Source organism: Psychrobacter sp. CX16, assembly GCF_057396245.1.
Genome location: NZ_JBXYJF010000005.1, coordinates 1 through 57,671, shown reverse-complemented (window position 1 = coordinate 57,671; position 57,671 = coordinate 1). Strand labels below are relative to the sequence as shown.

Here is a 57,671-nt window from a genome sequence, read left to right as displayed (position 1 = left end):
TTGCAGGCGAGCAAACGCAAGCATTTGATGACGAACTGCTTCGACAAACTGCGGGGTAATACTAGAATGCTCCGGGACAGGAAGCTGACTCACGTCGTTCATTTTAGCAGCTCTTATGTGTACCGTTATTGGACAAGTTATCGGGTACGGTTGTTAAGGTGTAGGGTATAGATTTAAAGGGCTAGGCATAATCAAAATCATAAGTAAAAGTATAAGTACGCTAATCTCAACTTAAAGTATAAGCTGTAGATTTTGCAAGGTTTAGCTCCCTTCCTTTTCCAAAGGAAGGGTTGGGGATGGATTTTCGGGAAAAATCCCCCTAAATCTCCCTTTGAAAAAGGGGGACTTGCCACCCTTTTCAGTATTTTTCAATAAATTAACAAAAAGTACTGTTGATAATTCAGTTATTAATATTGCTAGCTATTAAGTTTAGAATTTTAGGCATAAGTATAAGCTAACTATGCCATGTAACGATACTGGCGCTTAGAGGCAGAAGGGTTTAGCCAATAATCTAAACTGACATAACGACCCGCGCCATAAAATAAGGTGACCAGTAGCATAACAGTATAGGTTGCTGCAAACTCAATGCCGTTGTTTAGTATCACAAAATTACCCGTTTCGGTTAGCCAGTCATAATTACCATGAGTTTGCAAAATTTCTCGCGCTTTATCCAAGCGTAACGCCGCCTCATTGGTATTCTCTAAACTGGCCTCACTGCCCCAAAAGCCAAACGTATTCATTAGGCTAGAAAGGCTGGTTTCTGGATTGGTCGGGGTAATGGCGTACCAGCCGTTGACCCAATGGACGCTAAACATCGCTACCAGCATGGTAATAATCAAGGAGAATGACACAAAACGGGTGCCTAGTCCTAATAATAACGCAATACCACCCACTAATTCTGCCAAAATAACAAGTACCGCCATTAGCGTCGGCATTGGCAGTCCTAATCCCCAGTCACTATTACCAAACCATTGTACGATGTCATCAAAACCTGTGACTTTATTCCAGCCGGCACTGATAAAGATAGGCGCAAGGTATAAGCGTATCGCTAAAGGCGCAATAAAATCTAATGATTCTAACCGAGAAATAACAGCGTTAAAGGGTCTAAGGGTGTTGCTGGCAAAGCTCATAAAATACTCTCAATGTTTGAAAAGGGTTCTAAATATTTGGACGGTTAGGACTTAAGCATAATGAAGACTATAGCGACTGGGTATCATTTATTTACACTGTCTGAAAGGTGGTGCCAGAAGTTTAATAAATAATTCCCAGTCTGCTATCACCTAGCTGCTATAAACAGTTAAATACAGTTATTCTAGTAAGTCCTAAGTTTTTTATCCGGTATTGGTATTAAAACCTGCTGATCCACTAGCTGATGAATTAAAGGTAAGCCAAAGGATACTAAAATCTGCTCGTCGTCATATCCTAAGTGGTTAGCAAACGCTTGCATTAATTTGGTCAGCCCATTGTCTGTTGCTTCAATTGGGCTATAGTTATTGACATAGCTACTGACAAAGTCAATGAGGGCATAAGTGAGCGCATTGACCGTCATAAACTGTACTTTATCTTGATAATCTCTATACACCAAATAAAAACTGTCTTCAGGACTATTGGGCTGAAACTCTGCGCTAATAAGATGTACCGGCCACTGATAGTGTAAGTTTTGAACGCTTGGATTTATGCTTAAATAGCTTAAGCCCAAATCGTTTAAATATAGATCGCTGACATCAAAAGCTGATTCATTAAGTGGTTGCTCAATGTCAACTGTCGGAGCGATACTCGGCATAGCCTCAAGAATATAGGTGTCGACCATAAGTTCGACCCATTCATAATGTGCTAATTCGGCAAAATACGGCGGAAGCTCTAATAATTCTAATACATTAGGTTCAGATAAATATTCAACAAAGTGCTGGTTAATCTCTGTGAAATAAGGACTATGGCAAGGATGCTTAAGGAAAAACTGCTTGCAAATATATAGCCATTTATCATTACTAATCAAACTTTGGCAAACGGGAAAGCATTTATCTAAGAAGCCCCGTATGTTATTAAATACAAGAGTTTGATATAAATTGCCAATACGACTGGGAATGGATGCTCCGTTTGCGAGGGTCACATTTGTGAGAGTCTCGTTTGTATGAGTCTCGTTTGTAAGATATGGCGAGGCACTGTCTGAGTTGGGATTATCGATCCCAGTCTTTTGTTCTCGTAAATATTGACCAAAATTTTGCTGAAACTCTGCCAGAGGTGAGGTGGCTATTGATTTAGAAGCTACCGAGGTATCAGCGCCAGCAGAGATAACTTTAGATAAGGACATGCTGACCGTCCTTAGTCTGCAGGCCTTGATCAGCCTGATGACCAAACAATGACGGATTGGTTAACGTCGCCTTTTGGGCAGAACTCGTTTGTGGCTTATCTGACGTATGTGATTGCAACTGCAATTGGCGAATATAAGTCACTTCTGCAATCAACTCATCCATACTTGGAAAATTGAAATCGCGCTCTAAACAAGTCGGTAAGGTGCTGGCAGGACGTCCTGTTTTTTGCTCGATAAGAGCATAAGCGTCAGATAATAACGCCCAAACAGGATCAATCACGCTCGCACCATGAGTATCTACAATAAGTCCATCCTCTTCAGTATGATGCCCCGCCACATGGAGGTAGCAGGTACGCTCAAGTGGCAGTTGCCGTAAGTACTCATGCGCATCAAAGCCAAAGTTTTGACTATTGACATAAATATTATTCACATCCAAATGCAATAAGCAGTCTGCCTCATTGGCAACGGCACTGATAAACTCGGCATCGCTCATATCACAGCCGATGCCATTCGTTGGGGGACTAAAGTAATAAGAGGCGTTTTCAAAACCAATTTGCTGACCCAAAATATCTTGTGCCTGCTTAATTCTATTAGCCACCCAATGTACCGCTTCCTCAGTACAAGGGATAGGGAGCAAGTCATATAAATGCCCTGATGTGTCGCTACACCAAGACAGATGCTCGGTGTATAGCCCGATATCATGGGTCTGCATAAAGGCTTTGATATTTTTTAAAAGTGCGATATCTAAAGTGGCTGTGCTACCGATTGATAGCGACAAACCATGACAAACAAAAGGATGTTGTTCGGTAAATGATCTTAACTGCTTGTGGTATTGACCGCCCATTTGACCGTTAGAATTTAACCAGTTCTCTGGTGATATCTCAAAGAAATCGATAGCAGACAGGTCGGCATTACGCATCTCTGCTAAAAGCTCACGACGAAACCCAAGCCCTGCACCGCCCAACTGTTTTATAGGTTGTGCAGTGCTATCTTTAGAGGGAGTACTTGAGCTAGAGAGTGGTAACGTCATAACGGTCCTTTATTGATTTTATTACAAGGGTAAAATAGACCTTCTACCCAATAGTAGTTTGTTCAATTAACCAATGCTATTTATTGCCACCACATTTGGCTTCGCCGCACTTGGCATCCATTTTTTTGTCTGCACCGCACGAACTTTCGGCTTTTTTATCGGCACCACAATTGCCTTCAGCACTTTTTTCAGCACCACATTTGGCTTCGGCTTTTTTATTAGCGCCACATGACCCTTGATGGGCTTTTTCGCCATTTTTGTAGCCTGAATCCATTGAATTAGCAGAAAAAGGATTGGTTGATGTACAGCCACCTAAGGTAACTAATGAGCCTAGGGCTAAACTTGCAACGATTGATTTGGTATTCATAATAATATTCCGGTTTTAATAAGATTGATTGGTTTAATTTAACTATTTAGATTATCGACTGTTTTAATGTACGACTGACCAAAAGGGTAAATTGGTTTTAACAGTAGAGGCGCTATTTACTGCCGCCACATTTGCCTTCGCCACATTTGGCATCCGCTTTTTTGGTAGGTTTTTTGACTGTGCCGCATTTGCCTTCGCCGCATTTAGCGTCTGCTGCCTTACTGTCACTTTGGTGAGCGTTTGGCATAGGTTTGGCATTAAAAGGATTCGCTGCATTGGCGCCACTCATAGTCATAAGTGAACCTAATGCCAAACTGGTAATAAGTGCTGATTTTTTCATGATGTATTCCATTGATAGGGTTAAATAATTGATAGGTGATAACAGTCTTAAAACTTATGGCCCTTTCAATGATGTCGTACTCAAATCAATGGCAAGTTATTTGTCTGTTATTAATTAGACGTCGCACGGGCGACTTTTCTTACACTTATTTTCAATTTTTTTAGATAATTATTTTCAAATTAATATAAGTATTTGATTTATAATGTTTTTTATTTTTAAATAAAAACGATTAATCGAATGAGTTGAGGGGTGAGCGCAGTATTTGTAGGAATAATTAATGGGAATTGTGAAAGGTGAAAGGTGAAAGGTGTGTTACTAAAGCAACTTAAAATAGAAAAGTCATTTATAATAGGAAAACGACTTAAAATAGGAAAACGACTCAAAACAGGAAAGCTAAGATGATTGAACCCGCAAAAATAGCAGATGCAAAAGAAATTGCAATTGTAATTAGGGAGAGTATTCTATCCTGCGTTGCTGATCATCAAAATGATCCTGTCACAATTGAGCAATGGCTAGCGAATAAAACGCAAAGTAATGTCGAACAATGGATCAGCAACAATTATGCATTGGTTTATAAGTACGATGAGCAGATTGTTGGTTTTATTTTAGTGTCCAAAAAAGGTGAGGTGTTGCTCAATTATGTGAATCCTGATTGCCAAGGTCAGGGAATAGGCAAACAATTATTGAATAGAACGAAAGAAGACTATATTCAACAATGCATAACAGTGCTTAATGCGGAATCAACTTTAACAGCAAAGCCATTTTATTTAGCCAATGGATTTGAGGTAGTTGATGAGGTGTTGGAAAATGGACGAGTGGTTGCACACCGGATGGTGTTGAGCTTAGACGAACTTAGACGAACTTAGACGAACTTAGACGAACTTAGACGAACTTAGACGAACTTAGACGAACTTAGACGAACTCAGTTAGAATAGTTCTGTCGTGTACCTTGCTTACTTTCTAATTAAAGCCCATCTACGATCACTAACAACCTCCACTTTGCCATCATGCCTTAAAGCTTGAAGAAGGTTTTTAATTTTATGTTTTTTTTGAGAGAGGGATAGAATATCGGGTAGTTTGTCAATTAACAGCTCTTCTATCTGGTTGCGTCTTGCTGGCTCTGTCTGTAAAAAACGTAAGATCATATCCTTACAGAAATCATCATCTATTGCCCTTCTTTTATGATATTCAATCGTAGCGTCTGTAGCTTTAGACAACGTTTCACTTATATAAAGGTTCGGCATTCGACCTTCAATCCAGCCCTTATTTCTTAAGTATTTAATTTGATCTTTATTTAAATCATCAGATTGCTGTTTATATATTTTATCCAATAAAAATATATCGTTCAAAGTTAACTCTGGTTGCGAGGCAAGTTTAATTGCATATTCCAAATCCAGCATATGACCAATAATAGTCACTGCTACCGAACGATCTTTGAAATTATAGTCTGGAAGGGGGAAGTACTTTTTACGCTGAATAGTAAACATCTTTTTAATACCACTACCCACAGTATCTATCATCCCAAAATTTTTCATGAGTTCGACTAGATAAGGGTTTTGATAGTAACTTTCAGGAGCATCAGCAGTAATAACATTCTCAATACTTTTTGGTATAAAACTGCCTTTATTTTTAAATAACAAACTATGGTTATCATTTTCTACCACTGTAATTCGTGCACCGACATTATAGTCCTGATGAGCAATACAATTATTTAAAGCTTCGCGAATAATGTAAGGATCATACCTATCGACTTCATCTGGAAATAACGTTCCGTGAGGAATATAGCGATATTTTAAATTTCTAATTCTTCGGAAGACTTTATCTACGGCAAGTAGAAAAGGTGGCCTAAAATGTTCATAATCTTGTTCTATATTATCTACGTCTTTTAATATCCATGTAATTGTAGGGTCTAAGGGTGATAAGTAATGGCTTGATTCATCCTTACCCACTAAAAGTAGAGCACCATAAGTTATCTGACCTTTAATGGCCAGTTTAGATTTATTCAGAAAAGTTAACGTATCCCAGTGCTGTCCGTCTTCACGTAAACTAGGATGTTTTTTAAAGAACTGTTCTTTTGCGACAACTAAGGCATTTTCATCTAAATCATCGATAGTCGCCTCAGGTTGAATACGTTTAGCCCAATCCGGTTTAGACTGCGAACGAATAAAATCTATTTCACCCAAACTTAGAGGATTTAAGCTAGAGCCTTCACGACCATAATAATGACCTTTAAAGGCAATAGGGGTTGATATTGGCGCAGGCGGTATCTCAAATAAAATAATGCGCCGATCATGCAGGCTAACATCATGAATATGTTTAAAGGTATGACGTGAGGTGGTCTGTGAAGCTAATTCTTGATAGAGGCTATTTAAGTCATGATGTTGTTGACGATATTTTGTTCCTACAATTTGGCGTTTATCATCAATACCAAATATTAACCAAGCGACTGGCTTATTTTTGATATTAGCTTCATTCGATAGAGCGCTAAAATATTTGCCAAGTTTATCAAAATCATACGAGGTTTTGGCTTCTTTGAACTCTACGACTTCATTTTCTGGGTTAAGTAGCAAGCCTTCAAGTTGTTCTTTAATCATCATAATTATTATCCCTGAAAATAAAGGCTTAAACCAAATAACTTTTTTAGCGCACCAGCTTATTTAACCCATCGGCAAACATCTTTTTATCTTTATCAGAATAGGGCTTTTGACCGCCCATTTGAGTCAAGTCCAGTACGCCTGTTGAGCGCATAGTGTCCATAAAGTCTCGCGCGTTCAGCTTTTGTTTGATATTATTTTTATCATAGATAATCCCATGTGGCGTCAGCACCTGACCACCATTATCGAGCACATCATTCGCCAAAGGAATGTCACTGGTAATCACCAAGTCGCCTTTTTCGATATTATCGGCAATATAATCATCAGCCACATCAAACCCAGAACCAACCACTTTCATGGTAATTAGAGGTGATTTGCGTACTTTTATGACCTGATTGGCGACAAAAATCGCAGGGGTATTAGTACGCAAGACGGTTTTAGTAATTAAGTCTTTTACCACCAAAGGGCAGGCATCAGCATCAATCCAAATTTTCATTAGATATCCTTAGGTGGTAATGACTCAGTGACTGGTTCTGGGGTAGATTCTTTGAGAGGCTTTGACTCAGTTAAGGCATGGTCGTCCATGCCTACTTTATTAGGCAGGATAGATATTAACCGCTTTAATGCAGGGTTTAAATACACCACATCGTTTGGCATCAAGGTAATATGAGCAATTTTGCGGTCAGCACGCTCTTCTTTATGGTAAGTATGGTAATGAGCACCATCGATAGCCAGTACGTCTGAGACGTCAGGATATTCACCCAATACATTGACCATAATTGAAGGGTGCACATTGTCTGTATCACCCAATGGTAAGCCAACCACGGCACGGATATGATTTTCAAACTGGCTGGTAACAGCGCCTTCAATGCTCCAGTGACCTGAGTTGTGTACACGTGGTGCAATCTCATTGGCCAAAATCACATCATTGTCGTCTTCGTCTTTACTGACAAACAACTCAAGGGCCATAGTCCCGACATAGTCAAGATGGGTCATTAGCTTTTCAATAGCACTTTGTGCTTCTGGTAATAAGTGACTGGTACCCACTGCCGGTGCGTGAGAGGTTGCTAATATACCGGTATGGTGGTTGTTTTCTACCAAGTCGTAAGTACGAATGGTGCCATCTTGGGCGCGGGTAGCAATGATAGATACCTCACGGTTAAAGTTAATAAACCCTTCTGCTATCAATGGGGCGGGGGTAGGGGTTAAGTCACCTTCACCACTCACCGCATCACCTAATGCTTTCCATGCCTCATTAATGTCAGCTTCTGTTTTCACCATAAACTGACCTTTACCGTCATAACCGCCACGGCTGGTTTTTAGTACCAGTGGCAAGCCAAGCGTGTTGCTCGCTTCTTTGAGCTCTGCTTTTGAACTGACACTCATAAACGGTACAGTTTGAATATCTAGCTCATTAAATAATGTCTTTTCGCTCAAGCGGTCTTGAGCTACCTCCAGCGCTTGTGGTGGTGGGAACATACCTTGTTTTTGTCCCGCTTCAGACATTTGCTTAAGGCGCACAACTGTATCGGCAGGCGTGTTCTCAAATTCTAAAGTGAACACGTCGGCCGCAGCGATAAAGTCTTCAAGTTGCTCGTTGGTAAACACTTGACCATACAATGACGCAGGGCAGTTTGGCGCGTCTTCTAAAAACACACAGCGATAGCCAAGGGGTAAAGCGGCTTCTGCCAGCATCATACCGAGTTGACCGCCACCAAGAATACCGATAGTGCGGATAGATTGGGTTGCAGGATAAGCATTAGCTGTTGTCATAGTTGACTCTTAATACAATGAAATTAGGTGAATTAAAAATAAGTAAATCTGTTATCTTAAGAATAAATTAGGTTAATGACAGAAAAACAAAAAGGTGCCAATAGCACCTCTTTGTTATATCGTCCTTTATGCCAATCAATTAAATGAATAGGCATATTGTCGTACTATTTACTGTGACTATTTAACTATTTACAGCAGGTCTATTAGTTAATGATACCTGGTGTTGGACTGGCTAAAATAGTATCTGTTTGTTTTTGACGGAACTCAACCAGCTGCTTAGCAAGCGCTTCATCATGCAGTGCTAAGATTTGTACCGCAAGCAGTGCTGCGTTATAAGCACCGGCTGTACCAATCGCTAGGGTGCCAACGGCAATGCCTTTTGGCATCTGAACGATAGACAACAAGCTGTCCCAGCCGCTCAGTGTTGATGATTTAACAGGTACGCCCAGTACTGGCAGCTCAGTTTGACTGGCACACATACCAGGTAGGTGAGCCGCACCGCCGGCACCTGCAATAATGACTTGTAGACCTTTATCTTTGGCAGACTTGGCGTAATCAAATAGCTTGTCCGGTGTCCGGTGTGCAGAAACCACGTCACATTCGAACGCCACACCGAAGTCAGCCAGTAACTGCGCCGCCAAGCTCATGGTTGCCCAATCTGATTGCGATCCCATAATGATACCGACTTTTGGGGTGCCTTCAGGGGATTGGATAGGCCCTATCGCTGAGTCAGACTGTCTGTTATTGTTGGCAGTAGTCATTGTGTGCATTTCCTAACAAAAAACATCCATAATACAAAATTTCTGTTCCAATAAAAAGTAGTTTTTTAAAAAGTAGCTAAAAACAGTCTTTCTAACTACAAACTCTAAAGGCTACTTTAGGGCATACTTTTAATGGACATTGTTCAAATGGCTGTTATCAAAGTGGCTGGTCTTCAATATATTGTACAAAGTTATCGGCTGAAAGTGGTAACGGATTCTCGGTATCAAATTGATAGGCGGTTAAGTAACCGTTACCAGCCGCTGAATAATCAGTACATACTACTTGCGGGCTTAACGGTTCTGGCGTCCCAGTTAGCCAATAGTGACCAATAAATACTGGCTTATCTGTTTGTAGCTCAAAGTCGACGTGCTCAATAATGGCATCTTGAGGCACTTGTGCTAAATCTGCAGAAGCAGCACGTGCGATGTCTACAATGCGCTGCGATTGCAAATCCTTTAACCACCATCTGACCCGCATACGTCGTCGAACTGTACCATCTTTGTCAGTCACGCTAATACCGTCGGGTAAAGGTACTTCAACCCCTTTTAGTACGCGCTCTAAAGCATCATAAGCCTCTGAATCCTTTTGACCTGTTTGTTGCAGAGCTTCAGGAGTAAGGCGGTTGTCATTGGTTAGTAACGGTTTTAGTTCTGCCATCTTATCGACATCCCAGCAGGCATGAACAAAACAAGCGTGTTCAGTCTCAATCCATAACGGGAGTTCATAAAAACGGGAAAGCCAATACGCATGAGCTTCTGACCCAAACGGAATTTCCTCTAAAAACGCCCGATGTTGACGGGTATGGGCGGTATTATGACTACGCAAATAAGTTTTGTTGTCAATGTTTGGCTGGTCTGACTTAGTATTGTCTGATTTAGTACTGTTTAATTGAGGAGCATCTAAATTATTCTGTGAACTGCCTAACTCATTAAACGTGGCATAGGCAAGTGCGTTATACTCATGATTGCCCATAATAGCGTCTGCCACATTGGCATCTAACATAGCAAACACAATTTGCAAGGTTTCTAGCTCTTCAGGACCTCTATCGATTAGATCACCAATGAATATTGCCCGATGTCCTTCAGGGGGATGATAATAGTCTATAGCTAATGAGGGATGATGAGTGAGGGTATAACCTAAAAGGTCAAGTAGACCTTTCAGCTTATGGGCATGCCCATGGATATCACCAATAATGTTATAGATCATATAAATGTCTCATTGTGATTACTTAAATTGACTGCATAATAAAGTTATGTTGAACTGTCACTATTTAAGCTTTTTATCTAAACCTATCATCTAAAAATAATGACGATTTAGATTGGGTAATGATTGAACTCTCAGGTAATCATTGGTCAAGCTATGCTTTGAAGATGACTGTTTCAGATACCTTAGTATAACGCACTACACACACTCTACGGTCGGATTTTCCTGTTATGCATATCTTCTTATTGGTTATTAAGTGGTTGGTGATTATTATCATTATCCTGATGATTTTAACCCTTTTATTTTTAAAGTTTGCGCCAACGTTTGGGGGTAAGCCCGATTCCGATAGCCAGTCTCGCATTCAATCGTCACCAAATTTTAATGGTGAGATGTTCGTTAATTTAACCCAAACGCAGGCGAGTACGGTTGATTTCTCCGGTGTCCTTAATGGCGAGTCTGCTAAAAATAGTAATGTGCTATGGGAGTTTTTATTTCCGCCAAAAGGTAAAAACCCCAGTCAACCAATCAAGACAATGCCATTAAATTTAATCGCTGATTCTATTGATCCAAAAGACAATTCTTTGAGCGCTGTGAAACAAAGTGCTGCGAACACCACTCTAAAAAACGGTGAGTTTGTTTGGTTAGCTCATTCTACGGTATTGTTTAACATAGCCGGTAAAACGCTGATTACTGATCCAGTTTTCCATCGAGCATCGCCTATTCCTATTGGTGCCAAGCCTTTTGATATGGCACCTATGCCTAGCGTTGACGACTTGCCTTATATCGATGCGGTACTTATTTCGCATGATCATTATGATCACTTGGATTATAAAGCCATCAAGCAAATGAAAGATAAGGTTGGTCAGTTCTATGTACCTTTAGGCGTTAAGGCGCATCTGCTTCGTTGGGGTGTGGCGGAGTCAAAGGTTAACGAATATGATTGGTATGAGAGTACAGAGATAGCTGGGAGCGATGGTCAAGCTATTACGATTACATTTACCCCCAGTCGTCATTTTAGTGGTCGAGGTATTACGGGACATCGTGAGACATTATGGGGCAGTTGGGCGGTACAGTCGCCTGAGTTGTCGGTATATTTTAGTGGTGATGGTGGGTATTCTACTGAGTTTGCGAAGATTGGTGAACGCTTTGGGGGTTTTGATATCGCCTTTATTGAAGATGGGGCTTATAACGAACACTGGCGAGAGGTGCATATGCTCCCAGAGGAGTCTGCCCAAGCGAGTATTGATGTGCAAGCCAAAGTGATTTTGCCTATACATTGGGGCAAGTTTGACTTGTCTACCCATGAATGGCGGGAGCCTGTGAGACGCATTACATCAGCCATTGATACTCACAATAGCACTCAGCCTGAAGCGGATAGAATCAAGCTTGCCACACCACTGATTGGACAAGTTTTTGATTTAGATAACTTACCTACCTCGCCGTGGTGGGAACAACAAGAGTAGGTTATGACAGTGAATAGTGAATAGAGTCATCAGGTGCTAATAATATTAAAGCGTGACACATGACTACAAAATAGCACTATGACTGTTAAAGAGTTCACTAGCTTGATAATGTTACCCTATATAGATAAAGATTAAAGTCTGTTCAACATTGAGGGAAAATATGGATTGGTCAAAGTGGTTATTTATAGATTGGGAGGTTGCTCTGGCGGTGGTACTGTCGGCAATCGTGGTCTACTTCGCTATTATCGTTTACTCCAGAGTGATGGGGCTACGTAGCTTTGCTAAGTTGTCAAGCTATGACTTTGCTATGACGGTCGCCATGGGTAGTATTTTGGCGTCTACTATTTTGTCGAAGTCGCCTGCTTTGTTAAAAGGTCTGCTGGCGATTGCGATTTTGTTCGTATTGCAGGGTTGTATTTCTGTGATACGCCGGAAATCAATCGCCTTTAGAAGGCTGGTTGACAATCAGCCTATCGTCTTGATGGCGCATGGTGAGTTTAATTGGGACAATATTAAAGAAGCCAAAATGTCGAAAAATGATTTGCAAGCAGTGCTGCGAAAAAATGGCATCAAGTCTACTTCTGAAGTATTTGCTATGGTGATGGAGACGACGGGCGATATGAGCGTGATAAAGACCAGCGACACGCCAGCGGATATTGAAATATTTGACGATATTCGAGATTATGAATTAATTGTTAATCATAAAGATTTTAAATAAGCTTGCTAAGGGATATAGGGCAACGTTAAATCTATAATTAATATCGTGTAAGACTATCCAAAAGTGGCTTTGCTTTTGCAGAAACTACTTTTAAAAAACCGTGTAACTAAAAATGGCTGTCTAAATTGCTTTTGGAAATAACAGATTGTGGAAAATAAGTCTCTAAAACAACGTCTAGCTGCCCTTTTTGTCGAGCCTTATGCCCGCTACCAAAATGCGGACTTGTTGCATGCTTTGCGCATTGGTTTAGCCGTTGTGACGGCGTTAATTATCAACCAAGTGACGGAACTACCGCATGGTGAGTGGACGACAATTACCGTCTTTATCATTTTGGGGCTACTGCAATATCAAGGGGCGATATATACCAAGGCTATTGAACGTATCGCTGGCACCGCTCTAGGTATTATCATAGGATTGGTATTATTATTTTTGAACCATAATATGCTAAGTGAGCAATGGCTATATTATTTGGTAATAGGGATGGTGAGTGCCATCATTGGCTATTATGCCATTCGCCAACTGGGTTATATCGGTATGTTGACGGGTATCACCATGTGTATGATTATCTCAAGCACCAGTAATGTCGGTGAAGATGGGCTATACCGTGCGTTGAATGTCATTATTGGCACACTGATATCGGTGGTTGCGACCGTTATTTTGCCGCTTAAATCCACCTTGATGTGGCGTTTTTTATTAGCCAATAATCTTGAAGCCTGCGCGCAAGTATACGATGGGGTAGGGCTGCACGTTCAAGTGCCTAATGATCAGCAGCAGCTACACCCACCATCAATAGAAGCTTTAGCGCCGACTATCAAGGCAGCTTCTATACAAAAAGAAGACTTAGCCGATCATATCTTAACCCCTAGGCGAGAATCGAGAGTGGATCTTGGTGCCACAACGATTACGTCAATAGGCGAGCTAAGTGATACTACTATAGGTAGTCTAGTGAATGATGATATGGTCCAACGTCTCAAAAAGATTAACCAACGCCTGTTAAAAGTACGTGCTCATATTGCTGCCACTGCTAATGAGACAGGTATCGATAAACAAACCCTTGATCAAATCCAACGTATGCATCGTAATATTATTGGCACTATCGACTTATTATTAAGCGCTGCTCCAACATTAAACCAGCACCCTATCGATGGGGATAATCGTATCTTACTGGCACATTATCATTCTGAGTTAACACAAGCCATGCGCCATATGGCGGCCGTCTTGAGAAGTCCTAGTGATGAGGTATTTCGCCCTATTACCCGTATTAAAGTATCCGATTATCCGAGTATTCACCAATTAGGTTTTGAATGGCAGGGTTATTTTTGGCTGACTCAAACTCTACAAGGACAGTTACAAAGCTTAAGTGACTTACTCAAAGAAAGTAAAGCACAATGGTATGCAGCTTCAGGGCTACGCTATCAGCGACAGGAGCAGCGCCGTATTCATGCTCATGGTGGTGAGAGTAATTTGGATGTTTAAGCAGGTTTGTTTTGTCGTGCTAAGCTAGAAGTTCGTTTAGGGTGCAACTAACCTTATAAGCTCAAGAGATATGCTCAAGAGGACAAATTCTGTTCGCTGGCCCTGATGCCATGAACAAAGTGCTTATGAACATACAGGATTTAATGATTCATGTTTTAAAAGGATATTAACATGCCACTGCAGTTATTAATGTTTGCTGGTTTTTCAGGCATTACGGTATTAATTGGTGGTTTGCTAGCCTATCAGTTTGATCATCACGTCAAAAAAAGTCTATTTAAAGATCAATGTGTGCATACTCTGATGAGCTTCGGTGCAGGTATTATTTTGTCTGCAATTGCCTTAGTTTTGGTGCCCAAAGGCTTAGAGGAGCTAAGTATCATAGGGTTGGCGAGCTCATTTTCTATTGGAGCTATTTTGTTCATGCTGATTGATCGCTATCTGGCAGCCAAAGGTGGACAGATGGCAACCTTGCTCGCGATGTTAATGGACTTTGTCCCTGAAGCGATTGCGCTGGGCGCCGTATTTGCGATTAAGCCGGATATGGCGATGTTGTTGGCGATATTTATCGGTCTGCAAAACTTGCCTGAGTCGTTTAACGCCTTTCGTGATTTAGTACACAACGGCTTTGGGGTCAAAACTACTTTGGTAATTTTCTTTGGTCTTAGCTTTTTGGGCGTAATTGGCGCATTAATCGGCCATTTATTTCTAAGAGGTTATCCTGTGCTTACTGCGCATTTAATGACCTTTGCTAGCGGCGGTATTTTATATTTATTGATTCAAGATATTATCCCTGAGAGTAAGATGATTAATAATTACCACACCTCCTTGGGGGCAACGCTTGGATTTTTGGTGGGTATCGTTGGTGAAATGATGATTTAAGGCAGTCATTAATAAATTTCTATTCGTTATTTTCTAAGACTTCGTCGTCGATAAGAGTAATGACAGAAGGCGCCTCTATGAACTATTTTGAACAAAAGCAGCAAAAGATTAACCAGTTTGTGGCCAAGGCTAATGAAACCTTAGGCGATGATCCCTTGTGCTATACCGGTGATTTTATTACCGGCCAGCCAGTGCGTCCGGATATTTTGTTTGTCAGTATCAATCCTGGGCACAGTAATCGAGAGGACTGGGGCGATATTGAAGCGCGCCGAGCACAAGCGGTGGTTAAAGATTTCGAAGTAGTGCCGTGTAAGTATATTGCAGATGTGGCTCGTGGTAGCCGTTATGCCAATCGTATTGTTGATGTGATTTGTCAGGGCGATATCAGCCGCTTAGAGCGCTGTGCTGAGACCAGCTTTGTGTCTTACTTCGCCGCACCAAAAGAGGCAGTATTACAAGCGCAATTGGCAGAATTATCTGATGAGATGCAGGTCTTACACCATGAGCTGACCCAATTAGATATCGAGCAAATAAATCCCAAACACATCTTATGTATGGGATGGCGTTCATTTGATCGGTTTTTAGAGCAGTATGGTGAGGGTAATGAAGTTACTGTCAAGAAGCTGCCGCTAATGGGTAATATGGAAGCATATTATGCTGTAACCGAAGTGGCTGGCGTGACTGTGCACGGGTTACGTCATTTATGTACCAAACTTACTTTAGAGATGAGGTCGCATTTATCAGAGATATTCACTGATATTTGGGCTCAAATAGAGTCAAATAAATAACTGCTCAGCTACATATAACTTTGCCTAATGCAAACTATCTTTGTACCTGTACCTGTACCTGTACCTGTACCTGTACCTGTACCTGTACCTATGCTGATGCTAACCGGTTATGCGCCTGAGATGATCCAAGCTGCATACCGTATTGATTGGTGGTTCAACTACCAATATTATCACGTCAATGATGAGCTACATTGGTCTGATTCTTGCGGTTGCAATGCGTTATAAGAGAGACTCCGGTGTCGGTACGTTAGTGGCGATGATGTTGCCATATTCGATGCTGTTCTTAACAGCATCAATAATGAGCCCTCACGTTGTTGAGGGCTTTTTTTATGCATAAGCAGTTTGATTTAATTGAAATGACTACCGACTCCGTTAGCTTATCAATTAATAAGCTTGAGAATACAGGTAATTTGATTTTCAGTAAATCAACCCTATATATATACTACACACTGATACAATTAGATTTAGTATTATTAACAAATTGTTTGTAGAAGTGTCGGGTTATTTAATTTATATTAATCCTATAACCTGCTTTAAGACCTTAACTTCCAAGTAGAAGGTCGTAAGTGCAATAAGCGGTTCTAAGCAACTTAAGTAATAGGTGCTTACTCTGTTTAGAAAGGAGAACAGCAATGAGTAATACCATTCAAAATCCAGATACCCAAACCAAGAGTGATGACAAAAAACCTGCTGTGACGCCGCGTCATCCTGAGAGCCGTTTGGACCCTGATTGGTTATTTCTTTATGAGAAACTACCGCCAAATCAATGGTACTCCTCCGATTATGCTTACAAAACGTCGGGTTGGCTTAATGTTCATACCAACATTCGCAAGCGCCAACGTATTTTAAAGCAGCTAACAGAAGAGCATTTGATGGGGGCGCTAAACTGGCAAAACTATCGCTCGCAAGTATTGCAGCGTATTAGTATGCATGTCTTGAAGCTACATCAGCATCACAGTGTCGAAGACCATGGTTTCTTTCCTGACTTTGTGAGCTCTTATCCTCAACTTAAAAGAGGCTTTGAGATATTGGAGCGTGACCATGTCAAGCTCGATGCGTTATTGGATGATTTGCTGGCACTAAATGACGAGCTTGTGAAAGCGGACAATGAGGATAAAGGGCTTGCCGAGCGCTTACATAAAAACTTAGTAAGCGGCACTGACTTTCTGTCTCAACATTTAACCGATGAAGAGGATTTAGTGATTCCTATTCTAGGACTGCGTCAGTAAAATTTTTGGTCCTTTGCTAGATTACTGCTTTGATAGATTACTGCTTTGCTTGTTTGCTGCTTAGTTCGCATAGCTTGTTGTTGAAAACGTACCCCTAATCGTTTAATAGCGATAAGGGGTTTTTGATTTATAGGGCTTTTGATTTATTTTGAACTACTTTTATTGTAGAGTTGATAGCTTAAGATATCAAATTCAGTCAAAGAGATTAAATAATATGAAAAATATTACTAAGCAAAAGCTGTTTGGAGCCGTATTTGGTTTTATAGGCTATCTTATATTTCTGGCAATCTTAAACTCGGGTAACAATACCCCGTTTTCAGAGTGGCCCACGGAAGCCTTCCTCAATTTACAGTTTAGCATCGGTTGGTTAAGTCCATTGCCAGACTGGGCTGTCTTCATTGTAAGTTGCTTAATTATATTGGGCATTATTCTTGGGTTTAATAAATTAGGTCAATGGCTTTATCGCAAAGTTGCTGGTTAAGCGGTATTAATTTAGCCAGTAGTTTAAATATAATTTACTAGCCCAGCTTCTACTACGTCGTTTTGATATTAATATTAGCGTACCTCTTATCTAGCTAGGATTTTGATCCTAGCTATTTTTTTGCTGATTATTTTTATTTGATTGTTATCAGTAAGTAAATTGAACAAATTTAGTCACATACGAGAGTTATTATAGTAACTATCGATCAACTCTCAAAAAATTATAGTCAGCGAACTACTAAACGGTTACGGCGTTAACCTCGTTAAGCCTACTCTAGTAGTACTTGCACTCGGTTGCCTTGTAACCATTTTAGAGTTCTTTGACTATAAATCCATACTGAGAATGAAATATTTAACTATAAGAAATATTTAACGATAAAAAGCTGTATTTATCATTAGTTAAACTTCATTTACAAGGACGACTAAGCCTTATTTTTACTACTTTTTTACAATGTAATAGGCATGATAAAGGTAAATTTATGAAAGACAAAAAATCCATAACTACCAAAGAGTTTATCAATGATGTTTTAGTAGGGATGAGCACAGGTATAGTGGTTGCCTTGATACCTTGGGCACTACTGGGCAATCTGAGTCAAGCCTTGATCCCCCATTTTGCCTATGCAAAAGATATCTTGGCTGTGGTCACACTGGCCATGTCGCTATTACCGATGGTTATCGGGGTGTGTATTGGCATGTCATTTAAGTTTACCCCGATTCAAACCAGCTCGATCGGGATTGCGACGGTGATCGGATCCGGTGTCGCCACATTGTCTGATAGTGGTGGATTTATATTGTCAGGCACCGGCGACGTGATTAATGCCGGTATTACTGCCGCCATTGCCTCACTGGTTGTTATCCTTTGTGGCAATCGTTTAAAGGCCTATACCATCTTACTGATTCCTATTATCGTCATCCTAGTGGCTGGCGGTTTAGGGTTAGTGACCCTACCTTTTATACAAGAAATTACCACGTTAATTGGGCGTTTTGTCCAAACCTTAACCTCACTACAACCCGTTTTAATGGGCGTTACCATTGCTATTTTATTTTCTCTGCTAATGATGTCTCCTGTCTCTACAGTAGGCATTGCTGTTGCTATTAGCTTAGCTGGGGTGGGCTCAGGTGCGGCCAATTTAGGGATTACCGCAGCGGGTTTTGGGCTTGCTATCATGGGCTGGCAAGTTAACTCGCTTGGTACCTCGTTTGCACACTTTTTAGGTTCACCCAAAATTCAGATGGCAAACTTTGTTAATAAACCCATTATAGCGATACCAGTTATCCTAAATGCAGCTGTACTGGGGGCTATGGCAGGTATCTTTGGCATATCAGGCACGCCTATCAGTGCAGGCTTTGGCTTTGCCGGATTTATTGGCCCAATATCCGCGTTAAATACCATGCAAGGCGGATTTAGTAATCAAAATATTATTGTGGTGGTGATGGCCTTTTTAGTTATCCCCATTGTATTAGCTATCGTGTTTAAGCTACTGTTTACAAAAGTCATTCCCATAGTGAAGGACGAAAATTACGAAATTAAATTCGAATAAATAGCATAGGATTTACGCACGAGTAGATATTATGGCAACGGGTAATCATTTATGAATCCTCTGAAGGTAGAGCCAGACGCTTCATAAATAATAACCAGTTGCCTTTAAAGCCATAAAATCGTATTTTTACGTAAGTCCTATAACAATAACCAGTCAAAAAACAGTCAAGTTTTAAAAGTCAAATTCTGAACTCTAAATAATAAAAACAAACATCCAAATCAAAACATATAACCACACAACAAGGAAAAGTCATGAAAGTTATCGCTTATAGCGTGCGTCCAGATGAAGAGGCCAGCCTCAAAAAACATAGCGAATCATTGGATATTGAACTCACTATTGTCAAAGACATGCTAACTCCAGACAATGCCGATCAAGTCAAAGGTCATGATGCTGTTACCTTTTTAGGCAACGATAAAGTAAATAAAGAAACGCTAGAGATTATTCACAAGCACGGTGTGAAATATATCTCATCACGCGCTGCGGGCTTCAACAATATTGATATAGACACTGCAAAAGAGCTTGGGATAAAAGTCGCTAATGTCGCCCGCTATTCCCCTTATGCGGTTGCCGAGTTCACTTTAACGCTTGCCTTTACCATGCTACGTAATCTACCGCGAGCGTTAAAACGTATTCAAGCGCAAAACTACAGCTTAGCGGGTCTAATCGGACAAGAAATGCGCTTTCAAACGGTGGGGGTGATTGGTACAGGTCGTATTGGGCTCACTACAGCCAGTATATTCTCAGGCGTTTGCAAGCGTGTCATCGCCCATGATGTTTATGAAAACCCTGAGGCAAAAGACATTGTCGAATACGTCGAATTAGATGAGCTATTAAAAGAGGCCGATATCATCGCCTTGCATTGCCCTTATACCAAAGAGACGCATCATCTCATCGATGCAGAAAAGCTCGCACTGATGAAACAAGACGCCATATTAGTCAATACAGCAAGGGGCGAATTGGTAGATACGTCAGCACTGATAGATGTACTAAAGACTGGAGCTATCAAGGGCTACGCTGGCGATGTATACGAAAAAGAAGTCGGCATCGTGCACAGAGACCACACTAATAGTATCATTCCAGATCCCATGTTCCTTGGTATGATTAATATGCCAAACGTCTTATTCACCCCGCATTACGCCTTTTATACCGACATTGCGGTCGATAACATGGTCGAATACGCCCTACAAAACCTATATAACTTCTATCATGGCAAGGCTTGTGACAACGAAATTGTCTAAGGTTAAATTGTTGTTCGTTTATCTTTAATAACCGATCTCGCTTTAGTAGCTGATCTCGCTTTTCGTTACTATCTGCTTGTCTAGACGAAGCAGCTGCTAAGATAGGGGTTGTCTCTTACTTCGTGAGCCAACCCCTATCAAGCATCGACAACTCGTCTCGCCAAGCAGTATATCCACTTCAATCGAGGCTAAACAGCCTTATCAGGGCAGAGTGCATTTTACTTATTTAAATCGTGGGATTCGCTACGTCTGCGCTTACATACCTAGTAATTGACGTTTAATTTTAGTGTTTAACTCATCCAAACCGTGGGTTTCGCTACGCTACACCGCACGTTACGCACCATTTACTCAACTATTATTTGATTATTATAAGGACTTACGCAAACAATAGGTGGCAACTGACCTCATTATTAGCACTATTAGCTGTGCCTTATTTTCGAAACTACCCTTCTAATAAAAATAGCGATGGACTTATTTTCGAAAGTACCCCTCTAATGAAAATTGCCAAGTGTCTTTCATAGTCTTATAACCTATTTTTGAGAGTGAGTTGTTTTGTAAGATAGTTAATCTGACTGTTTATAGATGAATTATGAACCCAACCCTCTAATAAATGAGACCTGATTCAACGTTTAAAGAGTTATATTATTTATAACGTTTCTACTTATCATTTTGCTACTGTGCCACTTCAATCTCAGTCACATTTTGGAAGCCTCTGGGCAATTGACTGCCCCGATTGCCACGTTTGCCAGTGTAATTCGCTAAGTCCATTGGTTTTAAAGTGACATGACGCTTGCCCGCAGTCACAGTTAGGCTGTCGTTATGATTTAGCGCAATGACTGCCAAGACTTTTTCACCGTCTTTTAGGTTAATCAATTTATTGCCTTTACCACGCTGTTGTTCCGGCAACTCGTCAATCGCAAATATCAGCAAATAACCGGCTGAGGTGACCACGGCAATCTGATCTTGCGCAGCTGGCTGATCAGCATCGTCTTCGGTTGTAGCATCAATTTGAGACACGGTTAATAGTTTGGCATCATCAGAGAAGTTAATGATGTTTTTACCGGCTTTTTGATTGGTCTCAAGATTTCCAAGCGTGTTAATAAAGCCATAGCCTTGCGAGCTTGCTAGGATGATACGTTGATCATCATCGCCGGCAAGTAGCTGCTCAAAGCTTGCGCCTGCCGGTGGTTTTAAGACACTGGTCAGTGGGTCGCCTTGACCACGCGCTGAGGCTAGAGTATGCGCATCAATACTATAGCTGCGGCCGGTGCTATCCATGATATAAATCTTCTCATTAGACTTGCCGCGCACATGCGCTTGATAGCTGTCTCCCGAGCGATAGCTCATACCGGTGGCATCAACGTCATGGCCTTTGGCTGCACGAATCCAGCCGGCTTTCGATAAGATAGCAGTAATCGGCTCGCTCGGTACCAAGTCTGATTCTTTAAGAGCGGTGGCCTCATCACGCTCGACCACAGGCGACATACGGTCATTGCCATGTTCTTTCATATCGGCTGCCAGCTCTTCTGCCATCAAGTTGTTTAGACTCTCTGGATTATCGAGCAGCTCTTGCAACGTCGCTCGCTCAGCGGCCAATTCTTCTTGTTCACGTTTTAGTTCAATCTCTTGTAAGCGTGCTAACTGACGTAGGCGGATGTCTAGAATTGCATTGGCTTGAAGTTCGCTTAAATCATACCGGCCCATTAGCTCTTGTTTCGGGTCATCTTCTTCACGAATAATACGAATCACTTCGTCAATATTAAGATAAGCGATTAATAGACCGGCCAAGATATGCAGACGTTTATCAATCTTATCCAAACGGTATTCAATACGGCGAGTCACCACATTACGGCGGCTAATCAGCCACTCACTCAAGATTTCTTTTAAGTTTTTAACCTGCGGCTTACCGTTTAGGCCAATCATATTCATATTGACCCGATAATTGCTCTCAAGGTCAGTTGTGGCAAACAAGTGGCTCATAACACGATCAACATCGACACGGGTTGAGCGAAGCTCTAACACAATACGGCAAGCATTTTCATGATCCGATTCATCATGAATATCCACCACCCAAGGCAGCTTCTTATCTATCATCAGCTTGGCAATTTGCTCTTGAATCTTGTTGCCAGAGACTTGATAGGGAAGGGCGTCGATAATCACCAGATTTTTCTCGTTTTTATCGACGTGATAAATAGCGCGCATCTTGTAACTACCACGGCCGGTCTCGTACATTTGCTGCAAGTCTTTTTTGGATGTAATGATTTCAGCCGGTGTTGGTAAATCTGGCGCTGGAATCGATTGGGTCAGCTGTTTTACCGATAAGTCTGGGTTTTTGAGCAGGCGAATTGCCGCACGCACGACTTCATTTAGGTTATGCGGTGGAATATCGGTGGCCATACCAACAGCGATACCGGTAGTGCCGTTAAGTAGAATATTCGGCAGGCGAGCAGGCAAAGTGACCGGTTCTTGCATTGAGCCATCAAAGTTATCTTGCCAATCAACTGTACCTTGCCCAAGCTCAGCAAGCAGCGTGTTGGCATAGGCCGACATTTTGGCTTCGGTATAACGCATCGCCGCGAAGGATTTGGGGTCATCTGGGCTACCCCAGTTACCTTGACCGGTAATCAGCGGATAGCGGTAGCTAAATGGCTGCGCCATTAAGACCATGGCTTCATAACAGGCGGTATCACCATGCGGATGGTATTTACCGAGCACATCACCGACGGTACGGGCAGATTTCTTGGGCTTAGTAGTCGACTTTAGGCCAAGCTCGCTCATGGCATAAATAATACGGCGCTGAACCGGCTTTAGACCATCGGCGATATGCGGTAGCGCACGGTCCATAATGACGTACATGGCATAGTTCAGGTAAGCCTGCTCGGTAAATTCGGCCACAGAACGGGTGTCCATGGCTTCATTTGGAATCACAGCCGAGCTTGGGGGAATACTGGTAATATCAGACATAATGAGTGATTTTGCCTTTTATAGAATAAATGTGTGAATAATAAATTAATGTTGATTGAAAGCTAAAATAGAGTTACGTCATCTAAGTTTTGTATCAGGTTAATAGTGTAATAATAGTACAGCTTGAGACAATGTTATTGCTTGTCTTTCATTGCTGATATTTTAAACATTTATATTAAGCCTAAAAGGGCATTGAGACTGCAATCAGAATAAGGGATTGAGGTACGCTTATCCTAACGGATATTGGTGCAATAGAAAAGAGAGTATCACCGATAAGCGTCATCGGCTGACGCAGCTTAGTTAAACCAAGCTATTCGTCTCAACTAAAAAGTTTTATACGGCTAAAACAAGGTATACTTTATTAAGTCGTGGTTTTATAAACAGGACAGTTCTCTATTTTATAGCTATTTATGCACTTTGCAGTTGTCATAAGTCAGCTAAATAGTGTATTTTAGATTTAGGTATTAAAATCGCTGTTATTTAGCTGTTATTTAACGATAAATTGCACAACTGCCCCATCTAATATTAATTACCCCCATTAAGTACTATGCTTAGGAGTTCCACAGATTATGGATAATCAAGACAATCAATTTCGCCGTAATGATAGACCTTGGCTGAAAACCTACGAAAAGCTTGGCATGCAGTATGATATTGAAATGCCGCCTGCTGACACCTCTTTAATTGACATCCTTGAAGAAAACTTTGTTAATCATAAAGGCAGAATCTCTTTCGTTTGTATGAACCAAGAGCTGTCTTATGACGATTTGGATCGTCACAGCAAAAACATGGCCGCTTACCTGCAATCACTGGGCCTCAAAAAAGGCGACAAAGTGGCGGTAATGATGCCAAATATCCTGCAAGCACCGGTCGCTATTTTGGCTATTTTGCGTGCAGGCTATATTTTGGTGAACGTAAACCCGTTATACACCACAAACGAGCTTGCACATCAGTTAGAAGACTCAGAAACCAAAGTACTGATTATTCTAGAGAACTTTGCTAAGACTTATGCCGATATTCCTAAAAAGACGGTAGATCACGTGATTGTAACTGCGATGGGCGACTTGATGAGCCCGCTTAAAGGCTTACTTGTTAATACCGTGGTCCGTCATGTTAAGAAGATGGTTCCGGCTTTTGATATCCCAAAGAGCGTACCGTTTAAAAAAGCACTTAAAGTTGGCGCGAGTAAAAAGTACACCCGTCCGACCGATATCGTTCTAGAAGACGTGGCAGTATTACAGTATACAGGCGGCACAACTGGTGTGGCTAAAGGTGCGATGCTAACCCATGGCAACTTAGTGGCTAATCTAATTCAGGCCGACACTTATATTGGTAATGCCTTCAATAAGTTTGAAGAGAAAAACGAGCAGCCAGTCATCATGACAGCATTGCCTTTATATCATATCTTCTCATTTACCGTTTGTGGTATGTACGGTCTACGCAAGGGTGCGATCAACTCGCTTGTGCCAAACCCACGTGACGGCAAAAGCTTACTAAAGGCCTATAAAGATTATCCACCTGCTTTCTTTCCAGCGGTTAATACCTTGTTCAATGGTCTAATTAACAGCGAACATTTCCGAGTGCTTGATCACAGCAAGCTTGAGATGTCGATGGGCGGCGGTATGGCAGTACTCAAAGACACCGCTGAGAAGTGGAAAGCAGGCACCGGCAACGTAATTGTACAAGGTTATGGTTTGTCAGAGACCTCACCAGTTGCTTCAGCCAACCCAATGGGCTTAGATGAATTCCCAGGTAACATTGGTGTGCCATTCCCAGCGACCGATATGGCCATTCTTGATGAAGAGGGTAACGAAGTTGAAATCGGTGAGCGTGGCGAGATTTGTGTTCGCGGCCCACAGGTTATGAAAGGTTACTGGAAACGTGAAGATGCCACTGCTAAGGTGATGACCGAAGACGGTTATTTCCGTACCGGTGATATCGGTGTGATGGACGAAGAGGGTTACTTCAAGATTGTTGACCGCAAAAAAGACATGATTATCGTATCTGGCTTCAACGTTTATCCAAACGAAGTAGAAGACGTGATGTCAAATCATCCAAAAATCTTAGAGTGTGGTGTGATAGGTATCCACAGCGATAAGAGCGGCGAAGTACCAAAAATCTTTATCGTACGTAGCGACAACAGCTTAACTGAGCAAGAAGTGATTGATTACGCCAAAGAGCATTTGACTGGCTACAAACGTCCTCGTGCTGTTGAATTTGTTGATGAATTACCTAAGTCAAACGTCGGTAAAATCTTACGTAAAGACTTACGTGAGATGGAAGAGTCAAAAAACAAGCAATAAAGGCAACCTCTCGTTAACCGATGAATGAATCTCATGCTTTAAGTTTCAGTGGTTAACGAGTACAATTAAAACACTCAAAAAGGATGCGAGCTAATGCCGTGTCCTTTTTTTCGTTTGAATTTTTGTTTAAAAGTGTTTAATACTGGATTCTATTTTTAATCACTATCTGATTAAATAGGCGTGGTTATAGATATATTTTGCTAAAAGCAGCGTAATTAGTATGATTAATTAGTTACACTATTTTCAATAAAATCATATAAATAGCAACGCAAGTCTTCTTAATTTGCTAGAATTTGTTACGATTTTATCTCCCTATATTATGGGGCCATATGAACAAACAAGAATATATGCCCGAGTCCAATTATATCCATCATTCATTTTACAGGTAACTTCATGACTACAGCTTCAAATCATACCCCTAATGCATCGACTATTAGTAAGTTACACGGCACATTTCCGACCTATCCGGAAGTTCCAAGTGACCGCCCTTGGTTTGCTTCTTATAAGCGCTATGATCTGCCAGATCATATTGAGATGCCTGCTGATAACACTTCATTAATTGAAGTATTTGAGCGTAACTTTGCCCGTTATGGCAACCGTAATGCCTTTACCTGCATGGGTGCATCGATTACTTATCGTGAGCTTGATAACTACAGCCGTCAGATTGCCGCCTACCTGCAGTCGCTAGGCCTAAAAGTAGGTGACAAAGTAGCGGCGATGATGCCAAACGTACTGCAGTATCCGATTGTGGCTCTGGGCGTGTTACGTGCCGGCATGATTTTAGTGAACGTAAACCCACTATATACCAGCCGTGAGCTTGAACATCAGATTCACGACAGTGGTGCAAAAGCCATCTTTGTCGTTGAGAATTTTGCTAAGACCTTTGAAGATGTCGAAGACAAAGGCGATGTTGAGCATATCGTGCTATGTAGCATGGGTGACATGTTAGGTTTAGTAAAAGGCTTTGTGGTCAATACTGTTGTTCGCCATGTTAAAAAGATGGTGCCAAGCTACTCGCTGCCAAACAGCATCACATTCAAAAAAGCATTAGACTCTGTGTCGGCGCATCAGTATCAGCGTCCAGAGTTAGACTTAAGTCACGTGGCATTGCTACAGTACACGGGCGGCACAACGGGTGTGGCAAAAGGCGCAATGCTAACACACGGTAACTTAGTCGCGAACATGCTACAAATTAATGCTGTTATCACTGCTGCTTTTGATGAGTCTGTCGAAGCGGAAGTTATTCTAGCTGCGCTACCGTTATATCACGTGTTCTCATTCATGGTGTGCGGTATTTATGCCATGTATCAAGGCTGTACGTCGCTACTTATTCCAAACCCACGTGACCTTGATGGTCTAATCAAAGAGATGGCCAAATATAAGCCGGCCTTTATCCCATCAGTAAACACCCTGTTCAATGGTCTTGTGCATCATGACGACTTCAAGAAGCTAGACTTCTCAAATCTTAAAGCCTCTATCGGCGGCGGTATGTCAGTATTACCAAGTGTGGCCAAAGCATGGCACGAAGCAACTGGCCTACCAATTGTAGAAGGTTATGGTTTATCAGAAACCTCACCTGTGGTGAGCTTCAACCCAATGAATATCTCTGAATTCACCGCCAAAATTGGTGTGCCTGCACCGGATACTGACGTTATCTTAATTGACGATGATGGCAACGTGATGCCAATGGGTGAGCGCGGTGAGATTTGTGTAAAAGGTCCACAAGTGATGGTTGGCTATCAAAATCGTCCAGAGGAAACCAAGAACACCTTCACTGAAGATGGTTACTTCAAGACCGGCGACATCGGTATTATGGATGAAAAGGGTTTTATCAAAATCGTTGACCGCAAAAAAGACATGATTTTGGTATCTGGCTTTAACGTCTATCCAAATGAGATTGAAGAGGCGATAACTGAGCATCCTGCGGTCCTAGAAGTGGGTGCGATTGGTGTACCAAGTGAAGAGCGCGGTGAAGAGCCAAAAATCTTCGTGGTGAAGAAAAAAGGCGCGAACGTAACCGAAAAAGAGTTATTAGACTTCGGTAAAAAACAGCTGACAGGTTACAAACGCCCACGCCATGTGCAGTTCGTTGATGAATTACCAAAATCAAACGTTGGTAAAATTCTACGTAAAGAGCTTCGTAAAATGGAAGGCTTAGAATAAGTCTGATCCAGTTCACTGGTTCATTACCAAACAATAGGCCAACGAATCAGTGTCTTAACAAGATAACAGCAAGATAAGTGCGCTAGGTGCTTATCTTGCTATTGTTTTAGCATCACGTTACGATAGCTGCCATCAATCGCAGTATTTTATGATTAAAATCTGCCCTCAAATTGCATCTGATTAAATATAAAGGACACCCCCTCACTATGCGTATAGACAATCGTGAGCACGATCAACTTCGCCAAGTTACTTTTGAGCGCAACTACACCAAACACGCTGAAGGCTCGGTACTTGTTTGCTTTGGTGATACCAAAGTATTGTGTACGGCCAGTGTTGAATCGGGCGTACCGCGCTGGTTAAAAGGCAAGGGTAAAGGCTGGGTAACAGCAGAATACGGCATGCTACCACGCGCTACAAATACCCGTAATCAACGTGAAGCGGCTCGTGGTAAACAGTCAGGACGTACCCAAGAAATTCAACGTCTAATCGGTCGCAGCCTTCGTGCCATGGTCGATATGAGTAAGCTTGGCGAAAACACTATTTATGTCGATTGTGATGTATTGCAAGCAGATGGTGGCACACGTACAGCTAGTATCACAGGCGCAGCCATTGCTATGATTGATGCACTAGAGACATTACAGCGTCAGAAAAAGCTAAATACTGATCCCTTAATTGGACTGGTTGCAGCGGTATCTGTGGGTGTTAAAAATGGTGAAATCTTACTTGATTTAAATTATGAAGAAGACTCAAGCTGTGATACTGATTTGAATGTTGTGATGACTCAAAAAGGCGAGTTTATCGAGATTCAAGGCACCGCAGAAGAGAAACCGTTTACCCGTGCTGAAGCCGATAAAATGCTAGCAATGGCAGAAAAAGGCATTGCTAATTTGGTTAAATTACAACAAACCGCTTTGGGCTGGTAACAATAAGCCATAGGTCAGCCACCGTGGTTGGGCTAAAATAAGCGCAGACTCATCTAAAAGCAAAAACAAAGTTAAAAGTAGGGTCACTATGCTACAAGTCACAGACACAGGCGCAATCATTACCTTGTCGGGTAAAGCCACCGGACAAGGCGATGGCATATTCTGGTTTGGTGTGGCCCTACTAATAGGCGCTATCGGTGTCGCTATGGCGATGAGCTTATTGCCAGAACGTTTGGCAATAGGTGCACTGGCGGTATTGATTATTGGCAGCTTTGCTTTTAATGTGATGCGCAATAAACAAAAAAATGCCGGTCATGGCGAAATCAGCTCAGGCATCCTAAAGGTTCAACAAGGCATGTTCGTGCATAATATGTTTGGCAAAACCCAAACGGTCTTTGTACAAGCGGATGATTACATTGAACTAGATAACTCAGCACTCATTATTACCGACGCCAATGGCAACCGTAAATGTCACATTACCGGTTTTGAGTCTAATAAAGAGGCTCAGGTGATGAAGGCAATCTTGCAAGGACAGCAGTTTGGCAAGCGTAATGCCAACATCAAAATGCAGTCCTCATAAGCTCTATAAGTTATTTTCTCTATAAATCATATCCTCGCATAGCCTAACGTCTTTGACGTTATTATAAAAATATCTATAAAAACAGCTAAATAGCTAATATTCTGCTTGAATTCAAGCCGATAACCGGTTTATATTCTAAGTCTATCGTGAATATCCTTTAGGCCTAATGTTAAGGAGTGCCCCATGGATGCGGACACTTTGGCTATGATGTGTATCAAATCTATCAAACCATGCTCTATTCTTAAAAAAGCTATTATAGTGACGGCCTTATTTGGCACGTTAGCAAGCCCATTGGTGCATGCCGATGCCCTTGGCGATTTAATTCAGCAAAAGAACCAAACCTATACACCGCCTTCTGCGCCCTCTCATTCTGGTGCCAGAACAAGCAGCATATCGCCTTTTGTGTCAGCAGCACCGCCAAGCTTTCATATGAGTTATGCGGCTGTACCAAATATCGATGCTGAGCATATCGATACCTTATATGCTGCTGAGCAAAGCGCAAGTTGGCCGAGCAAGCAGGTATTGCAAATGGTGCGTCAGATGGCACTAGACAATAAAGAGATTATTAAAGGGTCGTGCTGGGATTATTTGAATGCAGCATTTAGCAGAGCAGGAGTAGGGCGCGATACCGTCTTTAAAGGTGAATATCCTGCCGGACCGTTCGTCGATACCAATGAGATTCAGCCGGGCGATTGGCTATATTATGTCAATCACAGCTATCATGACGTTGAGCATAGCGGACTGTTTGTGGGCTGGCTAGACAAAGCTCAAAACCAAGCGCTGATTCTAAGCTATGCTGGTGAAAATCGACGAGAGCCTGCACGTTATAAGGTGTATGACGTCTCACACACCTATAACATCATACGCCCCAGTCTATAATAGCAAGAGTTTATAGAGGGAGGGTTAGAACGGTTTTACGATAACCAAAATCACCACTGCAATTAGAATAAACACGGGCAGCTCATTAAACCAGCGCCAGAAGACGTGGGTTTTGTGATGTGGGTTGTCTGCTAGCTTCTTGCGGTACGCGCCGCACATGCCGTGATAAGCGGATAATAAGACGACCAATAGTAGCTTAACGTGCAGCCAGCCTTGTGTTTTATATACATCCCAGCCGATATATAGCATCCATAAACCAAATACCCAGGTGGCAATCATAGAGGGCGTCATAATACCGCGGTACAGCTTGCGCTCCATAATCACAAAGCGGTCTTGGCTGATTTTGTCATCACTCATCGCATGATACACAAACAGCCTAGGTAGATAAAAAATCGCCGCAAACCAACACACCATAGAAATGACATGCGCGGCCTTTATCCAGTTTAAATACTCTGCCATAGTGGCTCCTCATGGATTAAATATAGGGTGTTTTTGTTTCTGTAAATTCTGTCTTTATAAACTCTATCTTTACAAATACTGTTTGAGGCCACTGACGGCATCTACTACAGGTAGTGCAGGTCGAGGGGCAGTAGGGGTAAGCCCTAAAGTCCTCATTAGTCTGTCGTCATTAGACTGACTGGCATTGCTAGTGGTAAGTAGCTTATCACCGTAAAAGAACGAATTAGCCCCTGCCATAAATGCCAACGCTTGCTCTGAGTCTGATAGGCTTTCACGTCCTGCTGATAAACGTACGTAGCTTTTTGGGCAGCAAATTCGTGTCACCGCAATGGTACGTATCCATTCGAGCACAGGCAATTGCCCCTCCTCTAAGACTTTGTCACCAAGTGGGGTACCTTTAATCGGTACCAGTAAATTAACAGGGATAGACTCTGGCGGAATTGGCATGTGGGCAAGCTCATATACCCAGTCAATACGGTCTTCTCGCGTCTCACCCATACCCACAATACTGCCACTACAAACATTAATGCCTGATTTGCGCACATTATCAATGGTTGCTAGGCGCTCGTCATAACTGCGGGTGCTGACCACCTGATCATAATAACGGCGAGAGGTATCTAAGTTGTGATTGTAGTAATCAAGGCCAGCATCCGCCAATTGCTCAGCTTGCTCTGTGCTTAGCATACCCAGTGTCATACACGTCTCAAGCCCTAAGGCTTTAACTTCTTTTATCAGCTCGGCGATATAAGGCATGTCTTTGGCGCTTGGATGTCTCCACGCTGCACCCATACAGAAGCGGGAAGATCCTGCCGCTTTGGCCTGCTTGGCCGCAGCAATAACTTTATCGACTGCAATACGTCTCTCAGCTTGCAAACCAGTTTTGTCGCGATGATGTCCTGACTGAGAACAATAGCCACAGTCTTCAGGGCAGTTGCCAGTTTTAATCGATAATAAGGTGCTAATCTGTACTTCATTGGCGTTAAAGTGCTGACGATGAACGGTTTGTGCCTGCAATAACAAGTCCATAAAGGGTAAATCAAACAGCTGCGCTACCTTCTCGCGAGTCAAAATACTGCCTTGAGTAGAGGTGGATTTGTCAGTGACAGAGCCATCATCAAGATTATCAATGGCTGTATTATTATTTGGCTGCATATTATTTGCAGCTTTATTTGGTGTGTGGCTCGATTTGGTGGCGGATAATACAGAAGACATAGAGCAATCCTTTAACGTTAACGCTAAGTTCATAGCCTATAATTGTAGCACTTAACCGCTTTGTACTGGATACAAAATGCCCAGCGGCGTTATACCACTGGGCGTCTTAGGGTTGCTGACTAAACAGACATCTAAATAGCGATATATCGCGAGTAATCGAACGTTAATGCGATTTAAATTACGCTATCTTATAGAGTGTTCTATTTAGACATTCTTTGTTTGGCAGCATTAAATAACTGAGCGGCGATACCTTGTGCTTTGGTTGCAAATGGACGTGCTTTTTTAAGCAGTGGTTTTATATCCTCAGGAATAGGTGGCACGATGTGCTTCGCTAACTGGTTAAACCACATTAGTAAACTGTAATCGCCTTCCATGGTTAACTCTTTGTCCTGAATGGCAGTCATAAATGCGGCAACATCGCCACCTGTTAACAGCTTAACGCCAGTCATAGAGTCTTTGAAGTTGATACGTAAGCTTGGATTATTCGCTTTACCTGAATACTGCTGGAAAGTACCTTCATCAAACACATAATAACGGGCAACATCATCCGCTTCACTACCAAGCTCAATGCTTACTTTACGATCTTTTAAAATCTCTTCGATATTAGGATCGCCGCTTTTAGCAAGCATGGCCAAACGATAACCCACAGTAGCAAGTAGCGCGTCTAGTGGGTTGGCTTTGATATTTAAGATAGGAACAGTAAACATAATGAAATCCAAGTTTGAGTGAGTGAATGGGTTAGTGTCGATATGATATTAATGTCAATAGCAGGCTAGAAATCTGATAAGAAGTGCTTATCAAAGATATATCCAATGGGTTATGTCTTTAAGCAATAAGCTTAGAATCTTAAGCAAATTTTAACAAGCCATTTATGCGTTTATTTTAAAATAGATTAACCAAATATTATATCAATATTTTAAATGAAATACGGGCTTTAGAATATTGCGACTTGTACACTTTTTTAAAGCGCTTAGTAAAAGACTGTCGTATTTGTGGTTAAACCGTCCTGAGTGACGATAAGCAGAAAAAAGCCAAGCCGTTTAGGGCTTGGCTTTTTTTCGGAGTAAGAGGCTTATAGTTATTTTATTGATTTAGTTAATAGTGAGGGCTTACGTAAAACGGATATACCTTAAGTGTTTCAACAATTAATTGCGAAATCTTGGTGTGTAGTTTTTGTAAATAGGGGTGTGTTCGATATATTTGTCAGCTTGAGTAGCCAAACGTTTTCTGCTGCGAAATAAAGGTGCCATACGACGGTTAGAGGTCACAGGCTTGCTCTGTTGAGCTTTGTTATAGCGATAAACGATAAGTGCAAAGGTTGCAAATATAGTCAAAGCAAATGCAGCGATATAGCTGACGGCAGTACTTGCAGGGGTGACCGCTGTGATAGCAGATTGCACACCTTCAACCACAAGATAGTAGCCCATACCGCCTAAAAGATAGCCTAATAAATAGCGGTGGCTAGAGAAAAATGTAGCGACAATGCCTATTGCAAGCATTGTATAGCCCAGTGTAGACCAAGATAAAGAGCCGGTAAGCCAAGTTTGACCAGTGGCTATAATGGTTTGAGTTGCCATGTTTTTTTGCCTCGTGAACTGTCAACGAATGAGAAGTGACACTAAAGAAAAGCAAATAACGTGCGTGCTTTTAAGGTCCTTCCTACGAATACCCTATCTACCTACGGTGTTCCATGTACGGCGCGATTATATAGGGGTGTTTTGCGATTGGTTGCCAGTTATTATGCCCATCTTTTTATAAAATACAAAGGCGCGAACAGTAATTTGCGACAACACCTGTCGTGTTATTTTAATGAAAATTTGACACAGTCGCGCACGCTATAAGTGGCAATGGCTGAGTTTTATTAACCCAAGAAAATTAAATTATTAAATTTTTGTTAAACTCAAATGTGACAAAACAAAGTGCTGGTGAGCTGGTTTTATTTGACTAAAATATCAGCTGGTGACAATAAAATAACCGACCCAAATCTGAGTCGGTTATTAGGTCAATTAAGCAAAATAAAATCTAATAGGGTGCAGATTACAATAGGTCTTTCGCAGAATAGCCGAGCACGTATAGTACGCCCTCAAGTCCAGTGGCATTGATGGCGGCATCAGCGCGCGCACGCACAATCGGCTTGGCATGATAAGCAATGCCCAAATCAGCAATAGCCATCATGGCAAGATCATTAGCACCGTCACCAACACAGATAACTTGTGCGGTGGTCACGCCAATACGTTCAGCGATTTGCTCAACCAGTGTTGCTTTTCGCTCACCATTAACGATAGGCAATACCACATTGCCGGTGACCACGCCATTTTCAATATCTAACTCATTGGCATGAACCTCATCAATGCCAAGCTCTTTGGCAATACGCTCAGCAAAATAAGTAAAGCCGCCCGATACCAGTACAGTATGGTAGCCGAGTGACTTTAATGTCGCAAGTAAGGTGCGTGCACCTGCAGATAAGGTTAATTGAGCCTGAATCTTATCAAGTGCTTCTATCGATAATCCTTCAAGCAGTGCCACACGCTCGCTAAAGGAGGTATCAAAGTCAATTTCTCCTCGCATCGCAGACTCGGTGATTTCGCTAACTTGCTCACCAATATTGGCATGTTTGGCGAGCTCATTAATCACTTCTTGCTCGATAAGCGTTGAGTCCATATCAAACACAGCAATACGGTGCGGACGTAGCATATTGGCCAGCGATACGATATGACAGTCAATGGCTGCATCACCACCAAGGGTATCAGTAATTGGTAGGGTATCGATAAACTGGCGCAGATGTGAAGTTATGCCATCATCTAACAGATGCGCGGCAGCATTCTTTTTGCCAGGCTGCATGGTTTTGGTATCCGCAGGCATGAGGATGTAGCGATAAGTGAGTACCGAGGTCAAACGGTCGCTGCCGGTTTGGTCATCTAGATTATCGGTGCTACGTACCACTTTGATAAGCTGCCAAAGCGGGTTTTGGGCATCCCAATCATCAATATGGGCCTCAAAAGCGGCCTTCTTCTCTTCATAAGAGTCGCCAGCACGTAACGCTTGCTCTTGCACCACCACAGATAGAGCGAAAACAGGTAGCGCCTCTAACTGTTCGATTAGATGCAAAGAGATTTTGCCCTGACTTTGGCTGTCATTATCCAGATTAACATCATCAAAACGCAGGTGACTGGGTAACAAATCATTAGCTTGTTGCAAAGCGCTCAACCACGACTTTAAATGTGCGGTCATGCCGGCACCGAAGGTCGCAAAGTTGGCTTCGGCGTCTGATATGGTGTTTGAAGTGGTTTGATGGGCCAAAAAGTCATTATTTTGGTTATTAGTTGTAGTATTTTTTGTCATGGCGAGCTAAGCCCCTTGTAAGCGTAAGCAAGATTAGGAATAATAGGGCGTGCTCAAAATTGAAGCACCTCCTACCTATTAACAAAAGTTTAGCATAACATGACCTATTTAGCGCCACGGCAAGGCTTGTTTGCCATAATTATTCTCATTAGCTTCTTTATTCAGACCACGTTACTGCTTATCAGTACCGATCAGCAGCTTGATGAGCTGAAAATGCAGACGGGCGAAAGAATGTTGATTCAACTTATTGAAGAGGTTAAGTTGCCTTTATTAAGTAAAGATAAAGTTAGCCTAAGCGTCTTAACTGGTCGATATACCAGTGAAAATAACGTTGCCAGCTTAACAGTGAAAGACATTGATGGTGAGGTATTGCTACAGACAGGGCAAGCGCAGCTGTTAGGCGGTGATACCATCAGTAAGCAAGTGATTATGGGTGACACGGTCATTGGTAAGGTCGATATGACCTTGCGTGATACCAGTAATGGTGAGATTATCGCTTCCCAATGGATATTTATTTTGGGTTCTTTTATTACCCATCTATTTATTTGGCTCATTTATGGGTATATTGCGCGTCCGACGCGTGCGCAGCTGGCCAAACTTAGCCGTGATGTGCAAGAGCGTCTGCGATTGCAGCAGCAAGAGATGGGTGTTAGTCGCCGTGTCGCTCAGGTTGACGACACCGATACAGAGAATCGCGGTGAAAGTGTGTTGGGTCCGAATCTACATCAAGCATTGAATCAATATATTCAATCGCATCAAGATGAGGATGGCGAGCAAGAGCCGGCAGATTCAGTCTCTAATAATAGGACATTAGGTCAAGCAGATAATACTCAAAAAACAACGCCTGCGGTGCAAGACATTTTGACCAAAATAGATGATAATAACGCCAAAGAACAGAATCAAAATAGGGGTTCTGAGCAGTCATTAGTAGCCGCTAAGACTACGCAAATGACAGCGCAAAACAAGCCACGTGGTCTGATGTCAAATCGTCCGCTTGAAGTGGCGACAGTGCAAATACAGTTTTACGATCCTAATAATTTAATGGGTACGTTAGCGGCTGAGAAGTCCAAACCTTATTTTGCGTTATGTACTCAGTTGTTAGAGCGCACGATAGATGAGTTATTAAAGCAGCCATTATTATTCGGTGTGACCGTTAAGAACACGCCAGTATTTAATCAAAATGGCGCCACGGTTGAATTTAGTAACAATAGCAGCCATAGTAAGGCAGCGCTTGCGGCAATGATGCTTGCAAAGGCCTATGTCATGCTCAATCAGGTGACTTATATCAAGCACCGTGAGTTACAGCGTTTTGCATTAGAAGTGCGTGTCGGTGTCAGCGATGATGCGGCTAGTGATAAGATGGCTCAACTGTTACAGAACAATGCTGAGGCAAATGATATCTTGGCATTATTGCCAACCGCGGGTATCAAGCAATTAAGTGGGCAAATTCAGTTAGATAACTTAAAAAACCCAACCACCGTCTATGAGCGTGATTGCGCATCATTAAAAGGCGTTAGCGAATCAATGATGGACCGTTTAATTAGTGTCAGAAATGCGGTATTGTTATCAGCAACCAACTAAATAAAAGATAAGTATTAAAGCTGATCAACGCTTTCATATTGATTTTATGCAATCACATAACCCATAATCAACAGGTCGAATCAGACCATTAAGATAAAAGGAAAAAGACATGAGTGATAATGATCTTGATGATTTCGATGATGATAACTTTGAAGATGACGATGATGCCAAAAAGATTGATGAAGCAGAAGCAGAGTCAGCACGCTTAACGAGTCTTGAGAAGCGTCGTCTTATTGATAATATGTTAGAAGAGAAGCGTTTAGCCCGTGAGTTAAAAGATGGCTTTGATGACGACTTCGACGATGATTTCGATGACGACGACTTTGATGATGACGATGATTTTGATGATCTAGATGATGAATAGTTAACAAGGCTAGCCCAGTATTAACTGATCTGGCTGGCCTTTGTTGATCTTTGTGAGTTATAGTTCTTTGTGAGTTATAGTTAGCTAGTCTACAGCGGCGTATGTCTTTGCCGCTCATCAGTCATTGTTCATTTACTCATTCATCAATTAAGGCGTTGTACTAACGGGTTGCAAATTACTTATTTACTGCACTTGATAGGGATGACTCGTATCCGTTATTCGCTCTATACCTGCCTCTTATCTGCTCTCAGATAACCGCTGCTTAACCTATTTTAATTCTTATTAAATAAATCCATATATAACACCCAAAAAAGAGATTGCTATGACTTTAGATGAGCTAAAAGATTTTCTTGATTCTGATGCCAACGAACACGGCCTTGATAGTGTGGCAACCCATGGCTTTTTGACCGCAACTGTGGTCGGTAAAGAGCTGCCAAATTGGATGTCGCACCTGTTTGAAGGTCAAGACAGCAAGGTGGATAAGGCTGTTAAACAAGCGATTAAAGCGTGGCGTCATGCGCTGCTAGAAGATTTACAGAATGAAGATGGTATTGAGTTGCCGTTAGAGCTTGATGAAGACTCAGGTGAGATGGATTTCTCACCAGAATCAGAGCTAACGGCTTGGTCTATTGGCTTTGTCGATGCCATGTATGGCGATGAAGGCGTTGACTGGTTTGACGATGAAGATAGTGCTGAAGACGTGGCTATGCTGACGCTGCTGATGATGGTATTTAGTGGCATTGATGCGGTTGATGGTGAAGAAGATGAAGATTTGGCCGAAATTCGTCGTGATGATGATGCACTGGCGCAAATGGCAAACAATATCGAAGCCAATTTAACAGAGCTGTTCTTACTGTTCCATACCGAAGAGTAATCTGCACTTTATACTAAAGAATCAACACTGACAGGCGACAATCATGCAATTATCAAATCTTGAGCACTTACCTGGCTACGTTATTACCGAACGTTTGGATGTGGTGTACGGCAGTACAGTGCGCTCAAAGCATGTGGGTAAAGATATATTTGCAGGTCTAAAGAACCTCGTGGGTGGTGAGCTGACAGCCTACACTGAGCTACTTGAAGAGTCACGGCAAGAAGCCATTGAGCGTATGATGGTCAAGGCACAAGCGCTTGGCGCAGATGCCATTGTGGGTCTGCGCTTTTCCACATCTAGTATTGCTCAGGGTGCCTCTGAGCTGTTTGTTTATGGTACGGCGGTAAAAGCAGTGGCTGAGTCTCAATTCAATGCGTCAAACAATGCTACTTCTCAGCCAACGCCACCCTCTAGCGTACCTCCTTTACCCGCATCTGACGCTCTAAACAAGTTAGACTAATCGTGTTGCCAACTAACTGTAACAAAGTCAAATCCCATAAAGCTATAATGAATAGGACATCACATTAATGGACGTATTTCTTGATTTTTTAATCAACAATGGCGTCTTTATTGGCCTATTTTTAATAGGTTGGCTTTTTGGTCGCTTTAATGAACGCGATCATTTGCAAAAGCTGGCTGCTGCCGAAAAGGAGCTGGGTCATATTGTGGTGTCAAGTGAGCGCTTTTATCGACCCAAAATAGCCGAAGAGACTCAAGGCGCATTGGTCATGGGTAGTGTGGTGATTGCGCAGGATTATTTTAAGATGATTATTGCCAAAATTCTAAATTTCTTTGGTAAAAATTTGACGACCTATGAGACCTTATTGGATCGTGCCCGCCGTGAGGCATTAGTACGCATGAAGCTTGAGGCTCAATTTATGGGCTATAATCAAGTGTTTGGGATACGTTTAGAAGTGACCAGTATCAATGCAGCCGGCAGTATGGTCGAAGCTATTGCTTACGGCACAGCAGTGTATACCATTGATAATCCGAAGATTCCACCGCCGTTGCCAGATTTTTAAAAAGTTCGAATATTTGAACTTTTGAATGAGTTATTTTTCCTGCCTTATTGTCTTACCTAACAGACCCTAATCATACCAGCCCTTTTTAAACCTTTCTAAATCCTTTTCTTTAAACTTCTCAATATCGTACTGTAATGCCCGTGCCTTAAGCACGGTAACAAACACCACACCACCGATTGTGTTTCCAATCAATGCCAAAAGGATAAACTGTAGATAATCGGCAAAACCGGTATTGGTGTATAACACTCCAGAAAACACTTCAATATTGCCGACTATACTATGATGTAAGCCTAAGACACCGATACAAGCAGTGATCAATGTCACCAGTACGATACGACTTAACGTGTCGCGGGCGGAGGTGACCAGCCAAGCAGCTAAACCCATCAGCCAGCCTGCCATGATGGCACTACTGAGCAGTACCCACCACTCATAATGCAGGACATGATGGCTTAAATAATCGATATGCTCAGTAGCAAACCATCCCATTTTCAAGCCTAGCCCGACTACCGCTGCGCTAAATACCCATCCACCAAGTAAGTTACCTGCGATGACGATTAACCAAAGTCTAATCAACTTTGTGACGCTCTCTAAGCCCACCACGACTGGTAAGCTTAGCAAGGAGGTTTGCTCGGTATAGAGTAAGGATTGCCCGACAACGACGACAATAAAGCCGATAGGATACAGCAAAGATGCTAGTGTTATGGCGTGTTCAGTTGGCATGAGTGGTAATAAAATTGCCAGCACCGTGGTCAGCATAATATAACTAATGCCAATCTCCAGCCCAGCGATAAAGGCACTGGTTAACACTGATCCATTTGAGCGTTTGAGCGTATGGCGTGCGTCAATAAACTGTTCGATTAATATGCTGGCGTAGCTTTTAGGCTTACTATAGCTTTCATCTGCTGCTAAGTTTTTTAGGGTCTCTCGACTTTGTGGGTCAACATCATCAAAGTCCTCATCTTCAATAGTGTTGGTTAAATTTGATGGATCATCGTCCGTCTCGCTATGGCTGTCGTCTTCTTGTATCATTCTGTTATTTTCACCTGTCAAAGTGTCCTCTTGTGATGTCATAGGTCGTTGAGAAGAAGGGTTATTTGGTTCAGTTTTTTGAGTGTCTGCTGTGTTCATATTGATATTGATTTATCAGTAGAGGCTTATCAATTAAGTTTAGCCAATAGATAGAAGGTTGGTGTCGATTTAAAGTGCTTTAAGGTGTTTGGTTTGTCTTTAATCTATACTATAAATCTAGCTATACTGTTTCAATTGGCTTTATGAAGTATTTATTATTAAAAGAGTAATACCAAATTTAGAAATTAACCTTGTTTAATTGATTTATTCCTAAACTGGCTCAAATTTACCAGTTAAAATGGCTAAAATGAAAGCTATCTCAATTGCCATCTAACAAAATCCGCTAATCTGCGTTAAAATCACTCTACTATTAACTTTATTCAATCTCTAAATCCAAAAGACCACCAAAAATAAGACAATTCTATTATGAGCAATCCCAACGCAAATACAAATTTAACTGAACTAACCACCTCTATCCAATCTGCCTTAAAACAATTAGAAAATGCCTACAACCCTAGCGAAGTAGAGCAAGGCATGTACCAAAACTGGGAAGACAAGGGCTATTTTAAACCCAGCTTTGATAGCAAAGAGTCGTTCTCTATTGCACTACCACCACCGAACGTCACCGGCAGCCTGCACATGGGGCATGGCTTTAACAACGCCATCATGGATTCGCTAACCCGTTATCACCGTATGCTGGGTGATAATACGCTATGGCAGCCTGGGACTGATCATGCGGGTATCGCTACTCAAATGGTGGTTGAGCGTCGTCTTAATGCCGAGGGTATCAAACGTACTGACCTGACCCGCGAAGACTTTATCGATAAAGTATGGGAGTGGAAAGAAGAGTCGGGCGATAACATTACCCGTCAAATCCGCCGTTTAGGTAGCTCGGTCGATTGGTCACGTGAGCGCTTCACTATGGATGAGGGCTTGTCCAATGCGGTAAAAGAAGTGTTTGTGTGTTTGCATGAAGACGGTTTGATTTATCGGGGTAAACGATTGGTGAATTGGGATCCTAAATTCCAAACGGCATTATCGGATTTAGAAGTTGAAAACCATGACGAAAATGGCTCATTGTGGCACTTCCGCTATTATTTCACTGATAAATCGGTTAAGACCCAAGACGGCAAAGACTATGTGGTTGTTGCGACCACTCGTCCTGAAACTTTGTTAGGCGATACAGCCGTTGCGGTCAATCCAAAAGATGAGCGTTATGCGCATTTAGTTGGCAAAACCATCACTCTACCGATTACAGGTCGCGAAGTGCCGATTGTTGCTGATGATTATGTCGATATCGAGTTTGGTACAGGCGTGGTTAAAATCACCCCAGCGCACGACTTTAATGACTACGAATTGGGTCGTCGTCATGAAACGGCGCTGATTAATATCTTTGATAAATATGCCCATATCTTGCCAGCGATAGAGATTTATCCAGACCTGCAAACCCGCGACCCACAGCTTGAACCAACGCCCGAAGCCTACATCGGTCTTGAGCGTTTTGAGGCCCGTAAGCAACTGGTTGCTCAAGCCAAAACCGAAGGCTGGCTCGAGGACATTGAAGACTACCAGCTTAAAGCACCTCGTGGTGACCGTAGTGGCGTGATTGTTGAACCATGGTTGACGGATCAATGGTATGTGGCGATGGAGCAACTTGCCAAACCTGCGATTGATGCGGTGGAAGACGGCAGTATCGAGTTTGTGCCTGCGCAATACAAAAACATGTATATGGCATGGATGACCGATATTCAAGACTGGTGTATCAGCCGTCAATTGTGGTGGGGACATCGCATCCCTGCTTGGTATGACAATGACGACAATATTTATGTGGCACGTGACGAAGCCGAAGTACGTAGTAAATACAATCTTGATGACAGTGTCGAGCTACGTCAGGACGAAGACGTGTTAGATACTTGGTTTAGCTCAGGATTATGGACATTTAGCACCTTGGGTTGGGGTGACATCTCGGATGACAAACGAGTGCTTGAAACGTTCCACCCGACCAGCGTGTTGGTGACAGGCTTTGATATCATCTTCTTCTGGGTGGCGCGTATGATTATGCTCACCATGCACTTTATGAAGAATAAGGATGGTAGCCCGCAAGTTCCTTTCAAAAAGGTCTATGTACATGGGCTAGTGCGTGATGGTAATGGTCAAAAAATGTCGAAATCGAAAGGTAACGTGCTTGACCCAATTGACTTGATTGATGGTATTGACTTGGAGTCTTTGGTCGAAAAACGTACCAGTAACATGATGAACCCGAAAGACGCCAAAAAGATTGAAAAGCAAACCCGTAAAGAATTCCCCGACGGCATCCCTGCCTTTGGTACGGATGCGTTGCGCTTTACCTTTACTTCACTGGCTAGTACGGGGCGTGATATCAACTTTGACCTAAAACGGGTAGAGGGCTATCGTAACTTTGCCAACAAAATTTGGAACGCCAGTCGTTTTGTATTGATGAACTGTGTTGATAAAGTGGAAGAAGGTGAGGCGGCGACCGCATTACCCATTGACCAAAGCGCCAATCCTGACGTGTGGGAACTGCCTGAAAAATGGATTATGAGTCGCCTGAACTCGACCATCAGCAATATCCATCAGCATTTTGCCCAATACCGCCTTGATATGGTCAGCCAAGATATCTATGAATTTATCTGGAATGAATATTGCGATTGGTATGTGGAGCTTGCCAAAGCCAGTCTCAATGATGATAGTGTTAGCGACGAGCGCAAAGCGCAAATTCGTTACGTGCTACTTAACGTATTAGAGACAGCGCTACGATTTACCCATCCGATTATGCCGTATTTGACCGAAGAAATTTGGCAGACTATTGCGCCACTTTTAGGTCGTAAAAACACTGACAGCATCGTGATTGCCGACTATCCACAAGCGGACACTAGCCAAATCAATACTCAAGTCGAGGCAGACATGGCATGGCTACAAGCACTGATCGCTGGCGTGCGTAACATTCGCGGTGAGATGAAGCTGGGTAATGCGGTGCGTCTGCCTGTGCTATTGCAAAACATTACTGACGAGCAAACCGACAGCTTAAACCGTATCGAAAATCAGTTTAAGGCGCTTGCCAAAGTTGAAAGCCTGACTATTGTAAAAGAGGGTGAAGAGGTTCCTCTTTCTTCATCTAGCATGGTCGGTAAACTGCGTATCTTAGTCCCAATGAAAGGGCTAATTGACCCGACTGCCGAGCTGGCACGTTTGGGTAAAGCGCAAGAGAAGCTACAAAAGCAAGCCGACGGTATCGAGCGAAAACTGGGTAATGAGGGTTTCGTAAGTAAAGCTCCCCCTGCGGTTGTTGATGCGGAGAAGGCGAAACTTGAGGAACTGCAAGGTCAGCTTAAAGTGATGAGTGAGCAGATGGCGCAATTGAAGGCGTTGTAGTAGCTCATCCCGCTTTACGCTACTATCTGTCGTCTTAAGCAGGGCGAAAGGCTAAGGTTTGGTGCGTCATTCGCTAGACGCCATGCCACCCCAAAACCAAGCCTTCGCAACCTACTTAAGCCAACAGTATATCCGCTACAATCGGGGCTAAACCGCTCTTTCAAGCATGGTTAGGCTTTCTTCAAAGACTTTGTTTGTGACTTGTTCCTCGGCAAGAGCAAAAAAGATATAGGAAGATAATCCGTTTTTATTTCTATAGCGTAGTGTCTTTATTAAATAGTATTAGGGGCTTAAAATATTTATGGAATTAAAATTCATTAAATTATTAAGTGAAAAACTATTTAAAGATATTGAAGAAAGACTTGTTCTGGATGATTGGAATATTTTTCATACTTATACAAGTTATCTTGATGTAGATTCTCTGAATCTTAAAGAGCTTGGAGAAGATTTAGTAGATAGTGACTTTACTTCTTGTGTATTACACAATGATGGTAAAACTTGGTTCAAACAAAACGGAAGAGTAGTTTCTGGTAGAACAGTTTTTGAAGAAGAAGAACATAGAACTAAAGTAAGTTTTATTAGAGATGATTTTGAAGGCAACTTTGATAAGTTAGATAGCTTTGTAAAAGAGTCATGGTTTCAGTCTGTTCAATACAGAATAAGTGAGTTGAAGGTTTTTGAGGACAGTTTCTTAACAAACTATATAAGAATTTCAATAGGTTTAATTTCAGTCCGCACTAATTTTAAAAAAATAACTTATGAATTATATCCAACTATCAAAATATATGAAAATGGGGTAATAATAATTGAATTTAGAGCTATATCTCCCAAAAGAAAAATAGATTATGCAGAATTTATTAATTTACATTTGAATTTAGGTCTGAATGAATGGGAAGTTATTGAGGCACCTATAGCTATAGTAAATTTAGCAGCTAAGGCATACCATAGCTCTATGTTTTATTATCCTTTAAATAAAAGATTAAGTTTCATTAAAGCTGAAAGAATTCATAGTACTACTATACAAAGTATTAAGAAAAACGTTAAAAGCGGAGACTTTAATTTTGAGGTAGCCAAACTTACTCGTAATCCTAACGAGACGGATACATTAAGTTCAATAGCACAGACGATATTTTCAATACTTGGATATTTAGCAAGCAAACCTAGAACAGGATTAAGTTACTTACTGCTAGGACAAAAAGAGATTATTAAGGTTGGAGATTTTTGGACTGGTAGACCTTATACTTTTATTACTAGTTTTGAAGGTCAAAAAATGTCTGCTCCAGATAATCTTAATAGTTATAAAACTAGTCTAAGAGCTATCTTAATTAGAAGTACGGTCTATGATTACTCAAATAATAGACTAGATTTACAAGACTATAGGTATGCTGACGACTACTCAATCCTTTTGGATGAGGCACTTTCAATATGTGTATGGGCTAAAAAAGGTGTTCATCTACAACAAGAAGGGAATGATAGTAACAATGGAAATCTAATTTATAATCAACAAGCAGTTTATGAGTTTCTAGAATATGGTTATATGATCAATAGAATGTTGCTTCAAAAAGTCAGTCAGTCAAAAGACCTTAAATCAATTAATAAACTTAGAGTTGAAATATTAGACTTTAAAAACTTCTATAAAGATGCTCCAAGATATGGAGAAATACGAAATTTTATTGATTCGGCTTTAATAAAATATAAAGTACCAGACCTCGAAAACAGAATAGATAATAGACTGAAAATTAGGATTGAAGAATTAAATAATATTTATAATATGAGCAATAATGCCACTAATAGATTGATTGCAATTACTTTTGGATTAATCGCCTCATTTTCTTTAACTGATAGGTTTATAGAACCAATATGGTATTACCTAGAAATTCCTATCCATAGTAATCCGAACCTACAGAATCTATTTTTTATTATATCCTCATTAATATTTTCAATATTAGCTGTCTTATTAGTCTTCGTATTAGCCAGATTCATAAACATAAAAAATAAAAATAACATATTATTAAAGTAATGTTTAATTAGAGAGTATCACTACCATAGGATAAGTTAAGAAACACCGTTGAAATTTAATTTATATCTTTTTATTTACTGCTAAAGTCAATTTACTATTCCTCTACAAAGAATTATTTATTCTATAGTTAACCCGTATTGTTTAATAGAGGAAACCACAAGGACAACCAACCATGTCCATACCATTCTTAAAATCCACCCAAAATCAAAAAAACGCTATCCCTTCCCTAACAGCACAATACTTATCACAGGCTGTGCAACCTCAAGCAGTAATTCGCAAAACAATCCAACAAACGGACTCTAAACTTTGCCCAAAGCCCAAAACGATAGCGTTTTTTTTATGCCCGTTATTAATTTCATTATTGTTAATCAAACTGACCCATGCCGTAGGAGCGGTTTAGCCTCGATTGACGCGGTAGCTTGGTGGAGTGTGGCGCATACAGCGCCTTGGCTAGAGGTGGTCGCTCGAATGTTGGAACGCCGCTAGGCTTAGGCGCTGTGCGCCACGCCCTGCCAACTATAAGCAAAAAGCGGGAACAGCTAGCCTGTATTTAAACCTGTATAGCTAAATCAATTTTTCTTGGGTTTTTCATTCTGTAATGGATAGACCAGTTGCGCCACAAAACCCTCAGGTACTTTTGTATTTGATGTCGTCCCGTATTTTTTGGGTAGGTGAGCGGGCAGATGAGCGGTTTTGAAGATTACATCATAAATGGGTAGAAAGGCGGCAAAGTTTTTATCCCACGCTTCTTTTTCTGACGAATGATGCCAATGATGAAACTCTGGCGTTGCAAGCAACCAGCGAAAATAGGGAAAACGGAAACGGACGTTGGCATGAATAAAAATGGCATGAAAAGAGATAAATACCAAATAAGCATAGGTTGCCGCTGGAGAGAAGCCCATAAATAATAACGGAATATAACCCACAAAACGGTTCACAATCAGTTCAAACACATGCACCCGACTCGCTGCTAGCCAGTCCATTTGATGCGAAGAATGGTGCACCGCATGGATGCGCCATAAAAACGGGACTTCGTGCATCGTGCGATGAATCCAGTAACTAAAGAAATCCACCACAATTAAAATTTCTATAAATTGCAGTATTAAAGGCTGACCGCTGACAAGCTGATGCCATGTGGGGTTGAGCCACTGGTTAAATAACATCTGGGCAGGAATGATCGTAAAAAAACTGAGTAGCTGAATACCCAAATGGCTAAACATAAAGTATTTAATGTCGGTTACCCAGCCAGATCGTAGCAGCTTTTGCTCTTTATACTTAGCATAAAACCGCTCCATCGGAATAAACACCAAAGCGGAAATTAACAGGGTCAAAATAAAATAGTCCAAGCCTGCATACACACTACGGTCGTAGTAATTGGGTTCAATCTGTCCTGAGGCGAGCAGCGCTGCAAGGGCATTGAGTAACATACCCGCCATGCCCCACCGTTTAGACGGATTACGCAGTAGGCTGATGACACCTGAGACAAAGCCAATAACGATACTGGCAAATAACACACCTCGTAAAATATTTGTATCATATAAGGGTCTAAAATCTGGCGTGGTGAGCAGATTAGGGAATAAAAAACACAGCGCAGTAAGCGTAGTAAGGATACCTAATGACAGGGCAATAAAGGCGGACACCTGTCCCAAACCTTTTTTTATTTCACGGTCTTCTAAATGTCTTCGCAGTAATTTGCTCATAGGTTTAATCTGTTAATACAATTTGAGTTCAATTTAGCATTGTTTAGCAAAAATTATCAAATTAATTACCTATATCAAATTAAGTACCTATGTTACTCGATAAATTATGCATGATTTGGCTATATAGAATAGACATGATTAAACCTCAATTCACCCTTAGTATCTAACATTAAGTTTATTAATCTACCCATGGCAAATAATCCCCGACCATCCGACCACAGATAATAATACATTATCAGACGCACAGCTTGTCGCTATTGCAAAGCAAGACGATCGCCAACCCGCATCAAACACATCGAGAGCAATACTCGGTGTCCATAATGGCGTGAACGTCCTTGAGGAATTTCATTATTCAGATTTGTGTCCCGAAAATACCATGCGAGTCGTGCATTATGATATTGATGATAGCGCCCAATATGAGAGTGGCGGGGGTGTCACAAAATCCATCCTAACCCTCATTGCCATTACCGTTATGCCAAAAGACTATTGTTTCCCAGCCGTTATTGCCGACTATTGGGAAAGCTATCCTTGATAAGTGGTTTAAATCTAAATAGCCCCTGTTAGATAACTATCAGTAACCCGCAATCATTAATCAACAGCTTACGCTTAGTCATTAAAATTTAAGACCCAGACTTTAATCTTTACTCTAGTTGGAGTAAAAAAACGCCACTATAAAATGAGATGAACCCTCTAAGCTATGCCTAACTTAGGGGGTTCAAATCAAATTGAATAGGTTTTTAGTATAAACGCTCCATAACCTTAAACCTTAGGCAAAGTAATCTTACTAAGGGCTTCTAAAATCTGATCTTTAGCTGCTTTATTATAAATATCACAGTGTTGCTTTTCAGCATTGCTGACCGTTAACGCATTTGCTCTCACATAAATGCCTTCGTTATAGGTGCCATTGTCATAATTGATGACGGCTCTAGATATACCTGACGCATCAGTGGCCATTTCAGCCGTCCAATGTAGCGGGTTATTGTCAAACCATGAGCCACTTACCGTATTGACCAAAGGCTTCTGTATAGAAGCATAGTTTGCAGACTGTCCACTAATACTATAATATTCAATATAGTCACTATTGGTTTTTCTATTGGATATTACTTTACAACTGGCCTGATTATCAAAAGTGCTGATGGCTTTAGGTAAACGATTTAAAGCGTTAATAATTTCAGAATTAGTATCCGTTTTAGGTAAACTTTTAAACAGTACCTCACCAATGCTTTGAGCTGCTAAAGAGTTATCTTTATAAGTCGTCACAATGCGTAAAGTGTCATAAAAATCTCTAATTAACTGATTATTTTTAAACGTAGTATCATAGCTAATAACCGCTGCAATGGCTGTTCCGTCATTGTCCATATTGTCTAAGTAGGGGCCTTTATAGTGTCCCCCTTGTTGGCTACTAGCAGAAATCCCGTTAGGGGTAATAATGTGACTCGACCAAAACCTATATTTGTCAACATACTGCGTGTTGTCGGCAAACAAAGATTGCATAAAATAGTTGACGGAGTCGTAGTTACTATCTCTATTATCAACATCAGCTTTTAACGTTTTATAAACGATATCTGTAACGGACGTAGCCGAAGGGTTATCTTCATCAACTTCTGAATCAGTAACGATATCAAACTGATAGCCCACTAAGTCATCTTGAGTGATCGGTAGGGTTAATGGTTGCTTAAATACGGCTGAAATTATAGAAGGTTTAACAATCGTCGGTAAATTAGCGAGTTGCTCAATAAAATCATTTTCTTGAGTGGTTAAAGTGACTTGCTCGCCTGTATCCCCTTTAGAAGTCACGATACATGCGCCGTTATTGATATTATAAACCTCATTACGTGCTAACGCGGGTATGGTAACGTTGTCAAAATCGACGATAGGGTCTACAGGCGCAAGTAGTAGAGGCGTATTAATAGGCACCGAAACTTTAAACGTCCCATCCTCCAAACTGGCATGTTTTATATAACCTTGACCGCCTATCGTAGCGTCAAACAGGGGAGGAGATTGGTTGGAATCACTATCAATAACACAGCCAGTTACCACCGCAGAGTGTTCATTCAAGGGAATATTGATAGCCCAAATTCCGGTATGTGTCACTCGGCCTTCATAGTTTCCGTCATCATTACGCTGCGCTACGCCCTCTTTTATCCAAGACATTTTGGCTTCATCATAATACCAAAGCGCGATAGTATCTAAGTTTTGATCGGTTAGTGTACTGGGGAACGTCAGCTGCACTTCCTTACCGTCTTTAATCGCTAAAGGTTGACCATCAGCATCATTCAATGTCATTTCAATCACGCCAACATTGGCAAGGTCGATCTTGTTACTGCCATCTTTATCTTGACCAGAGAATGGTTTTGCTAGGCTAAGCATACCCTTTGCCGTCTCTGGGTTATAATAATTTATGGATAGCTTTGCTGTACCGTTAAAAGCGCTACCGTTGGCATTAATGATGCTGTCGTATAAAGTATCAAAGAAATTATAAACCTTAACGCCGGAATCAAGATGGGTAAGAATATAATCAGTTGATTCAACCAGTTCCGTATATTGATTTTCAGCCAAAGCAAGGTCCAATGCATAAGCTTTGTTAGGCACAAAAGAGACTTCTTTTACCAGCGTTTGATACCCTGGCTTTTTGACCAATACAATACGGGTGTCGGTTCCAGTAACATTAGCAGCGTCTATATCAAATTTATAGCTGCCAGACTTATCGGTTACAATCGTATTATCATCCAGTGTAACCTTGGCGTTTTGAAGCGGGGTACCATAGCTGTCTGTCACCACACCACTAAGCACATTTAACTCAGTCGCTTCTGGTTTTGGCGGCACTGTCATGGGAGGGTTTTCAACAGAGGGCGATGTCGTATTAGAGCTACTACTACCTCCACCACCACATGCTGTCAGCATTAAAATAGACGTTAAGAGACTAGACGTTAAGAGGGTGGGTTTATTCATCAGTATGTTCATATAAGGGAAGACCTTTAATAGAGAAGTTTGAGTTGCAGATAAAGGAATAGAACAAGTGAAAACTCAATAGTTTATCTAATATTACTGTTAATTAATAGACATAGTCATAGTTTTATGACACTGACTATGAATAATCAGCTAACACCAGCTAACAATCATTGATTTATAGGCTACTTTATTAAACTATATAGTGTTGTATTGCCCACTTTACTCGATAGTTTAGTCGATTATTTAGTGTAAACTAAATTAAAACATTGTGTCGCCAATCTTTAAGAAGCATTAAACAATATATTAAAATTCAAAGTTTACCAATGCACTTTTTATAAAGGCAGCTTTAATGGACTGAACCCCACATCTTGTACGGTTTCTTAATTTTTAAAGCTTGTGATAAAAACGGCTAATTTGTCGTCTTAGCTTTCAGTAACTTTAACTGTTCCAATAAAATCTTACGATTATAGCCTCTAAACTCTTCCCCACCACTCTCACGAATTTCAAACCCTTCAATGGCATCACTTGATGGCATTGTACCCGCATATTTCCCTTTATTATCTAGTATAAGCACAATGGGAGCGTAATATAGCTGACTTACATCATATCCTGTCGTAGCAATAGCCTCATCACCATTGGCATAACTACCATCGATGTGAGCGACGACAAAGTTATTCGCCACATATTTATTTAAGGCTTTGGCATCGCTAATATCCTTAGGTGTTACTTTTTCACGCATCGCCCACGTTTGAATATCGCCATCAGCGTAGCGCCATTTATAATCAAAAGTTTGAAACTGACCTTTAAAATAATTATCTATAACATGACACCAAATACACCATTCACCCCCATAAACAATGAGTACATTTTTAGACTCTTTTTGAGCTTGCGCAATGGCAGAGTTGAGAATATCTACTTGGTCACCACATTCATCATACAATTTTGCGTTACCGTCTAGACAGTCATCAGGTAAGGTAGTTGGAAAATGAGTGATAGGAAGGGTAGAGTCATAATTATTGCTTTCGCTTAAGACTTGATGCTGTGTAGCGTCGTTAATTTGAGAACAGCCAACTACCAGTGCGCTCGCTAAAATTATCAGATGCAGTTTTTTAAAGACCTTAAAGGTAGGTGCCATTATTATTTCCCTAGATTGATATGTACTTATTGTTAACTAACTGTTTTGACAGTTAAGTTTATAGAGTAAGTCATTTAGTGTCTAACAATAACCCTATTTAACGATAAGCTAAAGCTGCTACAGCCTAAATCCATAGCGGTTTATCGATTCTATTATAGTGTAAAATAACCCCTAACCATACGACCACAGATAATGACACCTTATCAGACGCATAGCTTATCGCCATTGCCAAGTAAGGCAATCGCCAACCCGCATCAAATACACCGTGTGCAATAATAGGTGTCCATAATGGAGTCAATGTCCTTGAGGAATTTCATTATTCAGATTTGTGTCCCGAGAACACCCTGAGAATCGTTCATTATGATATTGATGATAGCGTCCAATGCGAGAGCGTCGGCGGTGTCACTAAATCAATATTAACCCCGATTGCGATGACTGTTATCCCAAAAGACTATTGTTTCCCAGCCGTTCCAGCAACATATGCTACCGATACCCTGTAATTAATTACATTTGCAAACTGCACAAATAGCGTTATTATGAAATGGATCTTTTAAACGATAAAAATCAAAGGAACGATTATGAGTCAACATCTTAAGCTTTCTGCTGCTGCCATGATTGGCGGAGCATTATTCTTATCAGGCTGTGCCAGTACGGGTGCCGCGCCAACCATGCCGAATCCGCAAGGTAACAGCGGTTATCAGTTGCCTCAAGCTATCTCTGATGGCTATTGGGCGATGACCGAAAAAATGAGTGGTCAGGCGGCAGTGATTAGCTTCAAAAACGGCAAAGCGCATAACTACCGCTTTAACTGCCAAGCAAATGGCAGCTATGCTCAGGCCGGTATGGAGACTTACAACCTAATTCCTCATCCAAACTCAGTTGGCTTGAAGTATGGCAATGAGCCTGAATTCTCAACGATTAAAGTGATGAACTTACAGCCTAGACAGTCGCTTGTGTTAAATCAGACCTTCAATAAGGCCGATTTACAGCAAGCTTATCCCAATGGCAAAAACTATAACTATGTTTATAAATCACGCTTAGAGCCCATTTGCCGCTAGTTTAATAAATTATAGTTTTCGTCTTTAAAAAACCGTTATAGCAATACGCTGTAACGGTTTTTCATTGTATGACGCTATAAGATCGGCCAATATGAGCCACTGATGATACTGAATCTATTTAAGTTTACGCTATTTACAATGTGAGCCGTTTTTAGGTTGTAAGTGGTACGCTTAAATGAAGACCACTTTCACAAATGAAATAAGGATCGGTTATGTTAAAGCTATTAAACAAAACAAAGGCGGTAGTCGCTGTGGTATTAACCAGTTCGCTGTTTTTGACGGCATGTACCGTGACAGGTCTAGCCGGCGGAGTGACAGGACACTAAAAAGGACCGCGTAAGATTTTGATGTCACCTTATAGGCACAATGATTAAACCACCTTTATGGGTGGTTTTTTTATGCATTAATATTATTAAAAGTCGTTTCAAGCGATATAACTTAAAACCATCAGCCATTAATTTTAATAAAAATTAAGTATCATGCTTTGCCACGCATTCAGGGTTACTATACAATTGCTGACTTTTAAAAAGACTGATAAAAGGCACGTATTGTTATGGGTAAACAGACGTCAGTGGAACGACAATTAAAAGCGAAACCTTTGTTCTTAGGGTTCATGCTACTGTCTTTTTTCTTTGGAGCGGGTAATCTTATTTTTCCGCCTATGCTGGGCATGAATTCAGGTGTTAATTTTACGCCTGCTGTTATAGGGTTTGTGACTACAGCTATTGCGCTGCCTATGCTGAGTTTAATCGCTATTGCTAAATCAGGTGGTGGTATCTTAGATCTTGGTAGACGTGTTCATCCCATATTTGCTTATATTTTTGCCATTTTGATTTATCTATCGATTGGGGTGATGTACGGTATTCCGCGCGCTGCCAATGTTGGCTACGAAATGGGCTTCCGACACTTTGTTGAGTTGCCAGAGGGTATCAGCTTAATACTTTACGTGGTGGTATTTTTTAGCATCTGTTATTTTTTAGCACTGCATTCTGGGCGTTTGGTAGATGTGATTGGTAAGATTCTCACGCCTGCGCTATTAATTATAATTGCACTATTGTGTGGCTTGGCGTTTATTAATCTAACACCAGGCATGCAATTACCGACTGAACAGTTCAGTGAAAACCCGCTATCTGCAGGGATTATCGAAGGATACTTTACGCTTGATGCGCTGCCGTTGTCTGAACTGGGGCTTGGCTGGGTGGCACCGACCGTTATTATGGCAGGGGTTGGCTTCTTTGCTAAACGCAAAGACTTGAAGACAATGCTATGATAATGAAGGTTGTCCTATTTTTATTGATTGTCCTTTCATTATTTATGTGGCGGCGTCATCAACTGGGCAATAGGTCAGTGATATATGCCACAGTGATATGGCTGCTATTGATTGTCGCCTTATTATTGAGCTTTATGCTGCACCCTACGCCCTTATTGGTATTGTCTGAGCAGCGTATATTGATTATGCTAATCCTCATTGTGTCCATACTGAGCTATGCGGCTATTTTGTATACCACATTTAGCATGACGATGCCCTCCAAAAAGCTAATCATCACAGGGTGGTGCGGCTTAGCACTCTCAGTGCTGGCACTGGGCTGGTTCAAATGGCTTATCCTTTAAAACGTTTATGAATGGCTTGAATAAGCAAAACAGTTGTCTATATAAATATTAGTCTATTTTAAATAGTCATAAATCATACTTAGGCCCAAACAATCTAAGGACACAACACATGAATAGCAGGCGCACGAGCTGACAAACTGTCACACTTTATCCCTTGTTTACTCAAACATGCTGCCGTCATAATAAATGCTACGCTGATATGTACGTCAATCAATATAACCGAGCAGATAGGACGAAGAGGTGTTATGCAAATCCTAGATATTCATACCGTTAAAGAACAGTTAACCATGCCAATGGCAATTGATGCGATCGAAGATCTATTAAAGGTACAGCATCAAAACCCAAGCTGGGTGAAGACCCCAGAGCGTTTGGTGATTCCAACTTATAAAGACAGCGAGGATAATCAAACCGGTTCGCACCTGTCTATGCCCTCTGTTGTATTTGATGGTAATGAGGAATACGCGGTGGTAAAACTGGTCACTATCTGCCCAGATAACCCTAAGCGTGATAAGCCAACCACCATTGCGACTATTACAGTGTCGGATACAGCGACAGGTCAAACACTGGCATTTATGGATGGTATTTATGTAACCCAAGTACGCACTGCGGCACTATCAGGCGTTGCGACCAAGTATATGGCGAGGCCTGATAGCAGCACAGTTGCTGTGGTCGGTACAGGCGGTATGGCCTATGAGCAGCTTAATGCAGTATTAACCGTTTGCCCAAATATCAAACAAATCAATCTATGGAACCGCACTACAGACAAAGCAGAAGCATTTAAACAGCAGTTTATTGAGCAATATTCTGAATGGAAGGATAAAGGCATTACTGTCAGTGTCGTTGAGGATATGCAAGAGGCGATTAAAGACGCCGATGTGATTAACCTTGCCACCCGCGCGACTGAAGGATTGTTTGAAGTCGATCAAATCAAGCCTAGTGCGCATATTAATGCCGTAGGTGCGTATCAGCCACATATGAAAGAGGTGAGTGATTCAGTGATTGAAGCCAGCTCACACGTGGTTATTGATGACTTGGAAGGGGGTAAACACGAAGCCGGTGATTTGATTCAGGCCGATGATAATAAAGACTGCGACTGGTTTTGGAATAAGTTAACCGGACAGTTGATGGACTTGGTCAGCGGTGAGTTGGTTATCGATACTGACAGTAATAAAACAGGTATTACCTTATTTAAATCAGTGGGTGCCGCCAGTTTTGATGCTGCTGTTGCATTAAAGATTGCACAAGTCGCTACTGAACAGACGCTAGGCCAAGCCGCTAAGATATAAGCCCTGCTCTAATTGATCGATTAATTGATAGATAGCAATATTTGGTCGAGCGGCTGGATATTGCTTTGTCCTTGTTCTTTCAAGTACTGCAACTGTCAATCTTATTTCAACTGATTCACTTTCTTAGCTAATTCATTCTATCTTCTATTCATACTGGCCTATTAATCATTTATGACCGAAGACTCCGAGCAATATCAATACACAGGCAATATTAACCAACACAAGCACCCGCTTATGCGCTGGGTCTATTTAATATTAGGCTGGGTGTTTTTTATATTAGGGATCATCGGCGCGCTTTTGCCAGTTATGCCGACCGCGCCCTTCGTATTATTAGCAGCAGCGTGTTGGGCGCGTGGCTCAAGACGTTTTTACTTATGGCTGATTAACCATGAGCATATGGGAAAATACGTACGCGATTGGGAGAAGAGAAGGGCAGTGCCTCGCCGAGGTAAGTGGCTGGCATGTATTATGATGACGATATCAGGCACCATGCTATTCGTCACAGTGCCTGATGAGCTTATCTGGGTGGCTTGGGTCGTGGCGTTAACCTGTGTTAGTATCGGCGTCTATTTATGGCGCTTGCCTGACGCTTAACCCTCAAAGCTCTATGTATCGTAGAGGATAGTTGATATAAACCTTTGATAAAGGTTTTGAGAATTACTCTTTGACCGGTTTATCAAGCTTCACAACAAGCACATCACAAGGTACGTTTGGTAAGATGCAGTCTGCAGTTGCGCCATTAATCCATGCTGAAATGCCATGACGCTCATGGCGCCCAATCACCACCAAATCCACTTCATGCTTATGACAGTAGTTAATAATACCTTCACTGTTTGAAATGGCCGTGGTCACTTCTTGTCTATAACAATCGAGTCCATTACGGTTCAAAAAGTCAGCCAAGTCGCTAAGAGCGCTCTCACGGCGTTCATCGTCAATTTCATCATACAGACTGGCAGCTGGAACCATCTCATAACCAAAGCCAACGACCGTATCTTTAATGATGTGTAGGACAGATAGCTGAGCATTTTGCTGACGTGAAAAGATAAGCTTTGCTTTTTGAGCCACGACATCAGCGTCAGAGCGTAAGTCAGTCACTAATAAAATATGTTTATAACTCATGGCGATACCTATATATAGTTAAGTTAGTAAATAAGTTCGTTAGAAAATGAGGGAAGACGCTTGTTATATAGTGCAATACTCTGGACTACTGGCTCACCGGCTATATAACTCATCAAGTCGTACTTAAGATAAATCGTCTTCTATATTTACTATCATAAGCCTATTTTGTATTAGATGCAGCCCCATTTTACTTTCAGATTAGTACATTTAATCGCTATTTAACTACCTATAGGGTTATATAGTCGGTTTTAATACAGAGATAAAAGCTACGTTATAGCTAGAATAAGACATATTTGAGCTTTATATAGGGCTATATCAATAAGGTATTAGAATGCGTTAACCTATACACAGTGGGAGATAAGCTACTTTTGTTTAATAAAAATATCATAAATTGGGTTTATTTTTAAGTTATTTTGAAATAAAGCTTGCATAACCGTACCATTGGTATATACTGGGCACCTGCTTAAGAGAAGTCCTGCAGCAAATCATTACCTCGTAGTATTAGCATTAATCCTTCGTTTTAAGATTTACAGTAGTTGCTCAAAGCGTTACCGACCAAATTGGTCATTATGTTTTAAAATTAGGATTATATATATGTCAGATACTATCAAAGGTACAGTAAAGTGGTTTAACGAAGCTAAAGGTTTTGGTTTCATTGCTCCAGAATCAGGTGCAGACGTTTTTGCTCATTACAGCGAAATCGCAAGCTCAGGTTTCAAAACCTTAGCTGAAGGTCAAGAAGTTGAGTTCACAGTAACTCAAGGTGCTAAAGGCCCACAAGCCCACGGTATCACAGCAGTATAATTTATTACTCATACTGTGTAACCACAGATTGAGAATAGATATACAATAAAAAACGAGCCTCGCGGCTCGTTTTTTTATGCGTAAAGTTTAATCAGGGCTTGATTTGGGTGCGATCTACTGTTTTGCTTCTATCAATAAAACCCTTTTGAACAAAGGGCTAGAGTGATTACTTTTAACAAAGCCTTAAGTTATTTAAAGTTTATTTAAAATAAAGCTTGCATAACTGTGCCATTGGTATATACTGGGCACCTGCTTAAGAGAAGTCCTGCAGCAAATCATTACCTCGTAGTATTAGCATTAATCCTTCGTTTTAAGATTTACAGTAGTTGCTCCAAGCGTTACCGACCAAATTGGTCATTATGTTTTAAAATTAGGATTATATATATGTCAGATACTATCAAAGGTACAGTAAAGTGGTTTAACGAAGCTAAAGGTTTTGGTTTCATTGCTCCAGAATCAGGTGCAGACGTTTTTGCTCATTACAGCGAAATCGCAAGCTCAGGTTTCAAAACCTTAGCTGAAGGTCAAGAAGTTGAGTTCACAGTAACTCAAGGTGCTAAAGGCCCACAAGCCCACGGTATCACAGCAGTATAATTTATTACTCATACTGTGTAACCACAGATTGAGAATAGATATACAATAAAAAACGAGCCTCGCGGCTCGTTTTTTT

General features: G+C 41.3%; 55 protein-coding genes (1 of these 55 running past the window's edge). 33 read left to right on the top strand and 22 right to left on the bottom strand.

Annotation, left to right across the window (positions count from 1 at the left end):
- The 6 genes from AC2SLM_RS03140 to AC2SLM_RS03115 form a co-directional block, all read right to left on the bottom strand.
- Nucleotides 1–102, bottom strand: partial view of a sigma-70 family RNA polymerase sigma factor gene (locus AC2SLM_RS03140; RefSeq protein ID WP_486551948.1) — the 5' portion only. The gene continues 525 nt to the left of window position 1, outside the view; only the first 102 of its 627 coding nucleotides appear in the window; it begins with the start codon at nucleotides 100–102; its stop codon lies off the left edge, out of view.
- A 356-nt stretch (nucleotides 103–458) separates the two neighbouring features.
- Nucleotides 459–1,130: an HvfX family Cu-binding RiPP maturation protein gene (locus AC2SLM_RS03135; protein WP_486551947.1), complete on the bottom strand. Its 672-nt coding sequence runs from the start codon at nucleotides 1,128–1,130 to the stop codon at nucleotides 459–461.
- Between the two features lie 182 nt (nucleotides 1,131–1,312).
- Nucleotides 1,313–2,311 (bottom strand): HvfC family RiPP maturation protein, encoded by a 999-nt coding sequence (locus AC2SLM_RS03130; protein WP_486551945.1) that lies wholly within the window; start codon nucleotides 2,309–2,311, stop codon nucleotides 1,313–1,315.
- Nucleotides 2,298–3,341: an HvfB family MNIO-type RiPP peptide maturase gene (locus AC2SLM_RS03125; protein WP_486551944.1), complete on the bottom strand. Its 1,044-nt coding sequence runs from the start codon at nucleotides 3,339–3,341 to the stop codon at nucleotides 2,298–2,300. Before AC2SLM_RS03125 ends, AC2SLM_RS03130 begins: the two co-directional genes overlap by 14 nt.
- Before the next feature lie 76 nt (nucleotides 3,342–3,417).
- The gene (locus AC2SLM_RS03120) at nucleotides 3,418–3,708 is read right to left on the bottom strand and encodes an HvfA family oxazolone/thioamide-modified RiPP metallophore (RefSeq protein WP_486551942.1); all 291 of its coding nucleotides are present in this window, start codon (nucleotides 3,706–3,708) and stop codon (nucleotides 3,418–3,420) included.
- Between the two features lie 112 nt (nucleotides 3,709–3,820).
- Nucleotides 3,821–4,048 (bottom strand): HvfA family oxazolone/thioamide-modified RiPP metallophore, encoded by a 228-nt coding sequence (locus AC2SLM_RS03115; protein ID WP_486551940.1) that lies wholly within the window; start codon nucleotides 4,046–4,048, stop codon nucleotides 3,821–3,823.
- Nucleotides 4,049–4,446: 398 nt separating this feature from the next.
- Between AC2SLM_RS03115 and AC2SLM_RS03110 the strand changes: the two genes are divergently transcribed.
- Nucleotides 4,447–4,914: a GNAT family N-acetyltransferase gene (locus AC2SLM_RS03110; protein ID WP_486551938.1), complete on the top strand. Its 468-nt coding sequence runs from the start codon at nucleotides 4,447–4,449 to the stop codon at nucleotides 4,912–4,914.
- Between the two features lie 87 nt (nucleotides 4,915–5,001).
- Here AC2SLM_RS03110 and AC2SLM_RS03105 read toward each other — a convergent pair whose 3' ends face one another.
- From AC2SLM_RS03105 to AC2SLM_RS03085, 5 genes are all read right to left on the bottom strand, one after another.
- Nucleotides 5,002–6,645 carry an RNA-binding domain-containing protein gene (locus AC2SLM_RS03105; RefSeq protein ID WP_486551936.1) on the bottom strand — a complete coding sequence of 548 codons (1,644 nt, stop codon included), beginning with the start codon at nucleotides 6,643–6,645 and terminating at the stop codon, nucleotides 5,002–5,004.
- A gap of 43 nt (nucleotides 6,646–6,688) precedes the next feature.
- Nucleotides 6,689–7,138 carry a YaiI/YqxD family protein gene (locus tag AC2SLM_RS03100; protein WP_486551934.1) on the bottom strand — a complete coding sequence of 150 codons (450 nt, stop codon included), beginning with the start codon at nucleotides 7,136–7,138 and terminating at the stop codon, nucleotides 6,689–6,691.
- Nucleotides 7,138–8,415 carry a 5-(carboxyamino)imidazole ribonucleotide synthase gene (locus tag AC2SLM_RS03095; RefSeq protein ID WP_486551932.1) on the bottom strand — a complete coding sequence of 426 codons (1,278 nt, stop codon included), beginning with the start codon at nucleotides 8,413–8,415 and terminating at the stop codon, nucleotides 7,138–7,140. Before AC2SLM_RS03095 ends, AC2SLM_RS03100 begins: the two co-directional genes overlap by 1 nt.
- A 203-nt stretch (nucleotides 8,416–8,618) precedes the next feature.
- Entirely contained in the window at nucleotides 8,619–9,176 is a 558-nt protein-coding gene (purE, locus tag AC2SLM_RS03090; protein WP_486551930.1) for a 5-(carboxyamino)imidazole ribonucleotide mutase, read from the bottom strand.
- Between the two features lie 157 nt (nucleotides 9,177–9,333).
- Nucleotides 9,334–10,383, bottom strand: a complete 1,050-nt coding sequence (locus AC2SLM_RS03085) for a metallophosphoesterase (RefSeq protein WP_486551929.1) — start codon at nucleotides 10,381–10,383, stop codon at nucleotides 9,334–9,336.
- 227 nt (nucleotides 10,384–10,610) lie between these two features.
- Between AC2SLM_RS03085 and AC2SLM_RS03080 the strand changes: the two genes are divergently transcribed.
- The 11 genes from AC2SLM_RS03080 (at nucleotide 10,611) to AC2SLM_RS03030 (ending at nucleotide 20,192) form a co-directional block, all read left to right on the top strand.
- Nucleotides 10,611–11,843 (top strand): MBL fold metallo-hydrolase, encoded by a 1,233-nt coding sequence (locus AC2SLM_RS03080; protein WP_486551928.1) that lies wholly within the window; start codon nucleotides 10,611–10,613, stop codon nucleotides 11,841–11,843.
- Nucleotides 11,844–12,003: 160 nt separating this feature from the next.
- Complete coding sequence (locus AC2SLM_RS03075; protein ID WP_486551926.1) at nucleotides 12,004–12,561, top strand: DUF421 domain-containing protein; 558 nt, start codon at nucleotides 12,004–12,006, stop codon at nucleotides 12,559–12,561.
- 147 nt (nucleotides 12,562–12,708) lie between these two features.
- Nucleotides 12,709–14,037, top strand: a complete 1,329-nt coding sequence (locus AC2SLM_RS03070; protein WP_486551925.1) for an FUSC family protein — start codon at nucleotides 12,709–12,711, stop codon at nucleotides 14,035–14,037.
- A gap of 171 nt (nucleotides 14,038–14,208) precedes the next feature.
- Entirely contained in the window at nucleotides 14,209–14,916 is a 708-nt protein-coding gene (locus tag AC2SLM_RS03065; RefSeq protein ID WP_486551924.1) for a ZIP family metal transporter, read from the top strand.
- 77 nt (nucleotides 14,917–14,993) lie between these two features.
- Entirely contained in the window at nucleotides 14,994–15,704 is a 711-nt protein-coding gene (locus tag AC2SLM_RS03060; protein WP_486551923.1) for a hypothetical protein, read from the top strand.
- Nucleotides 15,705–15,731: 27 nt separating this feature from the next.
- Nucleotides 15,732–15,929 carry a hypothetical protein gene (locus tag AC2SLM_RS03055; RefSeq protein WP_486551921.1) on the top strand — a complete coding sequence of 66 codons (198 nt, stop codon included), beginning with the start codon at nucleotides 15,732–15,734 and terminating at the stop codon, nucleotides 15,927–15,929.
- Nucleotides 15,883–16,041, top strand: a complete 159-nt coding sequence (locus AC2SLM_RS03050; RefSeq protein ID WP_486551919.1) for an AbgT family transporter — start codon at nucleotides 15,883–15,885, stop codon at nucleotides 16,039–16,041. The genes AC2SLM_RS03055 and AC2SLM_RS03050 overlap by 47 nt, the downstream gene beginning before the upstream one ends.
- Nucleotides 16,042–16,336: 295 nt before the next feature.
- The gene (locus tag AC2SLM_RS03045; protein WP_486551918.1) at nucleotides 16,337–16,933 is read left to right on the top strand and encodes a hemerythrin domain-containing protein; all 597 of its coding nucleotides are present in this window, start codon (nucleotides 16,337–16,339) and stop codon (nucleotides 16,931–16,933) included.
- A 214-nt stretch (nucleotides 16,934–17,147) separates the two neighbouring features.
- A complete protein-coding gene (locus AC2SLM_RS03040; protein ID WP_486551916.1) occupies nucleotides 17,148–17,414 on the top strand; it encodes a hypothetical protein in 267 nt (88 codons plus the stop codon).
- 478 nt (nucleotides 17,415–17,892) lie between these two features.
- Nucleotides 17,893–18,954, top strand: a complete 1,062-nt coding sequence (locus tag AC2SLM_RS03035) for a PTS sugar transporter subunit IIC (protein ID WP_486551915.1) — start codon at nucleotides 17,893–17,895, stop codon at nucleotides 18,952–18,954.
- A 251-nt stretch (nucleotides 18,955–19,205) separates the two neighbouring features.
- Complete coding sequence (locus tag AC2SLM_RS03030) at nucleotides 19,206–20,192, top strand: NAD(P)-dependent oxidoreductase (RefSeq protein ID WP_486551914.1); 987 nt, start codon at nucleotides 19,206–19,208, stop codon at nucleotides 20,190–20,192.
- A gap of 672 nt (nucleotides 20,193–20,864) precedes the next feature.
- Here the strand turns inward: AC2SLM_RS03030 and parC are convergent.
- Nucleotides 20,865–23,156 carry a DNA topoisomerase IV subunit A gene (gene parC / locus AC2SLM_RS03025; protein ID WP_486551912.1) on the bottom strand — a complete coding sequence of 764 codons (2,292 nt, stop codon included), beginning with the start codon at nucleotides 23,154–23,156 and terminating at the stop codon, nucleotides 20,865–20,867.
- Nucleotides 23,157–23,725: 569 nt separating this feature from the next.
- Here parC and AC2SLM_RS03020 point away from each other — a divergent pair.
- The 5 genes from AC2SLM_RS03020 (at nucleotide 23,726) to AC2SLM_RS03000 (ending at nucleotide 30,001) form a co-directional block, all read left to right on the top strand.
- Complete coding sequence (locus tag AC2SLM_RS03020; protein ID WP_486551910.1) at nucleotides 23,726–25,456, top strand: AMP-binding protein; 1,731 nt, start codon at nucleotides 23,726–23,728, stop codon at nucleotides 25,454–25,456.
- Between the two features lie 393 nt (nucleotides 25,457–25,849).
- On the top strand, nucleotides 25,850–27,619 hold the full coding sequence (locus tag AC2SLM_RS03015) for an AMP-binding protein (RefSeq protein ID WP_486542015.1): 1,770 nt from the start codon (nucleotides 25,850–25,852) through the stop codon (nucleotides 27,617–27,619).
- A gap of 206 nt (nucleotides 27,620–27,825) precedes the next feature.
- Complete coding sequence (rph, locus tag AC2SLM_RS03010) at nucleotides 27,826–28,542, top strand: ribonuclease PH (protein ID WP_486551908.1); 717 nt, start codon at nucleotides 27,826–27,828, stop codon at nucleotides 28,540–28,542.
- Nucleotides 28,543–28,630: 88 nt separating this feature from the next.
- Nucleotides 28,631–29,122, top strand: coding sequence for a hypothetical protein (locus AC2SLM_RS03005; RefSeq protein WP_486551907.1), 492 nt, complete (start codon nucleotides 28,631–28,633; stop codon nucleotides 29,120–29,122).
- Between the two features lie 183 nt (nucleotides 29,123–29,305).
- The gene (locus tag AC2SLM_RS03000) at nucleotides 29,306–30,001 is read left to right on the top strand and encodes a hypothetical protein (RefSeq protein ID WP_486551905.1); all 696 of its coding nucleotides are present in this window, start codon (nucleotides 29,306–29,308) and stop codon (nucleotides 29,999–30,001) included.
- 24 nt (nucleotides 30,002–30,025) lie between these two features.
- Here AC2SLM_RS03000 and hemJ read toward each other — a convergent pair whose 3' ends face one another.
- The 5 genes from hemJ to serB all read right to left on the bottom strand — a co-directional run bounded on the left by hemJ (nucleotide 30,026) and on the right by serB (nucleotide 35,014).
- Nucleotides 30,026–30,460 carry a protoporphyrinogen oxidase HemJ gene (gene hemJ, locus AC2SLM_RS02995; RefSeq protein ID WP_486551904.1) on the bottom strand — a complete coding sequence of 145 codons (435 nt, stop codon included), beginning with the start codon at nucleotides 30,458–30,460 and terminating at the stop codon, nucleotides 30,026–30,028.
- 69 nt (nucleotides 30,461–30,529) lie between these two features.
- Nucleotides 30,530–31,672, bottom strand: coding sequence for a biotin synthase BioB (bioB, locus tag AC2SLM_RS02990; RefSeq protein ID WP_486551902.1), 1,143 nt, complete (start codon nucleotides 31,670–31,672; stop codon nucleotides 30,530–30,532).
- Between the two features lie 200 nt (nucleotides 31,673–31,872).
- Nucleotides 31,873–32,379 carry a hypothetical protein gene (locus AC2SLM_RS02985; protein WP_486542027.1) on the bottom strand — a complete coding sequence of 169 codons (507 nt, stop codon included), beginning with the start codon at nucleotides 32,377–32,379 and terminating at the stop codon, nucleotides 31,873–31,875.
- Between the two features lie 438 nt (nucleotides 32,380–32,817).
- Entirely contained in the window at nucleotides 32,818–33,249 is a 432-nt protein-coding gene (gene aciT / locus AC2SLM_RS02980) for an AciT family ciprofloxacin tolerance protein (protein ID WP_486551901.1), read from the bottom strand.
- 460 nt (nucleotides 33,250–33,709) lie between these two features.
- Nucleotides 33,710–35,014, bottom strand: a complete 1,305-nt coding sequence (gene serB, locus AC2SLM_RS02975) for a phosphoserine phosphatase SerB (protein WP_486551900.1) — start codon at nucleotides 35,012–35,014, stop codon at nucleotides 33,710–33,712.
- 99 nt (nucleotides 35,015–35,113) lie between these two features.
- On the opposite strand from serB, the gene AC2SLM_RS02970 reads away from it, so the two are divergent.
- The 5 genes from AC2SLM_RS02970 to AC2SLM_RS02950 all read left to right on the top strand — a co-directional run bounded on the left by AC2SLM_RS02970 (nucleotide 35,114) and on the right by AC2SLM_RS02950 (nucleotide 38,855).
- Entirely contained in the window at nucleotides 35,114–36,595 is a 1,482-nt protein-coding gene (locus AC2SLM_RS02970; RefSeq protein WP_486551898.1) for a hypothetical protein, read from the top strand.
- A 109-nt stretch (nucleotides 36,596–36,704) separates the two neighbouring features.
- On the top strand, nucleotides 36,705–36,959 hold the full coding sequence (locus tag AC2SLM_RS02965) for a PA3496 family putative envelope integrity protein (RefSeq protein ID WP_486542035.1): 255 nt from the start codon (nucleotides 36,705–36,707) through the stop codon (nucleotides 36,957–36,959).
- A 322-nt stretch (nucleotides 36,960–37,281) separates the two neighbouring features.
- Nucleotides 37,282–37,833 carry a YecA/YgfB family protein gene (locus tag AC2SLM_RS02960; protein WP_486551896.1) on the top strand — a complete coding sequence of 184 codons (552 nt, stop codon included), beginning with the start codon at nucleotides 37,282–37,284 and terminating at the stop codon, nucleotides 37,831–37,833.
- Between the two features lie 43 nt (nucleotides 37,834–37,876).
- Complete coding sequence (locus tag AC2SLM_RS02955) at nucleotides 37,877–38,293, top strand: YbjQ family protein (RefSeq protein ID WP_486542039.1); 417 nt, start codon at nucleotides 37,877–37,879, stop codon at nucleotides 38,291–38,293.
- Between the two features lie 67 nt (nucleotides 38,294–38,360).
- Nucleotides 38,361–38,855 (top strand): YbjQ family protein, encoded by a 495-nt coding sequence (locus tag AC2SLM_RS02950; RefSeq protein ID WP_486542041.1) that lies wholly within the window; start codon nucleotides 38,361–38,363, stop codon nucleotides 38,853–38,855.
- Between the two features lie 66 nt (nucleotides 38,856–38,921).
- Here AC2SLM_RS02950 and AC2SLM_RS02945 read toward each other — a convergent pair whose 3' ends face one another.
- On the bottom strand, nucleotides 38,922–39,983 hold the full coding sequence (locus tag AC2SLM_RS02945; RefSeq protein WP_486551894.1) for a formate/nitrite transporter family protein: 1,062 nt from the start codon (nucleotides 39,981–39,983) through the stop codon (nucleotides 38,922–38,924).
- Nucleotides 39,984–40,349: 366 nt separating this feature from the next.
- Here AC2SLM_RS02945 and AC2SLM_RS02940 point away from each other — a divergent pair, with 366 nt between their 5' ends.
- The 3 genes from AC2SLM_RS02940 to AC2SLM_RS02930 all read left to right on the top strand — a co-directional run bounded on the left by AC2SLM_RS02940 (nucleotide 40,350) and on the right by AC2SLM_RS02930 (nucleotide 45,822).
- Nucleotides 40,350–43,316, top strand: coding sequence for a valine--tRNA ligase (locus tag AC2SLM_RS02940; RefSeq protein ID WP_486551892.1), 2,967 nt, complete (start codon nucleotides 40,350–40,352; stop codon nucleotides 43,314–43,316).
- A gap of 301 nt (nucleotides 43,317–43,617) precedes the next feature.
- Entirely contained in the window at nucleotides 43,618–45,336 is a 1,719-nt protein-coding gene (locus AC2SLM_RS02935) for a hypothetical protein (protein WP_486551891.1), read from the top strand.
- 339 nt (nucleotides 45,337–45,675) lie between these two features.
- On the top strand, nucleotides 45,676–45,822 hold the full coding sequence (locus tag AC2SLM_RS02930; protein ID WP_486551890.1) for a hypothetical protein: 147 nt from the start codon (nucleotides 45,676–45,678) through the stop codon (nucleotides 45,820–45,822).
- An 83-nt stretch (nucleotides 45,823–45,905) separates the two neighbouring features.
- Here the strand turns inward: AC2SLM_RS02930 and AC2SLM_RS02925 are convergent, their stop codons facing one another.
- Entirely contained in the window at nucleotides 45,906–47,036 is a 1,131-nt protein-coding gene (locus tag AC2SLM_RS02925; protein WP_486551888.1) for a sterol desaturase family protein, read from the bottom strand.
- A 325-nt stretch (nucleotides 47,037–47,361) separates the two neighbouring features.
- On the opposite strand from AC2SLM_RS02925, the gene AC2SLM_RS02920 reads away from it, so the two are divergent.
- A complete protein-coding gene (locus AC2SLM_RS02920) occupies nucleotides 47,362–47,568 on the top strand; it encodes a hypothetical protein (RefSeq protein WP_486551887.1) in 207 nt (68 codons plus the stop codon).
- A gap of 227 nt (nucleotides 47,569–47,795) precedes the next feature.
- Here the strand turns inward: AC2SLM_RS02920 and AC2SLM_RS02915 are convergent, their stop codons facing one another.
- Both AC2SLM_RS02915 and AC2SLM_RS02910 read right to left on the bottom strand, forming a co-directional pair.
- A complete protein-coding gene (locus AC2SLM_RS02915) occupies nucleotides 47,796–49,988 on the bottom strand; it encodes a carboxypeptidase-like regulatory domain-containing protein (protein WP_486551885.1) in 2,193 nt (730 codons plus the stop codon).
- A 409-nt stretch (nucleotides 49,989–50,397) separates the two neighbouring features.
- The gene (locus tag AC2SLM_RS02910) at nucleotides 50,398–51,123 is read right to left on the bottom strand and encodes a hypothetical protein (RefSeq protein WP_486551883.1); all 726 of its coding nucleotides are present in this window, start codon (nucleotides 51,121–51,123) and stop codon (nucleotides 50,398–50,400) included.
- Between the two features lie 578 nt (nucleotides 51,124–51,701).
- Between AC2SLM_RS02910 and AC2SLM_RS02905 the strand changes: the two genes are divergently transcribed.
- From AC2SLM_RS02905 to AC2SLM_RS02885, 5 genes are all read left to right on the top strand, one after another.
- Nucleotides 51,702–52,181, top strand: a complete 480-nt coding sequence (locus tag AC2SLM_RS02905) for a hypothetical protein (RefSeq protein WP_486542055.1) — start codon at nucleotides 51,702–51,704, stop codon at nucleotides 52,179–52,181.
- Between the two features lie 553 nt (nucleotides 52,182–52,734).
- Nucleotides 52,735–53,451, top strand: a complete 717-nt coding sequence (locus AC2SLM_RS02900; RefSeq protein ID WP_486542057.1) for a branched-chain amino acid transport system II carrier protein — start codon at nucleotides 52,735–52,737, stop codon at nucleotides 53,449–53,451.
- The gene (locus AC2SLM_RS02895; protein ID WP_486542059.1) at nucleotides 53,448–53,792 is read left to right on the top strand and encodes a hypothetical protein; all 345 of its coding nucleotides are present in this window, start codon (nucleotides 53,448–53,450) and stop codon (nucleotides 53,790–53,792) included. Before AC2SLM_RS02900 ends, AC2SLM_RS02895 begins: the two co-directional genes overlap by 4 nt.
- A gap of 245 nt (nucleotides 53,793–54,037) precedes the next feature.
- The gene (locus tag AC2SLM_RS02890; protein WP_486551881.1) at nucleotides 54,038–55,078 is read left to right on the top strand and encodes an ornithine cyclodeaminase family protein; all 1,041 of its coding nucleotides are present in this window, start codon (nucleotides 54,038–54,040) and stop codon (nucleotides 55,076–55,078) included.
- 171 nt (nucleotides 55,079–55,249) lie between these two features.
- Complete coding sequence (locus AC2SLM_RS02885; protein ID WP_486551880.1) at nucleotides 55,250–55,672, top strand: YbaN family protein; 423 nt, start codon at nucleotides 55,250–55,252, stop codon at nucleotides 55,670–55,672.
- Nucleotides 55,673–55,735: 63 nt separating this feature from the next.
- Here AC2SLM_RS02885 and AC2SLM_RS02880 read toward each other — a convergent pair whose 3' ends face one another.
- Complete coding sequence (locus AC2SLM_RS02880; protein WP_486542065.1) at nucleotides 55,736–56,197, bottom strand: universal stress protein; 462 nt, start codon at nucleotides 56,195–56,197, stop codon at nucleotides 55,736–55,738.
- Between the two features lie 594 nt (nucleotides 56,198–56,791).
- Here AC2SLM_RS02880 and AC2SLM_RS02875 point away from each other — a divergent pair.
- Both AC2SLM_RS02875 and AC2SLM_RS02870 read left to right on the top strand, forming a co-directional pair.
- Complete coding sequence (locus AC2SLM_RS02875; RefSeq protein ID WP_486551878.1) at nucleotides 56,792–57,001, top strand: cold-shock protein; 210 nt, start codon at nucleotides 56,792–56,794, stop codon at nucleotides 56,999–57,001.
- A gap of 384 nt (nucleotides 57,002–57,385) precedes the next feature.
- Nucleotides 57,386–57,595, top strand: coding sequence for a cold-shock protein (locus AC2SLM_RS02870; RefSeq protein ID WP_486551878.1), 210 nt, complete (start codon nucleotides 57,386–57,388; stop codon nucleotides 57,593–57,595).
- Nucleotides 57,596–57,671: the final 76 nt, after the last annotated feature.

Excerpts from the sequence above, each read along its gene's own strand:
- AC2SLM_RS03135 (WP_486551947.1), bottom strand. The coding sequence starts at position 1,130 with ATGAGCTTTGCCAGCAACACCCTTAGACCCTTTAACGCTGTTATTTCT.
- AC2SLM_RS03130 (WP_486551945.1), bottom strand. The coding sequence starts at position 2,311 with ATGTCCTTATCTAAAGTTATCTCTGCTGGCGCTGATACCTCGGTAGCT.
- AC2SLM_RS03125 (WP_486551944.1), bottom strand. The coding sequence starts at position 3,341 with ATGACGTTACCACTCTCTAGCTCAAGTACTCCCTCTAAAGATAGCACT.
- AC2SLM_RS03120 (WP_486551942.1), bottom strand. The coding sequence starts at position 3,708 with ATGAATACCAAATCAATCGTTGCAAGTTTAGCCCTAGGCTCATTAGTT.
- AC2SLM_RS03115 (WP_486551940.1), bottom strand. The coding sequence starts at position 4,048 with ATGAAAAAATCAGCACTTATTACCAGTTTGGCATTAGGTTCACTTATG.
- AC2SLM_RS03110 (WP_486551938.1), top strand. The coding sequence starts at position 4,447 with ATGATTGAACCCGCAAAAATAGCAGATGCAAAAGAAATTGCAATTGTA.
- AC2SLM_RS03105 (WP_486551936.1), bottom strand. The coding sequence starts at position 6,645 with ATGATGATTAAAGAACAACTTGAAGGCTTGCTACTTAACCCAGAAAAT.
- AC2SLM_RS03100 (WP_486551934.1), bottom strand. The coding sequence starts at position 7,138 with ATGAAAATTTGGATTGATGCTGATGCCTGCCCTTTGGTGGTAAAAGAC.
- AC2SLM_RS03095 (WP_486551932.1), bottom strand. The coding sequence starts at position 8,415 with ATGACAACAGCTAATGCTTATCCTGCAACCCAATCTATCCGCACTATC.
- purE (WP_486551930.1), bottom strand. The coding sequence starts at position 9,176 with ATGACTACTGCCAACAATAACAGACAGTCTGACTCAGCGATAGGGCCT.
- AC2SLM_RS03085 (WP_486551929.1), bottom strand. The coding sequence starts at position 10,383 with ATGATCTATAACATTATTGGTGATATCCATGGGCATGCCCATAAGCTG.
- AC2SLM_RS03080 (WP_486551928.1), top strand. The coding sequence starts at position 10,611 with ATGCATATCTTCTTATTGGTTATTAAGTGGTTGGTGATTATTATCATT.
- AC2SLM_RS03075 (WP_486551926.1), top strand. The coding sequence starts at position 12,004 with ATGGATTGGTCAAAGTGGTTATTTATAGATTGGGAGGTTGCTCTGGCG.
- AC2SLM_RS03065 (WP_486551924.1), top strand. The coding sequence starts at position 14,209 with ATGCCACTGCAGTTATTAATGTTTGCTGGTTTTTCAGGCATTACGGTA.
- AC2SLM_RS03060 (WP_486551923.1), top strand. The coding sequence starts at position 14,994 with ATGAACTATTTTGAACAAAAGCAGCAAAAGATTAACCAGTTTGTGGCC.
- AC2SLM_RS03055 (WP_486551921.1), top strand. The coding sequence starts at position 15,732 with ATGCAAACTATCTTTGTACCTGTACCTGTACCTGTACCTGTACCTGTA.
- AC2SLM_RS03050 (WP_486551919.1), top strand. The coding sequence starts at position 15,883 with ATGATGAGCTACATTGGTCTGATTCTTGCGGTTGCAATGCGTTATAAG.
- AC2SLM_RS03045 (WP_486551918.1), top strand. The coding sequence starts at position 16,337 with ATGAGTAATACCATTCAAAATCCAGATACCCAAACCAAGAGTGATGAC.
- AC2SLM_RS03040 (WP_486551916.1), top strand. The coding sequence starts at position 17,148 with ATGAAAAATATTACTAAGCAAAAGCTGTTTGGAGCCGTATTTGGTTTT.
- AC2SLM_RS03035 (WP_486551915.1), top strand. The coding sequence starts at position 17,893 with ATGAAAGACAAAAAATCCATAACTACCAAAGAGTTTATCAATGATGTT.
- AC2SLM_RS03030 (WP_486551914.1), top strand. The coding sequence starts at position 19,206 with ATGAAAGTTATCGCTTATAGCGTGCGTCCAGATGAAGAGGCCAGCCTC.
- parC (WP_486551912.1), bottom strand. The coding sequence starts at position 23,156 with ATGTCTGATATTACCAGTATTCCCCCAAGCTCGGCTGTGATTCCAAAT.
- AC2SLM_RS03020 (WP_486551910.1), top strand. The coding sequence starts at position 23,726 with ATGGATAATCAAGACAATCAATTTCGCCGTAATGATAGACCTTGGCTG.
- AC2SLM_RS03015 (WP_486542015.1), top strand. The coding sequence starts at position 25,850 with ATGACTACAGCTTCAAATCATACCCCTAATGCATCGACTATTAGTAAG.
- rph (WP_486551908.1), top strand. The coding sequence starts at position 27,826 with ATGCGTATAGACAATCGTGAGCACGATCAACTTCGCCAAGTTACTTTT.
- AC2SLM_RS03005 (WP_486551907.1), top strand. The coding sequence starts at position 28,631 with ATGCTACAAGTCACAGACACAGGCGCAATCATTACCTTGTCGGGTAAA.
- AC2SLM_RS03000 (WP_486551905.1), top strand. The coding sequence starts at position 29,306 with ATGGATGCGGACACTTTGGCTATGATGTGTATCAAATCTATCAAACCA.
- hemJ (WP_486551904.1), bottom strand. The coding sequence starts at position 30,460 with ATGGCAGAGTATTTAAACTGGATAAAGGCCGCGCATGTCATTTCTATG.
- bioB (WP_486551902.1), bottom strand. The coding sequence starts at position 31,672 with ATGTCTTCTGTATTATCCGCCACCAAATCGAGCCACACACCAAATAAA.
- AC2SLM_RS02985 (WP_486542027.1), bottom strand. The coding sequence starts at position 32,379 with ATGTTTACTGTTCCTATCTTAAATATCAAAGCCAACCCACTAGACGCG.
- aciT (WP_486551901.1), bottom strand. The coding sequence starts at position 33,249 with ATGGCAACTCAAACCATTATAGCCACTGGTCAAACTTGGCTTACCGGC.
- serB (WP_486551900.1), bottom strand. The coding sequence starts at position 35,014 with ATGACAAAAAATACTACAACTAATAACCAAAATAATGACTTTTTGGCC.
- AC2SLM_RS02970 (WP_486551898.1), top strand. The coding sequence starts at position 35,114 with ATGACCTATTTAGCGCCACGGCAAGGCTTGTTTGCCATAATTATTCTC.
- AC2SLM_RS02965 (WP_486542035.1), top strand. The coding sequence starts at position 36,705 with ATGAGTGATAATGATCTTGATGATTTCGATGATGATAACTTTGAAGAT.
- AC2SLM_RS02960 (WP_486551896.1), top strand. The coding sequence starts at position 37,282 with ATGACTTTAGATGAGCTAAAAGATTTTCTTGATTCTGATGCCAACGAA.
- AC2SLM_RS02955 (WP_486542039.1), top strand. The coding sequence starts at position 37,877 with ATGCAATTATCAAATCTTGAGCACTTACCTGGCTACGTTATTACCGAA.
- AC2SLM_RS02950 (WP_486542041.1), top strand. The coding sequence starts at position 38,361 with ATGGACGTATTTCTTGATTTTTTAATCAACAATGGCGTCTTTATTGGC.
- AC2SLM_RS02945 (WP_486551894.1), bottom strand. The coding sequence starts at position 39,983 with ATGAACACAGCAGACACTCAAAAAACTGAACCAAATAACCCTTCTTCT.
- AC2SLM_RS02940 (WP_486551892.1), top strand. The coding sequence starts at position 40,350 with ATGAGCAATCCCAACGCAAATACAAATTTAACTGAACTAACCACCTCT.
- AC2SLM_RS02935 (WP_486551891.1), top strand. The coding sequence starts at position 43,618 with ATGGAATTAAAATTCATTAAATTATTAAGTGAAAAACTATTTAAAGAT.
- AC2SLM_RS02930 (WP_486551890.1), top strand. The coding sequence starts at position 45,676 with ATGCCCGTTATTAATTTCATTATTGTTAATCAAACTGACCCATGCCGT.
- AC2SLM_RS02925 (WP_486551888.1), bottom strand. The coding sequence starts at position 47,036 with ATGAGCAAATTACTGCGAAGACATTTAGAAGACCGTGAAATAAAAAAA.
- AC2SLM_RS02915 (WP_486551885.1), bottom strand. The coding sequence starts at position 49,988 with ATGAATAAACCCACCCTCTTAACGTCTAGTCTCTTAACGTCTATTTTA.
- AC2SLM_RS02910 (WP_486551883.1), bottom strand. The coding sequence starts at position 51,123 with ATGGCACCTACCTTTAAGGTCTTTAAAAAACTGCATCTGATAATTTTA.
- AC2SLM_RS02905 (WP_486542055.1), top strand. The coding sequence starts at position 51,702 with ATGAGTCAACATCTTAAGCTTTCTGCTGCTGCCATGATTGGCGGAGCA.
- AC2SLM_RS02900 (WP_486542057.1), top strand. The coding sequence starts at position 52,735 with ATGGGTAAACAGACGTCAGTGGAACGACAATTAAAAGCGAAACCTTTG.
- AC2SLM_RS02895 (WP_486542059.1), top strand. The coding sequence starts at position 53,448 with ATGATAATGAAGGTTGTCCTATTTTTATTGATTGTCCTTTCATTATTT.
- AC2SLM_RS02890 (WP_486551881.1), top strand. The coding sequence starts at position 54,038 with ATGCAAATCCTAGATATTCATACCGTTAAAGAACAGTTAACCATGCCA.
- AC2SLM_RS02885 (WP_486551880.1), top strand. The coding sequence starts at position 55,250 with ATGACCGAAGACTCCGAGCAATATCAATACACAGGCAATATTAACCAA.
- AC2SLM_RS02880 (WP_486542065.1), bottom strand. The coding sequence starts at position 56,197 with ATGAGTTATAAACATATTTTATTAGTGACTGACTTACGCTCTGACGCT.
- AC2SLM_RS02875 (WP_486551878.1), top strand. The coding sequence starts at position 56,792 with ATGTCAGATACTATCAAAGGTACAGTAAAGTGGTTTAACGAAGCTAAA.
- AC2SLM_RS02870 (WP_486551878.1), top strand. The coding sequence starts at position 57,386 with ATGTCAGATACTATCAAAGGTACAGTAAAGTGGTTTAACGAAGCTAAA.